The following is a 56,802-nucleotide window of genomic DNA, read 5'->3' as shown; positions in this document are numbered from 1 at the left end:
GGCGAAGGCCGCCTCGTGGTCGCGGTGGCCGTACCGGCCGGTGATCACGGGAGCGAGGTCGAGGCCGCCTTCGAGGAGCACCGACATCGCGTACCAGGTCTCGAACATCTCGCGTCCGTAGATGCCCTTGATCGTGATCATGGAGGTGACGATCCGGGACCAGTCGACCGCGAACTCCTCGGCGGGCAGGCCGAGCATGGCAATCCGGCCGCCGTGCGTCATGTTGGCGATCATGTCGCGCATCGCCTCGGGTCGCCCCGACATCTCCAGGCCGATGTCGAATCCCTCCCGCAGTCCCAGCTCGCGCTGGCCGTCGGCGATCGTCGCGTCCGAGACGTTGAGGGCGAGGCTCGCGCCGATCTTGCGGGCCAGCTCCAGTCGCTCCTCGCTGACGTCGGTGACGACGACGTTGCGGGCGCCTGCGTGCCGGGCCACCGCGGCGGCCATCAGGCCGATGGGTCCGGCGCCGGTGATCAGCACGTCCTCGCCGACCAGCGAGAAGGAGAGGGCGGTGTGGACGGCGTTGCCGAACGGGTCGAAGATCGCGGCGATGTCGAGGTCGACGGGGACACGGTGCACCCACACATTGGCGGCCGGCAGGACGACGTACTCGGCGAACGCGCCGTCGCGGCCGACGCCCAGGCCGACGGTGGAGCGGCAGAGGTGGCGCCGCCCGGCCTGACAGTTGCGGCACTTGCCGCACACCAGATGGCCCTCGCCGCTGACCCGGTCGCCGATCTTGATGTCGGCGACGTTGCGACCGATCTCGACCACCTCGCCGACGAACTCGTGCCCGAGCACCAGCGGCGTCCGGATGGCCTGTTGCGCCCAGCCGTCCCAGGACCGGATGTGCAGATCGGTACCGCAGATCCCCGTCCTGAGGACCTTGATCAGTACGTCGCCGGGGCCGGCCTGCGGCTCCGGAACGTCCACGAGCCAGAGCCCGGGCTCCGCCTTCTCCTTGACCAGCGCCTTCACGCAACGGCTCCTGTGGGTGAGGTCCCGGAGCAAGGCACGCCGAAACGGCTGGCCCGTGCCGGGGAGAGGGGTGAATTCCCCTAGGAATCTGCCGTACGACGGCTCCCTGGTCCATCGAGGATTTCTTAAGCGCGGCCACAGCTCTGCTTCACGCCATCCACCTCGCGCTGCACGTCACCCCACGCATCCCGCCACCCCGCGCTTCGCACCAACCCATCCGTCACACCACCCCACACACCACGCGCCCCCGCGCGTCACTCCTCCAGTAACCGGCCGCTCTCCCGGAGTTCGATCTGCTCGACCAGCTCCGCCGCCATCGACTTGATGGTCTCCAGCCCCGCTCGCCCCCAAGGGCGCGGCTCTGTGTCGACGGCGCAGAGCGTGCCGAGGGCGATGCCCGTGTGGTCGATCAGCGGGGCGCCGAGGTAGGAACGGACACCGATCTCGTCGACGACCGGGTTCCCGGCGAACCGTGGGTAGTCGCAGACGTCCTCCAGGACCAGCGCCTTACGTCGGACCACCACATGGGGGCAGAAGCCGTAGTCGCGCGTCAGACAGCGGCCCACGCCAAGTCCCGAGCCGTCCGCCGCGGTGGCGACCGCGATCAGCCGGTCACCCGAGCCGCTGCCACCCGGGCCACTGCCGTGTGGGGTGTGCAGGCCCGCGAAGAACTGCCGGTTCTCGTCGATGAAGTTGACCATCGAGTACGGCGCGGCGGCGACCTCGGCGAGCCTGTCCGCGAAGGCGTCGAAGGCGGGCTCCGCGCGCTCCCCCAGGCCCAGTCGGCGCAGCCGCCGCACCCGCGCGGGGGCATCCTTGTCCTCCGGGGTCAACAGCAGCCGCCCGGCAGGACGCCGGGGCTCGTAACTCATATACGGGCTCCACGACTTGGGGCATGTGTCATACACAGGCTCCGTTGCTCGGTCGTACGGGCGTCAGGTGCGGGGCACGAGACCCGGGGCGAGCGGGCGTCATGTGTGGGCTCCGTGACTCGGTGAGTGCGCCGGCGCATGAGCGAGGAGATGCCGCACCAGGACGAGCAGGGTCTGCACGCCCGAGCTGGAGATCCGGGCGTCGCAGCGCACGATGGGAATCTCGGGATCGAGGTCGATTGCCGCGCGCACCTCCTCGGGTTCGTAACGGTAGGAGCCGTCGAACTCGTTGACCGCGACGATGAAGCCGAGTCCACGCTGTTCGAAGAAGTCGACGGCCGCGAAGCAGTCCTCCAGACGGCGTGTGTCGGCGAGGATCACCGCGCCGAGCGCCCCTTCGGAGAGCTCGTCCCACATGAACCAGAACCGCTCCTGCCCGGGCGTCCCGAACAGATACAGCACGTGTTCCGGATCGAGAGTGATACGGCCGAAGTCCATCGCCACGGTCGTCTCCACCTTGTTCTCGACACCGTCGAGACTGTCGGTGGCGGCACTGACCGTGGTGAGCAACTCCTCCGTACTGAGCGGCGCGATCTCGCTCACCGCGCCGACGAAGGTCGTCTTGCCTACCCCGAACCCTCCCGCCACCAGGATCTTCAGCGCGGTTGGGAATGGGTCAGAGCTGTCGTCGTAGTCCATCGAGCACTGCCTCCAGAAGAGACTGGTCAGTGGGGTTGTGGTCGAACACGGGAGGCTTCGTCGTCAGCGCCCCGCAGTCGACGAGGTCGGACAGCAGCACCTTGGTGACCGCCGCCGGCAGCTTCAGATGTGCGGCGATCTCCGCGACCGAGATGGGAACCCGGCACAGTTCGAGTGCCAGGGTGTGCTCGGGTCCGAGGTAGCCGAGGGGGGTGGCGCCGGTGGCCATCACCTGCGACAGGAGGTCGAGCGCGGTGGTGGGCCGCGTCCGGCCGTTGCTGACCGTGTAAGGGCGCACCAGCCGGCCGGCCGCGTCGTCGAGCCAGGGCCCGTCGCCTGCCGCGGCCACGCTCAAGGCCTCAACGCCGAGGGTTCGGCCGCGGGCTGCCGGGGTGCGGTCATCAAGTACGGCCGGACGCTCTTGACCAGCATCGCCATCTCGTAGCCGAGCACCGCCGCGTCGGCCTCACGCCCGGCGAGTACGGCGAGACAGGTGCCGGATCCGGCCGTGGAGACGAACAGCAGGGTCGAGTCGAGTTCGACGACGACCTGACGTACGTCTCCGCCGTCGCCGAAGCGGACGCCCGCGCTGCGGCCAAGGGAGTAGAGGCCGGAAGCCAGCGCGGCCATGTGGTCGGCGCTGTCCGTGTCGAGGCCGTGGACCGACTTCACGAGTCCGTCGCTGGACAGCAGCACCGCGCTCGTGGTGTGCGGCACGCGCTGCACAAGGCCGCTCATCAGCCAGTCGAGATCGGATACATGGCCGGTCGGCGCATCGCTCGCCATGGTGGATCGACTCCTTGAGGTACGCAGGTCTGCGAGAGCGAAGGGGGTGGGGGGCGGTGTGGGGGTGGGGGTGGGGAAGCCACTGGTCATCCGGCCGGTGCGCTCCCGTCGTGCCGGGTGGTGAAGTCCTGTCCGGGCGCAGGCGCGGACATGGCATCGCGCGCCCCCTGCACCTCGTGCGGCGCGGGCGCGTGAGCCGTGTGCACCTCAGCTATGTGCGCCGCGCCGATGGGCGTTCCGGGCGGCCCGCCCGTCTCCGATCCTGCCGTCAGCGGCCTGCCCACCTGCGGTCCGGCCGCCTGCGGCCCAGCCGTTTGCGGCCCAGCCGACTGCAATCCGCCCGTCTGCGACCCGGCCGCGGGACGTACATTCATCGGCCGTACGCCCATGGGGGCGACGCCCGTCGACATCACACCGTCGACTCGGGCCACCCCCTCCATGGGCCACTGCCGCTCATCCCTATGCCGCTCATCCCTATGCGGCTCCTCCATATGCGATCGCTCCATATGCGATCGCTCCGTGTGCGAGGCATCTACGTGGGGCCGCTCCATGTGTGGCTGCTCCGTGCGGGAGGCGCCGGCGGCCTCCGCACGGGTGTGCCCGAGGTGGGCGTGCCCCATATGGGCCACGCCCACGACCGGCGTATCCACCCGTACGACCTCCAGCGGCGGCAGCGTGGACGAGCCGCCCAGGGGCCGAGCTGGCATGTCCGAGGGCTCCACCCGCGCCGATTCCGCGTGCGCCGCCTCCGCATGGGCCGCCTCCGCGAGCCCGATCCCGCGCTGGAACGCCGCCATGAGGCCGGGGTCGTGACCGGCGACGTACTCCGTGTCCTGGCGGGGTGCGGGCCCGTCGCGCAACTGGGGTGCGATGTGTTCCTGGGCGCGCCTGGTGGGCAGTTGAGGCTTGCCCATGGTGCCGCGGACCGCACCGCCCCGCGCTGTCGGCGGCATCCCCGCGTTGTCCGTCACGACGTGCCGGTCGTCGGGACGGACGCCGGGCACGGCCTCGGCCGGGTTGGGCCGCTCCGCGCGGGCACCGCGCATGGGCAGCGGCGCCGGACCATCGCGCCCCGCCGTCATCGCGCCCTGCGGCGCCTGGTCCCGCTGCGTCTGCCGAGGCATCGGGGAACCCGAACCCGTACCGCCCCCGGGCAGCGCGGACCCGGGGGCCGCCTGTATGGCCCCCGGACCCGCCGCCGGACGCCGGCCCCCGGACGCCGTCTCGTGGGGCCGGCCCCTCGTCACCCCTGCGGGATCGCCCTGCGCCGTCCCCAACAAGGCCTGCGGCACGACGAGTACGGCTTGGACCCCGCCGTAGATATTGGTCTGCAGCCGTACGTGGATGCCGTGCCGTCGCGCGATCTGCGAGACGACGAACAAGCCGATGCGGCCGTCCTGGAGCAGGCTGGCGACATTGACCTGGTCGGGGTCGGCGAGCAGGGCGTTCATCTTGTTCTGTTCGCCCAGCGGCATGCCGAGACCCCGGTCCTCGACCTCGACGGCGAGTCCGGCAGTCACGAGGTTGACGCGCAGCAGCACTTGGGTGTGCGGGGCCGAGAACACCGTGGCGTTCTCGACGAGTTCGGCCAGTAGATGGATGACGTCGGCGACGGCGTGTCCGCGCAGCGTGCCGTCGATCGGAGGCACCAGCTTGACCCGCGAGTACTGCTCGACCTCGGCGATCGCGGACCGCAGCACCTCGGTCATGGAGACGGGGTTGCTCCACTGGCGGCGGGAGACGGCGCCGCCGAGCACGGCGAGGTTCTCGGCGTGCCGCCGGATGCGGGTGGCGAGGTGGTCGATGTGGAAGAGGCCCTTGAGCAGATCCGGGTCCTCGATCTCGTTCTCGAGCTCGTCGAGGATCGAGATCTCGCGGTGCACGAGGGACTGGAGGCGTCGGGCCAGATTGACGAAGACTTCGACCTTCTGTTCGCTGCCCGCCTGGCTGGAGAGCTGCGCGGCCTGTACTACGGCCGTGATGGCGCCGTCGTGGGCGCGGGAGAGGTCGGCGGCAAGGAGCTCGAAGTCGTCGGCGTCCGCGGGCGGCTGGCGACGTGCCTTGCGGGCGGGCGGGCTCTCGCCGCGGCGCAGCCCCTCGACGAGGGTGCGCAGCTCGCCCTCAGCGCGGGCGCTGGTGCGGCGCAGGGCGCCTATCCGGTCCCGTACGGAGGTGGCGGCGCGGTCGGCGGCCACGGCGGCGATCACGATGCCGACGAGCGCCACGCCCAGCGCTCCCGCGAGCACGGCCCACAGTGTGAGGCCGGGCCGTGCGCCGGTGGAGCGGACGGTGAACAGCACGGCCGCGCACGCGCTGAGGGCCACCGCGGTCGGCGGCAGCACCGCCAGGCGCAGCAGTTGGGGCCGTAGGTGGGTCTCGGGCAGCGAGGGGGCTGTGTGGGCGACCGGCCGTCCGTGCCGTCCGCCCTCACGGCGGTCTGCGCGTGCGGCCGGTGCGCGAAGGTGAGACATCGGCGTCCTTGTACTGGTACGTCGGGGGTAGGGGACTGACGGGTCGGAGACGGGTCGGACATCCCCTGGGGCTCCCGCGGTTCTGCTCGACCGGGTCGGGCGTCATCGCGGTGCCGGTCGAGAAGAGCCGAAGAATTCGACTCCTCGTCGCCCGACGGCAACTGACAGTAGTCGGCAACGCATCATGTGCGGTGGGCAGTTGACAAAGTCCCACGGGCAGGGTCCCGCTCTGGTATGAGCCGTCGTACGACAGACCGATAACACCCTCGGACGCGCGTTCCCGTAGAGCACGGATTCGATCAGAGCTGGTCAGAAGTGGTCAGCGACAAACGGCGAGGGCCGGGGAGCAATGTGCTCCCCGGCCCTCGCCGTCGGTCCGAAACGTGGTCTTGGTGATCGGGAATGCAGCCCGCGAGTACCGTTTCCGGCTCTCCGGTGCCCTCTATCGTCCGAGCTGCGACGTCACCCGGCGTGTTGGCCGTGGTCCCGGCCTGGCCGTCACAGCATCCGACGGGCAGGGTGAGTCGGGCCCGGCATCACGGCGGGGGATTCCGCGATGCCGGGCAGCTCGGTCAGACCGTCCGCAGCGCCTCCGTGGGCTGCATCCGGGCCGCCCGTAGAGCGGGCAGGAGTCCGGCGATGGCTCCGATGGCCACGGCCGCGCCGAGACCGCCGGCCCAGGCGAGCATGGGGCAGGCATGTACTGCTTGCAGGCGGCTTCGGCCTTCTGGAGCTCCAGCGACTGCGGTGAATACGGCGCCGGGAATGCGCTGTCAGCGACCTCCCGGATGAGCTGCGGCCCTACGCTCTGGCCGCGCTGGAAGCCCACGACACGACATGGGCATTAGATGCTCCGGTACGCCGGCAGCCGGTTCGGGATCAGTTTCAGACCGAGCCGGCCGCGGACCGAGGCCGGGTCGACGGCGGAGTACTCGAAAATGTCCGGCCAGTCGCGCAGTTGCTCATCGTCGCCCAGGGTCTGCGGAGACAGGCTCTGCAGCGCGTTGACGTAGGCGGTGTAGCGGGGCGGCAGTTTCTACCCCGCTGTCAGCCAGGTCGATCTCCGCGACCGCCTGGACGGTCGCGGAGGTGTCGGTCCGGCCGCAGACGGCCGGCACAGCCCGTCTCATTTTCGGCGGCAGGGCCGAACGCCGCGCCGATCAGAGGCTTCTGCGAACTGCAGCCGTAGAACGACCCCGACCGGCCCGGGCCGAGCCGCACCCCAGCGTCCCTGGCTGAGCCGACGGCTCCGGCCGATCCTGGCACCGCATGTCACCGACCGCCGACAGGGCCCAGGAAGATCATCAACTGCCGACGTCACCGTTCGCCGGCAAGGTCGAAATCACCCGACGCCTCCGGTGCGACAAGCGGCTCCTTGGGGTGGCGCCACGGATGCGCACCGGGCAAGGACACACTTCGCCACCAGGCATCGGTGGGGAGAGTCCCCGCAGGCTCGAAGGGCTCTCCCGGCCGGGGAAACGCAGCTGCCTGCCCGATCGCCTCAGCGGCGTCCTTCGTCCACTCGCCGGGCTCCGCCCACGGGTGGGCCGCCAGATTGAACGTCCCCCAGTGGATCGGCATCATGACTCCGCCGGGCCGACCGCCCTGAAGATCCAGATGGGCGCGCATGCCCTCCTCGGGCGTCATGTGGATGTCGGGCCAGAACTCGCTGTACGCGCCGATCTGGATCATCGTGGCGTCGAACGGGCCGTGCTCCGCGCCGATGTCCTTGAAGCCCTCGAAATAGCCGGTGTCACCGCTGTGGTAGATCCGGTGCTCGTCACCGGCCACCGCCCAGGACGCCCAGAGCGTGTGCTGGGTGTTGCGCAGGCCCCGGCCGCAGAAGTGGCGGGCGGGGGTGGCGGTCAGGGTGAGGCCGCCGACCTTCGTCGATTCGTTCCAGTCCAGCTCGCGCAGCCGGTCCGCCGACACACCCCAGCGCTCCAGGTGGGCGCCGACACCGAGGGGCACCGCGAACACCGTGTCCGTGCCGGCCAGTGCCTTGATCGTCGGCAGGTCGAGGTGGTCGTAGTGGTCGTGCGAGATGACGACGACGTCGACGGGTCCGAGCGCGGCCAACGGCAGCGGGACGGGGTGCAGCCTCTTGGGCCCGGCAAAGTTGAACGGAGAACATCGCTCGCCCCAGACCGGGTCGAAGAGCACACGGTGCCCATCGATCTCGGCGAGCACACTGGAGTGCCCCATCCAAGTGAGCCGCAGTCCGCTCGGCGCGGGCCGGGCAAGGTCGGCGAGCGTCGTCGCGTGCACCGGCACCGGGCCGGCCGGGGCGCGCCGGACACGCTCTTCCTTACGGAAGTAGGCCTTCGCGGCCTCGCGCATGGCACCGTCGGGCCGGGGGGTACCCGGCGGGTTCGTGAAGACGCCGTCCGCGAAGTTGGGCGATCTGCGGATGCGCTCCAGTCGCTCGCCTCTCGGATCCGCGCCGAAGGCGGCGGGCCGCAGCGCGCGGAGCCCGGAGCTCAGGGGACGGGAACCGGTCACAGTACCTCCAGGTGGAGTCAGTCAGGCTTCCATTATGGTCGCCGCCTCTGACAGCGCCGGGCCGGCCATGTCACAGCACGAGGTCCGCGACCGTACGGCCTGCATCCCCCTCAACCCCACGGAGCGCCCGCTTCTTCCTGGCCCTGGGATGGGCATGCACCCACTTTCCACGGCCAGGAGCTCAATTACTGACTGGCCGTTCAGTACGCGTACTGTGACCGTCCGGCCCCGCCCGCCCGGCCCCCTTTGGCGACACCATGTACCGAGGACTCCGACACCCCCACGGCGGTGGGCCTCGCGCCGGCCCGCCGGCCCCCTGATCGCCGTATCGCCGTATCCCGAGGAGACCCCGTGACCGCCCCTCTGATGACGCTCACCTGGACCGACCACGTCACCGGACACCAGGGCTTCCTCGTCGTCGACCGGCTCGTGCGAGGTGTCGCCAGCGGCGGACTGCGGATGCGGGACGGCTGCACGCTGGACGAGGTCGCCGGGCTCGCCCGCGGCATGACCATGAAAGAAGCCCTGCACTACCACCCCGAAGGCCACTACATCCCGCTCGGCGGCGCCAAGGGCGGCATCGACTGCGATCCCCAGGACCCGGCGGCGTACGGACTTCTGGTGCGCTACCTGCGCGCCATGCGCCCGTACATCGAGAGCTTCTGGACCACCGGCGAGGACCTCGGCCTCACCCAGGACCTGGTCGACCGGGCCGCCGAGGAGGCGGGCCTCGTCTCCTCGATCCAGGCCGTGTACCCACTGCTCGACGACGAGGTGACCGCGAGACGGCGGCTCGCGGACGCGTTCGCGGTCGAGGTGGACGGGATCGGGCTCGACGAGCTGGTCGGCGGATGCGGTGTCGCCGAGTCGGTGCTCGCGGCCCTGGACCGCGCGGGCATGCCGTACGCCGGGACGCGCGTCGCCGTGCAGGGGCTCGGCACCATGGGCGGCGCCACGGCACGGTTCCTCACGCGCGCGGGACTCACGGTAGTGGCCGTCGCCGACATCAAGGGCACGATCGGCAACCCTGAAGGCCTCGACGTCGACGCGCTGCTCGCGGCCCGGGACGCGTACGGGACCGTCGACCGCTCGGTGCTGCGCCCCGCCGACCATGAACTGCCGGGCGACGCCTGGCTGTCGGCCGAGGCGGAGGTGCTGGTGCCCGCGGCGGTCTCGTACGCGATCGACACCGTGAACCAGCAGTCGATCAGCGCCCGTTGGATCGTCGAGGCGGCCAACATGCCCGTTCTGGCCGAGGCGGAGGAACTGCTCGCCGCGCGCGGAGTCACCGTCCTGCCGGACGTCGTGGTCAACTCCGGCACGAACGCCTGGTGGTGGTGGACGCTGTTCGGCGACATCGGCGCGGACCCGGACGAGGCCTTCGCGTACATCCGGCACTCCATGCGCGCCCTCATCGACCAGATCCTGACCCGCGCGGAGGCCGACGGGAGCACACCGCGGGCCGCCGCGCACGCCATCGTCGCGGATCGACTGCCGGTGATCGCCGAGCGGTTCGGCTGGTACGTATGACCACGGCTGGCCACCCGCATCCCCGGCCCGACCTGGGAGACCCGGCACCGACACGCCCTCCGGCGAGGGATTAGGGTTGCCGCGTGGCGAGAGTGCGGTTGAACGTGGCGGAACGGCGCGAGGAGTTGCTGCGCGCCGCAGTCGAGCAGATCGAGGCGCGGGGTGTGGCCGCGGTACGGATCGCCGACGTGGCCTCGGCGCTCGGAGTGAGCAACGCGCTGGTGCTGTACCACTTCTCGACCAAGGAGAAGCTGCTCGCCGAGGCGTTCACGTACGCCGCCGAGGGCGACCTCGCCCATCTGCGCAAGCTGCTCGGCCGTCGCACCTCGGCGCTGCGCCGGCTGCGGACCGCGGTGCGCTGGTACGCGCCGACCGGGCAGGCAAAGGGGTGGCGGCTGTGGATCGAGGGCTGGGCGGCCGCCCTGCGCGAGCCCGCGCTCCGGGAGGTCACCTGCTATCTCGACAAGCAGTGGAAGGCCGCGATCATCGAGGTGATCGCGGAGGGCGTGGCGGCGGGTGAGTTCCGCTGCCCGGACCCCACGGGCACGGCCCTTCGGCTGACAGCCCTGCTCGACGGGCTCGCCGTGCAGATGACCGCGTACGAGGGTGCGGTGTCGCGGGCTCAGACCCACGAGTGGGTCGACGAGGCACTCGCGCGCGAACTCGGCCTCGATCGGGAGGCGTTGACGGCGGCGGTGCGCGGTGGGGGGTCCCTCCCCCGCCGCACCCGGGGGCCCCCCCCCGCGGCCCGGCCCGGCGGCGTCTCGCACACCCCCCCCCGACGGCGGGGGGGGGGGGGGGGGGGCCGCACCCCCCCCACCACGCACCACCCCTCGTCCCGTCCGGCGCCACTGCCCGGCTCAGGCCACCGCGTCGATCCATGTCCTGATGTCGTCCGGCGAGAGCGTCCCCTTGGCCGCCACATGATCCCCGGAGGATTCACCGCGCAACCGCCGCCCGATCCACGGGACCAGGTATTCACGCGCCCAGTGGATGTTGTCGCGCCGGACCTCGAGCGTGCCGCGCGGCGGGAGCGGCGGCCACGGCTGGTCCGGGTCGGCCGGCACTTCGAGGCCGAGGAGCTGACCGGCCCGGAGCGCGACGCGGGTATGGCCCTCGGGTGACAGGTGGAGGCGGTCGCCGTCCCAGGCGCGGCGGTCCTGAATCGTCTTCAGGGACCACAGGTCCAGGACGGGGCAGCCGTACCGGTCGGCGATGGCCCGGAGGTGTCCGTTGTACGTGGCGATCTTGCCGCGCATGTGCTTGAGCACGGGCACGCCACGGGTGTCGAAGCCGGTCGTCACCAGGACGGTGCCGACGACAGAGGTGAGGTCGGCGACCGCGCGCTCGAAGCGCTCCGCGACTTCGTCGGGGTCGACGCCGGGCCGGATGATGTCGTTGCCGCCCGCGCAGAAGGAGACCAGGTCCGGCGCGAGCTCCTTCGCCCGCGAGAGCTGGTGCTCGACGATCTGGTCGAGCAGTTTGCCGCGTACGGCGAGATTGGTGTAGGTGAAGTCGCCCTCGGGACGCCGGTCCGCGAGCAGTACCGCGAAGCGGTCCGCCCAACCGACAAAGGCCCCGTCAGGCCCGGGGTCGCCGACGCCCTCGGTGAAGCTGTCCCCCACCGCTACGTACGACCCGATCACTGATCTGTTGCCACTCTTCGAATCGTCTGCCACATCGACCCATGATTCACCTTTGAGTGTGACCTACGCGACCGTATTTTAGGGTTGACGGGTGGTGACATAAGCCACTCATAAAGCCTGGGTCAAGCTCGGAATAAGGGCCCACCAGGGGTAGTTGAACAGCCGCCACACCCGGACGCGGGTGCACGTGAACACGACGTCCTGAGCGCGAAACGCAGAAGGCCGGGCCCCGGGGATCGTGGGGTCCGGCCTTCGGTTCCGAGCTCAGTTCCGAGCGAACGGCGTCAGCCGACGGTGACACCGTGCGCGCGCAGGTACGCGACCGGGTCGACGTCCGAGCCGTAGTCCGGCGTGGTGCGGATCTCGAAGTGCAGGTGCGGTCCGGTGACGTTGCCGGTCGCCCCGGAGAGGCCGATCTGCTGCCCCTCGGTCACGGTCTGGCCGGCCGAGACGGAGAGGGAGGAGAGGTGGGCGTACTGCGAGTACTGGCCGTCGGCGTGCTGGATGACGACCTGGTTGCCGTACGCGCCGCCCCAGCCCGCCGAGACGACGGTGCCCGCGGCGACGGACTTGATGGTGGTGCCGGTCGGGACCACGAAGTCCACGCCCGTGTGGTAGCCGCTGGACCACATGCTGCCGGCGACCTTGTAGCCGGTGCCGATCGTCGCGCCCTCGACCGGCAGCGTGTAGCCGGAACTGCTGCTGGAGGCCGCGGTGTCGTCGGCCTTGGCCGTGGGCTCGGCCGCCGTCTTGGCGGACGACTCGGACGCCTTCGAGGACTTCGCCGACTTGGAGGACTTGGACGCCTCGCCGGACGACTTGGTCGTGCCGCTCGACGCGGCGGCCTTCTTGCCGATCGTCAGCTTCAGGCCCGGGTGGATCAGAGCGGGGTCCTCACCGACGGCCTTGCGGTTGTCCGAGTACAGCTTCTTCCAGCCGCCGCTGACGCTCTGGTCGTCGGCGATCTTCGAGAGGGAGTCACCGGCCCTTACCGCGTAGGTCTTCGTCGCGGACTTCTGGGCCGCGGCAGGAGCGGAAGTGGCGGCCTTTTCCGAAGCTGAGGCCGTGGCGGCCTTTCCCGAAGCCGAGGCCGAAGCCGTGACAGCCTTTTCCGAAGCGGAAGAAGCCGTGGAAGCCGAGGCGGTGGCGGCATGGGCCCCAGTGGCTCCCATGAGCGGCAGCGCGAGCGCGGCGCCACCCGTTCCGGCCACGGCGATCGAGCGCGTGAAACGCTGGGACTTGGGACGGCGGTGCTTACCCTTCGCGGGCATGACGAATTCCTCTCCGGCGCCTGCGAGGTGAGCTGTCGGGTGCGGGCTGGAGATGCCCGGCCGCGCTGCTGCGCGGCTATACCCCTAGCCGTTCCGGAGACCGGAACAGGCGTCTTACCTGTGGGTCCCCCGCTCCTGCCACATACGGGTGAGTGTGCGGATTCCGGGCGGCGGCAGGATTGGGCGTCCGTCCGGATTGAGGGCGAACGTAAGCGAGATGAGACCGCGTCGACAAGCATGTGGGTTTTCTGTGGATGCGCCGCCCTTGATCCACGCCGGAATTACCGTAACCCTCTGTCGACGAAAGGCCTTTCCCGCCTGTCAAATCACCAGGAAATTCCAGCGGGTTGACAAAGAGGCGTCGCAACACATCGTCACGAATATGACGCTGCTCACGCACGTGTGCCCAGGATGCTTCATTCCAGAGCTAGTTGTAATGAATCAGCTAATTCGGACAGAACAGCCAGATGCGACGCAGTCGGATAACTGCCACATCACCGTCCGCCCCCGCCACTGCCATCAGCCCTCCGCAGATACGGACGGATGGGTAAATCCAGACACCTTCGCGCGCTCTGCGGCCCGGAGGTAACGGCCCCGCACCTGCGAAGACAACGCCTGTGGACAACTCATTGCCCCAGGAATCCATGTCGTATCGTCGAGTGCGCAACGTCCGTCGGCGGGCGAAGCCGAGCAGCGCCGACGGCTGACTGGGAGGAGCCCCCGTGACACAGCAGGTCCCGTCGACCGAACCTGAGCTGACGGCTGTGCGCAACTTCCGGGATGTGGGCGGCCTGCCCACCGTGGACGGCCACCGGGTGAAGTACGGGGTGCTGTTCCGCAGCGGACATCTCGCGCACGCCACAGCGGACGACGCCGCTTTCCTCGCCTCCCTCGGCCTGCACACGATCTTCGACTTCCGTAACGCGTCGGACCAGAAGCTAGAGGGTCCGGACGTCGAGCTGCCGGGCGTGCGGAACGTGAATCTGCCGCTGACCGACCCGGCCGACGGCTCTGAGTTCTGGAAGATGGTCCGCGACGGCGATCTTGAGCAGTTGCGCGCGCTCCTCGCGGACGGCAAGGCGGCGAACCGGATGATCAACTCCTACCGCGCCATCATCAAGGAGCGCACCGCCGAGCACTCCCAGGTGCTGCACTCGCTCGCCGAGGACAGCGTGCCCGCGCTGATGCACTGCGCCGCGGGCAAGGACCGCGCCGGAATCTCCATAGCCGTGGCACTCCTCGCCGTCGGCGTCGAGCGCGAGGCGATCGTCGCCGACTACCTGGAGTCGAACGCCAAGCACCGTCGCTACAAGGTCCACCGCAGCAGCTCCTCCGCGTCGGCGTACTCCCCGGAGGTCATGGAGCTGCTCAGCCCGCTGTTCGACGCACGCGCCGAGTACCTGACCGCGGCCTTCGAGACGATCGAGGAAACCTGGGGCAGCGTCGACGCCTACCTGGAGCAGGGACTGGGGATCACCCCGGAGCTGCGGAGCCGGCTGCGCGAGCGGCTCCTCGACTGACACACGCCACCTCGGCCGGCACAGGTCACCCGGTCCCGGCCGTCCCGACGTATGCCTACTGGTTCTGCGCGCCCAGTGTGAACAGCAGGTAGACGAAGGCCGCGAAGAGGTGGCCGACGGCGACGTAGATGATCAGCCGCACCCACAGGGCGCGGGGGAGCTTGTCGTCCATGGAGCGGCGCGGGCCGGATTCCGTGGGCTCGGTCATGGTGTCTCTCCCAAGGTCGGGTGCTCCGTCGCCGGACCTAGGCACAGCGCGGCGGTGGGGCTCTGCAGCAGGGTGTGTACGAAGAGCAGCTCGGCGCCGTCCCGGTCGGCGGCGGCGATGCGGTGCGGGGTGAGCGAGTCGAAGTGCGCGCTGTCCCCCGGGGCGAGCACATGGGCGCTGTCACCGAGACGCAGCCGCAGTCGCCCCCTCAGGACGTGCAGCCACTCCTCACCGGCGTGGACGCGCACGATGTCGCCCTGCGAGCCGTACGGCACGTGCACGCGCAGGGCCTGCATCCCGCGGCCCGAGCCGCCGGCCTGCCAGTAGGTCCAGCCGCCCGCCGCGGTCGGCTCCATGTCGGCGGCGCGCACCACGGCGTCACGCTCGGGGACCGACTCGCCGAGCAGCCCGGAGACCGTCGTACCGTAGATACGCGCGAGTGCGAGCAGCATCGGCAGCGAGGGCTGGCGCTGCCCGGTCTCCAGGCGCGAGAGATGGGCGGGCGAGAGCCCGGCGGCACGGGCCGCGGCCTCCAGGGTCAGGGAGGCACGGCGGCGCAGCGCACGGAGCTGGGGTGCGACGACGTGAAGTTCGTCGGCGTTTCCCTGCGGGGAAGGGTTCATACCCTCGGCGGTGCTCATGCCTCCATTGAGCCCGAACCTTACCTCTGAGGCAAATTTCTTGCCCCAGAGGCAAAACCCTGGGCTTCGGCACCTCCGCAGTCTCAGCGCTCCACCACCGTCCGCTCCTTCAGCGGTTCGCCACCGCCTGTTTCACCAGGGTCTTCCCGAAGTCCCACATCAGCCCGCCCCCGCCATGTGCGTCGTCCATCACGGCCGTGAAGGCATCCACGAAGCGGTCCACGTCCCGTTCGTCGATGACCAGCGGCGGGATCAGCTTGATCACCTCCAGGTGATCACCGGAGACCTGGGTGAGGATGCGGTGCCGTTGCAGCAGCGGCACGACCACCATCTGCGCGAACAGCCCCTTGCGTGCGGCCTGCAGCATCGTCCAACGGCTGCGCAGCTTGAGCGACTTGGGCCGCCCGAACTCGATGCCGATCATCAGCCCCCGGCCGCGTACGTCACTCAGCAGCTCGTACTTGTCCACGAGCGCCGCGAGCCGGGACTTCAACTGCTCCCCCGTGGCACGGGCGTTGGCCACGATCTGCTCGTTCTCCATGACCGAGAGCACGGCAAGGCCCGCCGCCATGGCCTGCGCGTTCGACCCGAAGCTCGCCGAGTGCACGAGGACCCGGTCGATCGACGAGTAGACCTTCTTGAAGATCCAGTCCTTGCCCAGCGTGGCGCCGACCGGCACATAACCGCCCGACAACGCCTTGGCCACACACACCAGGTCCGGCTCCACACCCTCCTCGTGCTGATAGGCGTAGAAGTCCCCGGTCCGCCCCAGGCCCGTCTGCACCTCGTCGACGATGAGCAGCGCCTTGTGCTGGTGCAGCAACTCCTGGGCGGCGCGCAGATATCCGGGCGGCGTCTCGTGCACCCCCTTGCCCTGGATGGGTTCGACGATGAGCGCGGCGACGTCGCCCTTCTTCAACTCCCTTGCCAGGGCGTCGAGATCACCGAGCGGGACGGCCGTGTCGGGGAGCAGCGGCGCGAAGCCGTCGCGGAAACCGTCCTCGCCGTTCACGGACAGCGACCCGGTGGTCAGCCCGTGGAAGGCGTGCGGGCAGTACAGGATCCGCGCTTTCCCGGTCGCGTACCGGGCGAACTTCAGCGCGGTCTCGACAGCCTCCGTACCGCTGTTGCCGAAGAACACCCTGTCCAGGTGCGGGCTGTGCACGAGCAGCCGCTCCGCGAGCAGCCCGGGCAGCGGCTGGCAGTCGAAGCGGGTGAGGTCGGCGAGCGAGGCGTCGAGGACGTCGTGCAGCGCCTTGCGGACCACGGGGTGATGGCGGCCCAGGCCCATCACCCCGAAGCCGGCGAGCATGTCCAGGTAGTCCGCCCCGTCCGCGTCCCAGAAGTGCGCGCCCTCGGCCCGCTCGTACACCTTGTCGAAGCCGATGGTGTGCAGCATGCGCGGGAGCTGGTGGTTCAGGTACTTCGCGTGCAGCTCGTAGCGCTCGGCCCCGCGTTCGGCGAGCAGCGCGCCGAGGTCGAACTCCTGCGCCCCGGATGGGGACTTCAGGGAAGACGACTTCCCGGAGGAGGCGGTCTCCTCAGAAGACGCCTTCCCTGAAGCTGAAGGGCTGGTCATTCCTGTTTCTCCTTGGACAGCTCGTCTTTCTCCTTGGACAGCGCGTCCTTGACTGCCAGACCGGCGCTGATCCGCCCGGCGATCTCGACCGGCGTGAGACCTATGTCGGCCAGCACCTCACCACGCTTGGCATGCGCGAGGAACTGCTCCGGAATGCCGAACCGCCGTACGGGTAGGTCGACTTCCGCGTCCCCGAGTGCCAGCGCGACCGCCGCGCCGACGCCGCCCGCCCGGCTGTTGTCCTCGACGACGGCCACCATGCGGTGCTCGGCGGCGAGCCCCGGCAGCGAGGGGTCGACCGGCTTGACCCAGCGCGGGTCGACGACGGTGCAGCCGATACCGCGGGCTTCGAGGAGCTCGGCGGCCTGGAGGCAGACCGGCGCCATGACACCGACGGCCACCAGGAGAACCGACGGCCGCTCCCCCCGGTGCAGGACGTCCATCCCGCCCACGTGGTCGACGGCGGGAATCGCCGGCCCCACCGACTCCTTCGGGAACCGGATCAGCGTCGGCGCGTCATCGACGGCGACCGCCTCCCGTAGCTGCGCCCGCAACTGATCGGCGTCGCGCGGTGCCGCGATCCTGAGCCCCGGCACGACCTGGAGGATCGACAGGTCCCACATGCCGTTGTGCGAGGCACCGTCCACGCCGGTGACTCCGGCCCGGTCAAGGACGAAGGTGACACCGCACCGGTGCAGGGCCACATCCATCAGAAGCTGGTCGAAGGCGCGGTTGAGGAAGGTGGCGTAGACGGCCACGACGGGATGCAGTCCGCCGGTCGCGAGTCCGGCCGCGGAAACGGCGGCATGCTGCTCGGCGATGCCGACGTCCCACACCCGGTCGGGGAACCTCTCGGCGAACTTGCCGAGCCCCACCGGATGCAGCATGGCCGCCGTGATCGCCACGACGTCCTCGCGCTCCGCCCCGATCCTGACGATCTCGTCGCCGAACACCGAGGTCCAGGAAGGCCCGTTGGCGGGTACGAGGGGCTCGCAGGTGAGCGGGTCCATCACACCGACGGTGTGGAAGTGGTCCTCCTCGTGCGCGAGCGCGGGTTCGTAGCCGCGCCCCTTCTCCGTCAGGCAGTGGATCAGCACAGGACCGTGGAAGCGTTTCGCACGCCGCAGCGCGGACTCCATCGCCCCCACGTCGTGCCCGTCGATTGGCCCGACGTACTTGAGCCCGAGGTCCTCGAACATGCCCTGCGGCGCGAAGGCGTCCTTGAACCCCTTCTTCGCCCCGTGCAGCGACTCGTAGATGGTGTTCCCGACCACGGGCGTACGCAGCAGTACGTCCTTGCCCCAGGCGAGAACCTGCTCGTAACTGTCCGTCGTCCTCAGGGTCGCCAGGTGATTGGCGAGGCCGCCGATGGTCGGCGAGTACGAGCGCTCGTTGTCGTTGACGACGATGATCAGCGGCCGGTCCTTGGCGGCGGCGATGTTGTTCAGCGCCTCCCACGCCATGCCCCCGGTGAGCGCGCCGTCGCCGATGACCGCGACGACGTGCCCCTTCTCGCCCTGCACCTGGCGGGCCTTGGCAAGCCCGTCCGCCCAGCCGAGCGCCGTGGAGGCGTGGCTGTTCTCGATGATGTCGTGCTCGGACTCCTCACGCGACGGGTAGCCGGAAAGGCCGCCCTTGCCACGCAGCTTGGAGAAGTCCTGACGTCCCGTCAGCAGCTTGTGTACGTAGCTCTGATGGCCGGTGTCCCACAGGATGCGGTCGACGGGCGACTCGAAGGCCCGGTGGAGCGCGATGGAGAGTTCCACCACCCCCAGATTGGGCCCGAGATGACCGCCGGTCCTCGCGACCGCGTGCACCAGGAACTCCCGGATCTCGTCGGCCAGTTCACCGACCTCCGCCTCGGACAGCGCCTTCAGGTCGCGTGGTCCCCGGATGTTCTCCAGAATCGTCACGCTCGGGCCCCCTCTCGGTCCGTGCTGATCAACTCACGGTGACGGCCGGTTCGCCGGACGCGACGCCGTCGTTCTCCATCTGCTCGGCGATCTTCATCGCCTCTTCGATGAGGGTCTCCACGATCTTCGACTCGGGCACGGTCTTGATGACCTCGCCCTTGACGAAGATCTGCCCCTTGCCGTTGCCGGAAGCGACCCCCAGGTCCGCCTCCCGCGCCTCACCGGGGCCGTTGACGACGCAGCCCATGACCGCGACGCGCAACGGAACCTCCATCCCCTCCAGGCCGGCCGTGACCTCGTCGGCCAGCTTGTACACGTCGACCTGGGCGCGCCCGCAGGACGGGCACGAGACGATCTCCAGGCGCCGCTCACGCAGCCCGAGCGACTCCAGGATCTGCATGCCGACCTTGCACTCCTCGGCGGGCGGCGCGCTCAGGGACACCCGGATGGTGTCCCCGATGCCCTCGCTGAGCAACGCCCCGAAGGCGACAGCCGACTTGATGGTTCCCTGGAACGCCGGTCCCGCCTCCGTCACACCGAGATGCAGCGGGTAGTCGCACTGCGCGGCCAGCAGCCGGTACGCGTTGACCATGACCACCGGGTCGTTGTGCTTCACCGAGATCTTGATGTCCCGGAACCCGTGCTCCTCGAAGAGCGAGGCCTCCCACAGAGCCGACTCGACGAGCGCCTCGGGCGTCGCCTTGCCGTACTTCTTCAGCAGCCGCTGGTCGAGCGACCCGGCGTTGACGCCGATCCGGATCGGGGTGCCAGCGGCGGAGGCCGCCCGCGCGATCTCCCGCACCTTGTCGTCGAACTGCTTGATGTTGCCCGGGTTCACCCGGACCGCCGCGCACCCGGCGTCGATGGCCGCGAACACGTACTTCGGCTGGAAGTGGATGTCCGCGATCACCGGGATCTGCGACTTCCTGGCGATGGTCGCGAGGGCGTCCGCGTCGTCCTGTGTGGGACAGGCGACGCGGACGATCTGGCAGCCGGACGCGGTGAGTTCCGCGATCTGCTGCAAGGTGGCACCGATGTCCGACGTACGCGTCGTCGTCATCGACTGCACCGACACCGGCGCTCCGCCCCCGACCGCCACCGGTCCGACCTGGATCTGCCGCGAGACACGGCGCTCCGCGATCGGTCGGACCGGCACCTCGGGGAGGCCCAAGGAAACGGCGGTCATGCCGTCACACGCGGCTTTCCGTGAAGGTCTCACGGGAGGCGCGGATGGACTCCTTGAGGGAGCTCATGGTGGCGAGGACGGCCGTCGGCTCGTAGCCGCAGTGCGCCATGCAGTTGGCACACCGGTCGTCCTTGCCGCGGCCGTAGGAGTCCCAGTCGGTCTCCTCCAGAAGCTGCTTGTACGTCTGCACGTACCCGTCGCTCATCAGATAGCAGGGTTTCTGCCAGCCGAAGAGCGAGTAGCTCGGGATCGCCCAGGCCGTGCACGGAAAGTCGACCTTGCCTTCCAGGAAGTCCAGGAAGAGCGGGCTGTGGTTGAGGCGCCAGCGGCGCCGGTTGCCGCCCGCGAAGGCCTTCTTGAAGAGCTCCCGGGTCTGCTGGACGCCGAGGAAGTGCTCCTGGTCGGGAGCCTTCTCGTAGGCGTAGGCGGGCGAGAGCATCATCTCGTCGACCTTCAGGTCGTCGTTGAGGAAGTTGAGGACCTCGATGATGGTCTGCGGGGTGTCGGTGTTGAAGAACGTCGAGTTGGTGGTGACCCGGAAGCCGCGGCGCTTGGCCTCCTTGATGGCCTCGACGGCCTCGTCGAAGACGCCTTCCTTGGCGACGGACTCGTCGTGCCGCTCGCGCAGCCCGTCGATGTGCACGGCCCACGCGAAGTACGGCGAGGGCTTGAACTTGTCCATCTTCTTGCGCAGCAGCATCGCGTTGGTGCAGAGGAAGACGAACTTCTTCTTGGCCACCAACTGCCGGACGATCTCGTCGATCTGAGGGTGCATCAGCGGCTCACCGCCGGCGATGGACACCATCGGCGCACCCGATTCGAGCACCGCGCCCACGGCCTGGGCCACGGGCATCCGCTGCTTCAGCACCCCGGCGGGGTGCTGGATCTTGCCGCAGCCCTCACATGCGAGGTTGCAGGCGAAGAGGGGTTCCAGCTCGACGATCAGCGCGAATTTGTCCCGCTTCCTGAGCTTCTGTTCAAACAGGTATGCAGCGACCTTCATGGACTGCCGAAGCGGCATGGCCATCTGGCTCACCTCCGAGGGAGCAGCAAAGAACGGTGCCATTCATAAAAAGCGGGAAGGACGGCACGAAGAACACGGAAAGCTGATATTCCACCGCGCACCGTACCGATTCGGACGAGTTCATGTTCTGGAGCGTCCACGACCACCCGTACGGCCGCAACCGGGCGCACGCCCGTGCGCACGGCGCTCCGGAGCGTGGACGCCGATTCCATGTCGACCGCGATCGCGCCGGTCGCGAGCAGAGCCGGCCGTTCGTGACCGCGTACGACGTGATCGGAGCCCCTGAGCGGCCCCGTGTGGACGGTGCGCCCGGGCAGGGCACGCACCAGTTCCTTGACCAGCAGTTCAGTGCCCACGCACGGCGTGCTGCCGTGCGCGTCACGGGTTTCCTCGGCGACGACCAGGTCCCCGGGGTGCATGCCCGGGGCGAGCCCCGCGCAGAACCCCGTGGCCAGGACGGCCGCCTCGCGCAGCGCCGGGTCCGCGAGGATCCGGCTGACCGCCCGCTCGGCGGCCTTGGGCCCCATGCCCGTACGCAGCACGGTGACGGGCCCGTCGGCGCCGCCCCGGTCGCCGCTGCGCAGCGCGAGGTGCTCGATGCCGAGCGCGCAGGCGATGAGCAGCGGGGCCGGTTCGGGCTTCGTACTCATCAGCCCCCCTTGGCCGCGGCGAAGGGCTCGCCGTGGACATACCGGCCGAGCGCCGTGAGGGGGAAGACCTGGCGGTAGAGGTGGTAGTTGATCGAGAAGTCCCACGGGAACCCGGTGCCGGTGAAGTACGGCTCGTCCCAGGAGCCGTCCGCCAGCTGGGTCTCCGCGAGCCAGGCGACCCCGCGCTCGGCGGCCTTGGAGTCGCGCTCCCCCGCCGCGAGCAGGGCGAGCAGCGCCCACCCGGTCTGGGAGGCCGTCGAGGCTCCGCGGCCGCTCCACTCGGGGACGTCGTGGTAGGAGCGCAGATCCTCGCCCCAGCCCCCGTCGTCGTTCTGTACGGTCTCCAGCCAGGCCACGGCCCGGCGGATCGCCGGGTGGGAGCCGGGCAGTCCTGCGGCGACCAGTGCGGGCACCACCGACCCTGTGCCGTATACGTAGTTGACGCCCCAGCGCCCGAACCAGGAGCCGTTCGCCTCCTGTTCGGCGAGCAGCCACTCGATGCCCCGGCGGGTGCGCGGGTCGTGCGAGAGTCCCTCGAAGGCGAGCATCTCGACGACATGCGCGGTGACGTCGGCGGACGGCGGGTCGATGACCTCGCCGAAGTCGCAGAACGGCAGCCGGTTGGGGAAGGCGCTGGTGTTGTCGACGTCGAAGGCGCCCCAGGCACCGTTCTTCGACTGCATGCCGAGGTTCCAGCGCACTCCGCGCCCGATGGCGTTCTCCAGGCGCTCCGGGTCGTGGTGCTTGACCCGGCGCAGCGCGAGTACGACCTCGGCGGTGTCGTCGATGTCGGGGTAGTTGTCGTTGTGGAACTCGAACGCCCAGCCGCCCGGCTGAAGATGAGGCCGTTTGACCGACCAGTCACCCGGCCTGACGATCTCCTCCCCCAGCATCCAGTCCGCGGCCTTCACGAGCTGTGGATGGTCGGCGGGGACGCCCGCGTCGGCGAGGGCGATGGTGGCCAGACAGGTGTCCCACACCGGTGACTGGCAGGCCTCGATCATCCGGGAGCCGTCCTCCCGCCAGATGGCGAAACGGTCCAGCGACTCCAACCCGGCACGGATCACCGGGTGTTCGAGGTCGTAGCCGAGCAGATGGAGTGCGATGACCGAGTACACGGCGGGCGGCTGGATCCCTCCCCAGCAGCCGTCGTTCTCCTGCCGCTCGATGATCCAGCGCCCCGCCGTGTTCATCGCGGCTCTGCGCAGCCTCCGGGACGCGACCTTGCGGTACTGATGCAGAACCCTGTCGAGGCGCTCGAACACGCCGTCCCAACTCGCCACCGGGGCAAGAGGCTTGACCGGGTTGGGGTTGCGCGCGTCGGTGTGCAGCTCGTCGAGCGGGAACGGCGCGGGCCGCACCGGACGCTTCGCCGAGACGATGGTGAGCGGCACGATCGTCTGTCGCGCCCAGCACCCGAAGTCGTAGATGTTGAGCGGCATCCACTTCGGGAAGTAGATGAGCTCCGGCGGGAGTTCGGGCAGGTCGTCCCACTTCCACCAGCCGAACAGGGCGAGCCAGATCCGGGTGAAGACACGGGCCGAGGCGATACCGCCCCGCTCGCGGATCCACGCGGACGCCTTCGCCATGTGCGGCTCGTCCGGGGCGTCCCCGGCCAGCCGCAGGGCGACGTACGCCTCGATGGTGGCGGAGAGGTCACCGGGTCCGCCGTAGAACGTGGCCCAGGTGCCGTCGTCGCGCTGCTCGCCGCGGATGAAGAGGCCGGCGGCGCGGGTGGTCGTCTCGTCGAGGATGCCCAGGAACTGACGCAGGAGCAGGTCTTCGGCGTCCATCGTGACGTTGGTCTCGAGGTCGCCCTTCCACCAGCCCTGGGGGTCCTGCCGAGAGAGCAGGAAGTCGGTGGCACGCTCTATCGCGCGCGTGGCGGCGTCTCGGGTCTCGACTGTCCCGGCCGCCCCGGGAGTTGTCGTCTCTGCGGTTTCGCGGGCCGAGGCAGTGCGGGGCGGCATGGCCCCGGTACTTCCGTCGGTCGTCGCTGTCATGGCTTCCCCTTCGTGCAGTGGCATGTCTCTGCTGTGGGTCCGCCGTCGGCCGGTACGCGTTCTCCCGCGGCACCGGCCGGCGACTACGCGAGGTTTATTCGACCGATACTGATCATCTCTTTCGTACGACGACGAAGTCGGCGAGCTCCACGAACTGGGCCCGCACCTGTTCCGGCATGTGGATCGTGTCGAGGGCCTCGACGGCGATCGCGTGCTGGCGGCGCGCCTCCTCGGCGGTCCAGTCGCGGCCGCCGGCCTCCTCGATGAGCGCGGCGCGCGCGGCGAACTCCTCCTCGGAGAAGTTCTCGAAGTCACTGGCCTTGGCGTCGGCGGCGAGCAGTTCGCCGAGCCGCTCCGAGGCCGGGCCGCCCGCGGCGAGCGCGGCCACCACGGGCAGGGACTTCTTGCGCTGGCGCAGATCGCTCCAGGTCTGCTTCCCGGTGGACTCCGGGTCGCCCCAGATGCCGAGGAGGTCGTCGACGGCCTGGAAGGCGAGGCCGAGGTGGTAGCCGTACTTCTCCAGCGTGTCGGCCATGTGGTCGTCCGCGCCGCCGAGCACCGCGCCGATGGAGCAGGCGCAGGCGAGCAGGGCGCCCGTCTTGTTGCCCTCCATCTCCAGGCACTCCTCGACGGTGACCCGCTCGCGGTGCTCGTAGGAGATGTCCTGGGCCTGCCCGTCGATGAGAGCGCGGGTGGCGGCGGTCAGGCGCCGGGTGGCGCGGCCCGCCTCGGCCGTGCCGAGTTCCAGCAGGACCTCGTTGGCCAGGGCGAACAGGGCGTCGCCGACGAGGATCGCCTGGGCGGGACCGTGCACCTTCCAGACGGTGTCGCGGTGCCGGCGCTGTTCGTCGCCGTCCATCAGGTCGTCGTGCAGCAGCGAGAAGTTGTGGACCAGTTCGACGGAGACCGCGCCTGGTACGCCCACTTCGGGAGCGGCACCGGCGGCCTGCGCGGACAGGACGGCGAGCGCGGGGCGTACGGCCTTGCCGCCGTCGCCGTCCGCGGGGTTGCCCTCGGCGTCGATCCAGCCGAAGTGGTAGGCGGCGACAGTGTCCATGGGGGGCGCCAGGCGGTCGACGGCCGCCCGCAGCACCGGTGTGGCCAGGGTCCGGCCGCGCTCCAGGAGCGCGGTCACGTCCACCGCGTCGGCAGCCGTTTCGGCCGGGGGCACAGTGGGCACAGTCTCTCCTCTTGTTGCGGTACCGGGGGTGCGGGGGCCGGCCGCGCGCTGATCGAGCATCAGGCTGCCTCCTCTGCTTCGAAGAGGTGATCGCGGGGCCGGCCCAGGGCGCCCAGCGCGGCTTCCGCCGCGCTGACACCACTGCGGACCGCACTCTCCATGGTCGCGGGCCACCCTGTGGCGGTCCACGCTCCGGCCAGATAGAGACCGGGAGCCTTGGTGCGAGCGCCGGGCCGCAGCCGCCCGACGCCTGGGGTGGGGGCGAACGTCGCCGTACGCTCCCGGGTCACGAAGAAATCCGTCACCTGCGCCCCGCGCGCGCCGGGCAACAGCCGCTCCAGCTCCGGCAGATAGCGCTCGCGCAGTACGGACACCGGCTCGTCGATCTCGTCCTGCGCGGCCGACTGCGAGAGGGCCAGATACTGCCCCTCCCTCAGTCCGGAGGCCTCGGTGCGGTCGAAGACCCATTGCACCGGGGAGCCGAGTGCCGCGAAGAACGGCCGCGTGAGCACTTTGCGGTCGTAGACGACATGGACGTTGAGAATCGGCGCCGTGCCGATCTCAAGGAGCCGCTCCGGGGCGTCGAGCGCGCCGGCGGGCAGCAGATCGTGTGCTTCACGATGCGGTACGGCGAGGACAACCGTGTCGGCCTCCAGCGTCTCGCCGGGAACCTGAACCCTCCACCGCCCGTTTCCGTTGGAGGAGATGGAGGTGACGCGTGTACGGACTTCGGTACGCACGCCCGCGGAGTCGAGCGCCTTGCGGGCCAGAGTGTCGTGCAGTTCGCCCAGCGGGACGCGCGCCCAGCCGATGTCGGCCGCGCCCGGGTCGGACAGCAGACCGGTCTTGAACACCATCGCGGCGAGCCCGAGCGAGGAGTCTTTGGCCACCGCGTTGAGGGTGGCGACCCCCACCAGGTCCCACAGTGCCTCGACGGCACGCTCCGACTGACCGTGCGCGGCCAGCCAGCTGCCGAAGTTCTGCGCGTCGAGCGCCGGATCGGCGAGGTCGAGCCCCTTGAGTGCCAAGGCGGCACGCCCGACTTTGGCGCGCTCGGAGAGCGACAGATGTGGGTACGTCGCGAGGCTTTTCGCCAGATGCAGCGGTACGGGCAACGCGGTGCGGCCGATTCTGCCGAGCCGCCTCCCGGGTTTCGCCTCGGCGTCGAGAACGGGCACGTCGAGACGATCCTGCAGCGGCGCCAGCGAGGCTCCGTCGACGCGGTCGAGGAACCACCGATAGGCGGTGCAGCAGCGCAGATACACATGCTGACCGTTGTCGACGGTGAGGTCGCCGCGCTGGAAGGAGAAGGCGAGACCGCCGAGCCTCGGCCGGCCTTCGAGCAGCGTCACGCGCACCCCGGCATCGGCGAGTGCCAGCGCGGCGGTGATCCCGGCGAGCCCTCCGCCGACCACCACGGCGGTTGCCGTGTCCGGGCGGCCCGCGGTGTCCGCGGGCTGCGTGACGTCACTCATCGTGCACCCTCCCCCTGGGCCGTACCGCGAAGATCGAACAGTGGGCGGCAGGCCGTTGAAGTCAGGGACGCCCCGCGGCTGCGGAGGGTTGCGTGCCACTTTTCGCCAATGGAATCACCTTGGCCCAAATTGTCCATCAGGCGCGCCTCCTGACGGTCCGGCGGGATACGTGCCGGGCGTCGAGTCCCGAGAGTCCACGCACGGCGACGTACGCCTTCTCGCGGCCCGGCAGCGAGACACGGCCGCGCAGCACGGCCTCCGGCTCGCGCTCGATGCGGTCGAGGAGACGGCGGTAGATGCCGGCCATGGCCGCGACACAGGCGCCGCTGCGCCGGTCCAGCATGGGCAGCAGCCCATAGCCCTCGGCGAAAAGGGCGCGGGCCCTACGCACTTCGAAGTGCACGAGGCCCGCGAAGTCGGAACCGGGCGGCGGCGTAGGCCCGTTGAACCCGGCCGAGCAGCCGAACTTGGCGAGGTCGTCGGCGGGCAGATACGTGCGCCCGCCCTCGGCGTCCTCACGCACGTCCCGCAGGATGTTGGTGAGCTGGAGCGCGAGCCCGAGCGTGTCGGCATACTCCGGCGCGCGCTCGGCTCCGCGCGCCCCCGGTTCCGTACCGAACACGCCGAGCGAGAGCCGCCCGATCGCCCCGGCCACACACCGGCAGTAGACCTTCAGGTCGTCCCATGTCTCGTACGTCTCACCGCGTACGTCCATGAGGACACCGTCGATGAGTTCGTCGAGGCCCTCGAGGGGGACCGGGAAGTGGCCGGCGGTATGACTGAGGGCGACCGCGACCGGGTCGGTGTCGTCCTCGTCCACGGATCCGTCGCGGACCCGGGCGAGCAGTGCCCGGGTGTCCTCCAGCCGGGACGCCTTCACGTCCGTCGGGAGGGCGCCGTCGCCGATGTCGTCCACGCGCCGTGAGAACGCGTAGAGCGCCGACATCGCGCGGCGCTTGGATGTCGGCAGAAGTCTGATGCCGTACGCGAAGTTACGCGCCTGCTGACTCGTCACTGCTTCGCAGTAGCTGTAAGCGGCGAGTACCGGTGCGGGCACGTGCTGGTCCGACTCCACGGTCCGGATCACCCCTTTCCTCGCAGGGTCACTCCCACCTCGCGCAGCAACTGGAGCTTGCCGGGCTTCGGCGGGCCGGGAAGTACGTCATATTCGGCGGCGACGATCGCACGGATCGCCGCTCTTCCCCCCGCAACGAACCCCGCGAGCAGCAGCTTCAGCCTGCCGTGGACGCTACCCACGAGGGGGGTGCCTTCATTCAGGAGGTTCCGGGCGCGTTCTGCTTCGTATGCAACCAGTGCACGCACCGATGCGCCTGCCGTGGGCAGGGCCAGATCCGCTTCTTGGACATGAAAGCGCTTCATGTCCTCGGCGGGGAGATAGACACGGTCGCGGCCGAGGTCCTCGGCGACGTCCTGGAGGTGTTCGACGATCTGCAGCGCCGTGCACACCGCGTCGGAGCGGCGGACGCGCTCGGGGGTCTCGGTGCCGGTGACGGCCAGGACGAGACGGCCGACGGGATTGGCGGAGAGCTCGCAGTAGGCGACGAGATCGTCGTAGGTCTCGTACCGCGTGACCAGCTGGTCCTGGCGGTTCGCCGCGATCAGACCGAGAAAGGGTTCGGGCTTGAGGCCGGCGCGCCGGACGGTGGGCTGGAGGCGGCGCAGCAGCGGGTGGCGCGGGGTCGAGTCGAACACGCGGTGCAGGTCGGCCTCGAAGGCGTCGAGGAGTACGAGGCGGTCCTCGGCCTCCGCGGGCTCCACGCCGAGCAGGCGGGCGTCAGCGCCCCCCGGGGCCAGGTCGCCGTCACCGATGTCGTCGACCAGGCGGGCGAAGCCGTACACGGCCATCAGATCGTCACGCCAGGCCTTGGGCAGAAAGAAGGGCGCCACAGGGAAGTTCTCGTCCGCGGCCTTGTCGAGGGTGTCGCGCTCCGGGTCACCGGTGCGCGCCGTCCCGGCTTCGGTCACCGCTCGCCGCCCGGCGCGGGGACGGCACACGCATCGCGGAGCTGGAGAGTTTCCGTAGCCATTGCCGTCACATCTCCCGTTCTACACTGCTCACCCAATAGTGCCCATTTCGGACACGCCGCGCATACGTCCGCGCGGCGCAGCCGTGCCGGGTGCGCGCATTATCGCCCTACTTGCCGCGAATCAGCACCGGTACAGCTTACGTTGTACAACGCGGCACAGTCCGTCGGGGTGTCCTGCACATCACAACAACACACCGATTGGCGTCAAGATTCCTAAGCACGCCAGGAGTTGGCGTTTCCTTTGCAGACGCAGGGCCCCGCCGAAGAGTTCCGGCGGGGCCCTGGGCGAAATGGGCTACTTGCCCGTGAACTTCTCGTACTCCTTGAGGACCTCTTCGGTGGGGCCGTCCAGCCGCAGCTCACCGCGCTCCAGCCAGAGCACCCGGTCGCAGGTGTCGCGGATCGACTTGTTGTTGTGACTGACCAGAAACACCGTGCCGGCGCTCTTGCGCAGCTCCCGGATGCGCTCCTCGGAGCGCTTCTGGAACTTGCGGTCACCGGTGGCCAGGGCCTCGTCGATCATCAGGACGTCGTGGTCCTTGGCGGCCGCGATGGAGAAGCGCAGGCGGGCCGCCATGCCGGACGAGTAGGTGCGCATGGGAAGGGTGATGAAGTCGCCCTTCTCGTTGATGCCCGAGAACTCGACGATCTCCTCGTAGCGCTCCTTGATCTCCTCGCGGGACATGCCCATCGCGAGCCCGCCCAGAATGACGTTCCGCTCGCCCGTCAGATCGTTCATGAGGGCCGCGTTGACGCCGAGCAGCGAGGGCTGGCCGTCGGTGTAGACCTTGCCCTTCTCCGCGGGCAGCAGTCCGGCGATGGCGCGCAGGAGAGTCGACTTGCCGGAGCCGTTCGAGCCGATCAGACCGACGGCCTCGCCCCGGTAGGCGGTGAAGGAGACGCCCCGGACGGCGTGCACCTTGCGTACGCCGCGCTCCTCGCCGCGCTTGAACATGCGGCTGAGGGCGGAGGTGGCGCTGCCCTTCCCGGTCTTGGCGCCGTTGACGCGGTAGACGATGTGCAGCTCGTCGGCGATGACCGTGGGGATGTGGGAGTCGGTGCGCTGCTCAGCCACGTCCGTACCTCTCTTCCGCCTTCCAGAAGTACACGAACCCGCCGAGCGCGACGAGGACGGCCCAGCCGCCCGCGACCGCCCAGACGTGCGGGGGCAGGTTCTCGGAGCCGTAGGCGTCGATGAGCGCGAAGCGCATCAGGTCCATGTAGATCGCGGCGGGGTTCCACTGCAGGATGTCGGCGATCCACCGCGGCTTGTCGGCGAGCATCACGGGGATGGAGTACATGACGCCGGACGCGTACATCCAGGTACGCATCACGAACGGCATGAGCTGCGCCAGGTCCGGGGTCTTGGAACCCAGCCGCGCCATGATCAGCGCGAGGCCGACGTTGAAGAGGAACTGCAGTGCGAGGACCGGGACGATCAGCAGCCACGAGAGACTCGGGTAGCTGCCGAACCCGATCGCCACGGCGAACAGCACGAGCATCGAGAACAGCAACTGCTGGAGCTGCTGGAGCGAGAACGAGATGGGCAGTGCGGCGCGCGGGAAGTGCAGCGCCCGGACCAGCCCGAGGTTGCCGGAGATCGCCCGGACCCCCGACATCACCGAACTCTGGGTGAAGGTGAAGGTGAAGACACCCGTCACCAGGAACGGGATGTACACCTTGATCGACATGCCGCGGTCGGCCTGCAGGATGAGACCGAAGATCAGGAAGTACACGAACGCGTTGAGCAGGGGTGTGACGACCTGCCAGAGCTGGCCCAGCTTCGCCTGGCTGTACTGGGCGGTCAGTCTCGCCTGCGAGAAGGCGATGATGAAGTGGCGTCTTCCCCACAGCTGACGCACGTACTCGGCGAGCCCCGGCCGGGCGCCGCTGACCGCGAGCCCGTACTTGGCGGCGATCTCGGCCGCTGAGAGCCCGTCATCGGGCGACGGTCGTTCGCTCACCGCGACTCCGCCGTCATGCGTTGTCTCACTCACAAGTGGAAACTTTCGTCTTCAAGATGCGCACAGCCTGGTCGGGCATAGGCATGAGCCAGGGACCTGGGTACGGCCACGAATGGTCTCAGAAATGAGCTTGTCAGATGACAGGAGGTCGGCCCAGTCGGGTCAGCCGCCACACCGTACGCCACTTCATGGGGCGCCTGGGGCCGCACGGGCTTGTCCAGCCCTCCCGGAATCCGCCGAACCAGGCCCGCAGGGCGGCCCTTGAGGGGCGGCGGGCCAGGGTCAGAAGCATCCACACGCCCAGGTAGACCGGGACGAGGGGGGCGGGGAGGTTGCGGCGCGCGAGCCAGACGCGGTTGCGGGCCACCATGCGGTGGTAGACCGCGTGCCGCGAGGGCTCGGTCGTGGGGTGGTTCAGCACCATGTCGGACCGGTAGTCGATCATCCAGCCCGCGTCGAGAGCCCGCCATGCCAGGTCGGTCTCCTCGTGTGCGTAGAAGAACTCGTCCGGGAGTTCGCCGACTTCGCAGAAGACCTTCGTACGGACTGCGTTGGCGCCGCCGAGGAAGGTGGTGACCCGGGAGTTGCGCAGCGGGTCGGAGGCGCGCAGCCGCGGGACGTGGCGGCGCTGGGTCTCGCCTGTCTTCGGGTCGGTGATGCGGAAGCTGATGATGCCGAGCCGCGGGTCGGCCGTGAAGGCCTGGCGGCACATTTCGACGGTGTCGTGGCGGGCGAGGAGGCCGTCGTCGTCCAGGAAAAGGAGGATGTCGACCTCGCTGCCGCCGGGGCCGAACGCCTCTATGCCGACGTTTCGGCCGCCGGGTATGCCGAGGTTCTCGGGCAGTTCGACCGTACGTATGCCCTCTGGGACGACGGGCAGGGGCGAGCCGTTGCCGACCACGACCACCTGGACCGCGTCGCCGTCCTGCTTGGCGACCGAGTCGAGCAGGGCCCGGAGTTCCTCGGGGCGGTTGCCCATGGTGATGACGACCGCGCCGACCCTCATCGCCGCGCTCACTTCAGCCTGCTCGAGGCGAGGATGGACACGAGGTGCAGCAGGGTCTGCAGGATCGCGATGCCGGCCAGCAGCGCGATGCCGAGGCGGGTCCAGAAGAGGTCGCCGCCGATCAGGTCGAGGACCGCGACGAAGAGGATGAAGAGGCTGGCCTCCACGCCGCCGACCAGCCGGTGGAATTTCAGGGCCGCGGCTGCCCGGCGGGCCAGGGCCAGCCGCGAGGAGAGCGGCGTGGACGCCTCGTCCTTGACCGCGGGCAGGCCGCTGCGGGCCCGCGCCACGTCGACCAGGTCGGTCTCGGCCTTGATCAGGATCGCGCCGAGGGCCGCAAGGGTGCCCACGAAGGCCCACAGCCACTCGGGGCTCCCGGAGCCGTCCCAAAGGTCCGCGCCGCGCAGGCCGAAGCCCACGAGGAGGGCCGCCTCGGAGAGGTAGTGGCCGATGCGGTCCAGGTAGACGCCGGTGATCGAGGTCTGCTTGCGCCAGCGGGCTATCTCACCGTCGACGCAGTCGAGCAGCAGGTAGAGCTGGATCAGGATCGCGCCGAGCAGCGCCCCGGTCAGGCCCGGCACGAGCAGCGCGGCACCGGCGAGGACACCCGCGACGACCATCAGATAGGTGAGCTGGTTGGGCGTGATCCTGGAGTTGACCAGGAACGGGTCCACCCGCAGCGAGATCTCTCGCATGTACAGGCGTCCCGCCCAGTGCTCACCGCTGCGCCGGTCCTTCACCCCTGTGGGGTGAACGACGGGGCGGAGTTCAGCTACTGATGGCCTTGGCATAGTCGGCGTAGATGTCCTTGATCTGGTGGGTTTTCAGGTCTAGGTGTTCGAGGATCGTGTAGCGGCCGGGCCTGGTCTGCGGAGCGAACTCCACGACCTGGCAGAACTCGTCGACGGTGAAGCCGATCTCCTCCGGTGTCACCGGCAGCCCGTGCCGGTGGAGCACCTCGGCCATGTACGCCGACTCCTCGTGCGCCCCCCGCACATACATCGCGAAGGCCGCGCCCAGGCCGCACTGCTCGCCGTGGCTCGCCGCCCGCTTGGGGAAGAGGAGGTCGAAGGCGTGGTTGATCTCGTGACACGCGCCGGAGGAGGGGCGCGAGTCGCCCGACACCGACATGGCGACACCGCTGAGGACCAGGGCCTCGGCGAGCACCTGGAGGAAGCTGTTGTCGCCGATGCCGCCGGGGTGCCGCAGCACGGCCTCACCGGCCTGACGTGCCATCGCGGCGGCAAGGCCGTCGATCCGCTCGCCGTTGACACGATTCGCCAGTTCCCAGTCGGCGATCGCGGAGATGTTGGAAACGGCGTCGCCGATGCCGGCGCGCACGAAGCGCGCGGGGGCCTCCCGGATCACATCGAGGTCGATGACGACCGCGATGGGGTTCGGCACACCGTACGAACCGCGCCCGGCGTCGTTGTCGAGCGTCGCGACCGGCGAGCACAGGCCGTCGTGCGCGAGGTTCGTGGGCACCGCGACCAGGGGGAGGCCGATGCGTGCCGCGGCGAACTTCGCGCAGTCGATGATCTTGCCGCCGCCCAGACCCACGACCGCGTCATAGTGTCCGGCCTTCATGGCGCCGGCCAGCTCGATCGCGTCGTCGAGGGTGCCGCCGTCGACCTCGTACCAGGTAGCGCCCGGCAGATCCGGAGCGAGCCGTTCGCGCAGCTTGGCTCCGGAGCCGCCGCTCACCGCGACGGCGAGCTTCCCGGAGTGCGAGATCCGCTCGTCGGACAGCACGCCCGCCAGGTCGTCCAGGGCACCGGGACGGATGTCGACGACGACCGGCGAGGGTATGAGCCTCGTCAGTACCGGCACGCGATCTCACGTCCCTTGGCGAGGTCGTCGTGGTTGTCTATCTCGACCCACGGGACGTCCCCGATCGGCGCGACGTCGATCTGGAAGCCGCGGTTGACGAGCTCCTGGTAGCCGTGCTCGTAGAACTGCTGCGGGTCGGTCTCCCACACCGTCTTCAGGGCGTCGGCCAGTTCGTCGGCGGCCGCGCCCTCGATCAGGGTGACGCCGATGTACTCGCCGGTGGCCTCGGCGGGCTCCATGAGCTTGGTGATCTTCCGGACGCCCTGATCGGGGTCCACGACGACCTTCATCTCCTCGTCGGCGAGCTTCTTCACCGTGTCGAGGGCGAGGATGATCTTCTTGCCGCCGCCGCGGGCGGCGAGCAGCGTCTTCTCGACGGAGACCGGGTGCACGGTGTCGCCGTTGGCGAGGATCACCCCGCCCCTGAGGGCGTCACGGCCGCACCACAGGGAGTAGGCGTTGTTCCACTCCTCGGCCTTGTCGTTGTCGATGAGGGTGAGCTTGAGGCCGTACTTCTCCTCAAGGGCCGCCTGGCGCTCGTACACGGCTTCCTTGCGGTAGCCGACGATGATGCCGACCTCGGTCAGACCGATCTCCGCGAAGTTGCCGAGGGTCAGGTCCAGAACCGTGATGCTGTCCTCCACACCCGCAGGGCCCACCGGCACGAGAGCCTTGGGCAGGCTGTCCGTGTAGGGGCGCAGACGGCGGCCGGCGCCGGCCGCCAGCACGAGGCCGATCATGCGGGTTCTCCTTCATCGTGTACGGCGGGTGCGCCGCCCAAATGAGCGGTCACCCAGAAGCGGATGCTCTCGACGAGCACCAGCAGGGCCACGGCCGCAGCGAGGGCCGTGAGCGCGACCTTGAACTGCTCGGCAGTGAGCAGCGCGGCGAGAACGACGACCAGCAGCGTCCTGCCTTCGTGCCCGCCGATCGCCCGCACCAGCCAGTGCGGCGGTGCGCCGGCGTTGCCGCGAATGCGGTACACCGTGTCGTAGTGATGGTAGGCGACAGCGGCCACCAGGCCGAAAGCTGCAGGAAGTGCTCCGTTTACCTCTGCTTTAACTGCGAGTACCAGAACGGTGCCGTATTCGGCCGCCCGGTAGATCGGCGGGACCAGCCAGTCGAGGGCGCCCTTGAGGGGCCGGGCAAGGGCCGCGGGCGACAGAAGCACGTAGATCACGGCGCCCAGGACGGGCCACCAGCTGCCGTACGGGGCGAGCGCGGCGCCGAGCACGACGAGGGCTCCGGCGGCAAAGGCGACGTACGCCGGACCACCGCGCTGAACCCCACGAGTGAAGCGGGTCAGCAGCTCCGCCGGCGGCCCCGAGTCGGTGAGGTCGGCGAGGGCCTTGGCAGCACGGTCGGTGCGTTGGGCCTTGCGGGTGAGGGAGCGCAGGACGCGGCCCGCCGTCGTGTACGTCGCCGCGAAGGCGCAGCCGGTGAGCAGCGCGTAGAAGGTGATGCGCGGTGTCGTCAGCGCGGTGAGGACGGCGATCATCGCCCAGCGTTCGCCGATGGGCAGGACGATCATGCGGCGCAGCCAGACGGTCCAGCCGACGCTGTCGAGCCTGCCGGAAAGGGCCGCGGTGGGGCTGGCCGGCGACAACGTACCGAGCGCGGTGGCGTCGTGATTCGCCTCGTTGAAGGAGAAGTCGACGACGTGACGGCAGGTCTGCAGGACCATCGCGCCCAGGGCGAGTGCCCATACGTCATCGCCGGCGCGGGCGGCTCCGAGGGCGAGGCCCGCGTAGTAGGCGTACTCCTTGGCGCGGTCGAAGGTCGCGTCGAGCCAGGCGCCGAGGGTGGAGTACTGAAGGGAGTAGCGGGCGAGCTGTCCGTCCGTGCAGTCCAGGACGAAGGAGAAGAGGAGCAGCAGGCCGGCGGCGACGAAGCCGGCGCGGGTGCCGGTGGCGGCGCAGCCCGCGGCTATCAGGGCGGTGAGGAGTGAGGCGGTCGTCACCTGGTTGGGGGTGAGGCCGCGGCGGGCGCACCAGCGGGCTATGTAGCGCGAGTACGGGCTGATGCAGTACGTCGTGAAGAAGCCGTCGCGGGCCTTCACGGCGCTGCGCAGTCGTACAGCCTCGTCGTCGACGGCGGAGACGGCCTGCCGGACCTCGTTGCGTTCCTGCGGGTCGGCCGGGACGGCGGCGACGAGCGTGCCGAGCTCGGGGCGGTGCACGTCCACGCCGTCGGCGTCGAGGGTCGTGGTGATGCGGTCGGCGAGGTTGTCCGTGGCTATGGCGACGCCGCCCGCGGTGGAGCTCTCCCGGGCGATCGCCCCGGTCAGCGCCCGGCGTGCGGCGGGCTGCACGGAGACGGCGCCGGGCAGTGCGGCAACGGGGAAGCGCGGGTCCGTGAGGCCGAGGCGCAGTGCGTGCACGTGTCCCATGAAGCGGGTGTCGACCACGGCGACCCGCTGGTCGGCCGGCACGGCGGCCAGGAGTGTCCCGGCATCACCGGCGTCGTGGGCGAGCCGCACGTCGAAGCCGAGCGACCGCAGATCGCCTTCGAGCGACGATCCGGGGACCGGCTGACCGGTGAGGATGGCGGTCGACAGCGAACTCACTCCCTGGGTGGCCGACGCGGCCTGGCGCCGGGCGTGTGCTTGATGTGGGCGCCCAGAGGCTGGTCCGGGCGGCGTGTCGGCAGAGGGTACCGGATGAATGGAAGCAGTTGTTCACCGATCGTTCAGGTCTGATCAACCAGATCTGCCTTGTTGCCTCCGACGCGATCATCATCAGGGGGTCCGGGCCACAAACCGTGCCATCATATCGCCGTATTTCCGACATGCTGGTACGGACCTTCGCGCGTCCAGCCGCATCGGCGGGAGGTGGTGGCCGAGGCGGGCGCCAAGCGCTTCCTCGCCGTCAGGCGGGCGCTGCCCCGGTGACGCGCCGTGCGCGGTCGCCTCGGCCGAGCGGGCCGTGCGCGAGCTGGGCCGGACCGCACGGCGAGGGGTACGCGAGATGGTGGGGTCGGCGTGGCGGGGTGGCAGACGCAGCGCTCCCGGACACCGGCCCGGTGATCTTGTCGATGCTCTGACCTGCACATCGTTTCCGCAGGTCAGAGCATATGACAACGGTGTTCAGTGCCGCGTTGCCCGATACCCCCTGCCCGTAGTTCACTGTGATCAGGGCAGCGAAATCCACTGTGCTTCAGGGCAGCGAAGAGGAAGGCGGCTTCCATGGGGGCTGGGCACGATCACGGGCACGCGCACGCCGCTCCCACCACGGGTACGGCGGCAGCGGCGTACCGCGGAAGGCTGCGCATCGCGCTGTCGATCACGCTCACCGTCATGGTCGTCGAGATCGTGGGCGGTCTGCTCGCCGACTCACTCGCGCTCATCGCGGACTCGGCCCATATGGCGACGGACGCGCTGGGCCTCGGCATGGCCCTGCTCGCCATCCATTTCGCCAACCTCCCGCCCACCGGGAACCGCACCTTCGGGTACGCGCGGGCCGAGATCCTCGCCGCCCTCGCGAACTGCCTGCTGCTGCTCGGCGTCGGCGGCTACGTCCTGTACGAGGCAATCCAGCGCTTCATGACGCCCGCCGACACCTCGGGCGGTCTGACCGTCGTGTTCGGTCTGATCGGCCTGGTCGCGAACATGATCTCGCTCATGCTGCTGATGCGCGGGCAGAAGGACAGCCTGAACGTGCGCGGCGCGTTCCTGGAGGTCGCGGCGGACGCGCTGGGTTCGGTGGCGGTGCTGATCTCCGCCGTCGTCATCATGACCTCGGGCTGGCAGGCCGCCGACCCGATCGCCTCCATCGCCATCAGCCTCATGATCGTGCCACGCACCTGGAAGCTGCTCCAGGAGACGCTCAATGTGCTCCTGGAGGCGGCTCCCAAGGACGTCGACATGGCGGAGGTGCGCGCACACCTCCTGGCGCTGCCGGGCGTGGAGGACATCCACGACCTGCACGCCTGGACCATCACCTCCGGTATGCCGGTGCTCTCCGTCCATGTGGTCGTCAGCTCGGACGTCCTGAACGCCATCGGCCACGAGAAAATGCTCCACGAACTCCAGGTCTGCCTCGGCGACCACTTCGACGTCGAGCACTGCACCTTCCAGCTGGAGCCGAGCGGACACGCGGAGCACGAGGCGAAGCTGTGCCACTGACCAGTCGCCTTTCGACACCACTGACCCACCGCCGGTCGACGTCACCGACCCGTCGCCTTTCGACGTCGGCGACCCCTCGGCGTACGACCGTGGTGAGACGGACCGGCCGCCGTCCGGGTGGTACACGCGGTACGCAGTCCGCCTGTTTCGGCGTAACGCATCCGGCCCGGATTCGACGTGCCGCCCGAACACCTGACGGCCCCTGCCCCGGACGGTTCCTGGTCCGTGAGACCGGGCACGATCTGGTATCCGGCGCCTTCGGTGTGTGACGTACGTCGGCCCGCGCGCCCCCTTCCGGGCTCCCGGAACGGGACATGCGGGGAGCCGAGAGGTGCCGGGAGTGCCGGTTTCGTACGGCAGACTTGAGGCTTGAAGACCGATGCGAAGGATGGGTATGCCGATCACACCTGCCACCGCGACGCACAGTTCGTCGAACGGCACCGTTGAAGCGATCTTGCTGGAACTGGTCGACGAGGACGGCAACACGATCGGTACGGCGGAGAAGCTCGCCGCCCACCAGGCGCCGGGCCAGCTCCACCGGGCGTTCTCGGTGTTCCTCTTCGACGAGCGCGGGCGGATGCTGCTCCAGCAGCGCGCCCTCGGCAAGTACCACTCCCCCGGCGTCTGGTCCAACACCTGCTGCGGCCACCCCTACCCCGGCGAGGCGCCCTTCGCGGCGGCTGCCCGGCGGACGTACGAGGAGCTGGGCGTCTCCCCCTCGCTGCTCGCCGAGGCGGGCACGGTCCGGTACAACCACCCGGACCCGGACTCGGGCCTGGTGGAGCAGGAGTACAACCATCTCTTCGTCGGGATGGTGCAGTCATCGCTGCGCCCCGACCCGGGAGAGGTCGAGGCGACGGCCTTCGTGAGCGCCGCCGAGCTGGCGGAGCGCCACGCCAAGGAGACCTTCTCCTCGTGGTTCATGACGGTCCTGGACGCGGCGCGTCCGGCGGTCAGGGAACTGACGGGCCCGTCCGCCGGCTGGTGAGCGGCGCCCTGAGTCAGACCACACTCGGGATGAGCGGCAGGGCGGCCCAGATCACCTTGCCGCCGCCCGACGTGTGCTCGACGTCGCACACGCCGCCCGACTCCCGGGTGATCTCCCGTACGAGCAGCAGGCCCCGTCCGCCGGTCTGCCCGTGGTCGGCCTCCAGGGCGGTCGGGCGGTAGGGGTGGTTGTCCTCCACGGACACCCGCACCCACTCGGCGCCGACGGCGACCTCCACGGCCAGCACCGGCGAGAGGAGCGCCGCGTGCCGGACCGCGTTGGTGACCAGTTCGGAGACGATCAGCAGGAGCCCCTGGACGAGCTCGTCCGAGACCGGCACCCCTTGGCGGACCAGCAGATCCCGCACCGCGTGCCGCGCCTGCGGAACCGAGGCGTCGACAGCCGGGGCGGTGAACCGCCACACTCCCTCGTACGGAAGCGGGCCGGGAGGTCTCCCGTCGGGAGGCATCTCCCCGCCACCCCCAGGGCTCGGGTCGGACCCCCGCCCGAGGTCGTCCATCGTCCGGTCGCCGCCCTTGCGCTCGATTGTCACCACGCAATGAGTGTTGATAGGGGGCAGGTCCGTACCGGATAACTGAACAGAAGTCAGCGACTATCGACGGCTTCTGATCGTCGGCGTATGACACGGTCAGTTGAGGGACTGTTCCTGTCCCTGTTGTGCCAACTTCGGGATCTGTTCGGGTTGTACGGGTTTGACGCCGGGCTCGTCCGATTCGTTCCGGACGGTGCGGTGACCCGCTGTGGATAGCATCCGGTTCATGGAGCCGCAGCTGCAGCACAGCGTCACCGACGGGGTCGCCACCGTCGTCATCCACCACCCGGCCAAGCGCAATGCCATGACGGCCGGCATGTGGCGGGCGTTGCCGTCCCTGCTCGACGAGTTGACCGCTGACGCCGGTGTCCACGCGCTGGTGCTCACCGGTGAGGGCGACACGTTCTGCGCCGGGGCCGACATCTCTACGCTGCGGAGCTCGCCGGACGAGGCACAGGGGCTGGCGGTGCTCGCCGAGGAAGCGCTCGCGGCGTTCCCGAAGCCGACGCTCGCGGCGATCCGCGGGTACTGCGTGGGCGGCGGGTCCCAGCTCGCGGCGGCCTGCGATCTGCGGTTCGCGGAGGAGGGTTCGGCCATCGGGGTGACTCCGGCGAAGCTCGGGATCGTCTACCCGTCGTCCTCCACACGGCGGTTGGTGTCACTGGTGGGTCCAGCGACCGCCAAGTACCTGCTGTTCTCGGGCGAGTTGATCGACTCGGAGCGGGCCCTGCGCACGGGTTTCGTGGACGAGGTGCTGCCCGCGGGTGAACTCGGCAAGCGCGTCGGCGAGTTCACGCGTCTGCTGGCCACACGCTCACTCCTGACGCAGGCGGCGGCCAAGGAGTTCGCCAACGGGCGCCAGGACCGGGACGCGTACTGGACGGAGCGGGCGCGGGGCAGCCGCGACACCGCGGAGGGGGTCGCCGCCTTCCTTGAGCGCCGGGCGCCGCACTTCTCCTGGACCGTGCCTACTTCAGGATGAAGCGGCTTCTGGAGCGGAGTCTCTCGACGAGGTGCGCGGGCGCCTTCTGCGGCGACCCGGCGTCATAGGGCGGCTGCGGGTCGTACTCCGACGCGAGCTGTACGGTGCGGGCGTGGTCGTCTCCCGCGATCCGGCCGACCAGGGTGAGGGCCATGTCGATTCCGGCAGAGACGCCGGCGGCGGTGACGTACTTGCCGTCGAAGACGACTCGCTCACTCGTGGGCTCGGCGTCGAAGCGCGCGAGCTGGTCGAGGGCCAGCCAGTGCGAACTCGCGCGGCGGCCGTTGAGCAGGCCGGCGGCGGCGAGCAGCAGGGAGCCGGTGCACACGGACGTCGTCCAGGTGCTGGTCTCGTCGGCAGTGCGCAGCCAGTCCAGCAGGGGCTCGTTGTCCATCTGCTCGTGCTGGCCCGGGCCGCCGGGAACGACCAAGATGTCGGGGCGGGGCACCTCGGCGAGGGTCCTGTCCGCGGTGAGCGCGAGGAATCCGGTGTCGGCGCGGACGGGGCCGGTCCGCTCGGCGACGAAGACGGTCTCCGCATCCGGCAGGCGGCTGAGGATCTCGTACGGGCCGACGGCGTCGAGGGCGGTGAAGCGGTCGAAGAGCACGATGGCGATCTGCATGGAGTTTCCCTTCAGTGGGCGGTCGCCGGGCGGAAGCGGCGGCGGTACTCGGCCGGTGCCGCGCCGAGGGTTCTGACGAAGGCGCGGCGCATCGCCTCCGCGGTGCCGTAGCCGCAGGTGCGGGAGATCTCCTCGATGCCGTCACTGGTGTCCTCCAGGAGGCGGCGGGCGTGTTCGAGGCGGACCCGGTCGACATAGCGGCCGGGTGTCACGCCGGTCTCGGTCTGGAAGGCGCGGGCGAAGTGGCGGGGCGAGAGCCGGGCGCGGGCGGCGAGGGAGCCGACGCTCAGGTCCGCGCCGGGATGCTCGGAGATCCACTGCTGGACCTCGCGCAGGGGTTCCCGGTGGGCGGTCTGGGCGGCCAGCTGGGCGCTGAACTGGGCCTGGTTGCCCGGGCGCCGGAGGAAGACAACCAGGTGGCGCGCGACGGTGAGCGCGACCTCGCGGCCTAGGTCCTCCTCGACGAGCGCGAGGGCCAGGTCGATACCGGAGGTGACACCCGCCGAGGTGGAGACATGTCCGTCGCGTACGTAGATGGGGTCCGGGTCGACCTCGACCGCCGGGTGGTCGCGGGCGAGCTTGTCGCAGTACGCCCAGTGGGTCGTCGCGCGGCGGCCGTCCAGGAGGCCCGCCCGCGCGAGCAGCACGGCGCCGGTGCAGACCGAGACCAGACGGTCGGCGCGCGGGCCGTGCTCGCGCAGCCAGTCGGTCAGGCGGGGGTCGGGGCGCCGGCTGCCCGCGCCGCCGGGGACGAGCAGGGTGTGCGGGGTGGATGCGTCGGTGAGTGCGTGGTCCGGGGCGAGGGTGAGTCCGCTGGAGGTTCGCACCGGGGCGCCGTCCAGGGAGGCGGTGCGGATGCTGTACGAGCCCGCCCGCTGGGTCTCGGCTCCCGCGAAGACCTCCACGGGACCCGTGACGTCGAGGCTCTGCACAGCGTCGAAAAGGACGACCAGGACGGTTCGCATGTCCTCGATTGTTGGCGTGCCGGGCGATGTCCGCAATGACGAACAGCCCACCTTTCCTGCCATCCGGGATCCCACCATTCCCGCCGTACCAACCAGTCGGTAATGTGCCGGTTATGACCACTCCCCTGCCGGAACGCGCCGGGCGGCGCTGCCACAACGTCCTCAATTCGATCGCGGCGACGCTGTACTTCTCGCCCGATCTGGGCCGGGAACTGGCCTCGGTCGGGATCGAGGACAGCGACGGCGCGTACTTCGCGACGCGGGCGGCGGCCATGGGCGCGGTGGGCCCGGGCACGGTGACGGCGACGTTCTACAACTTCAGCCACGACCTGGTGGCCAAGCACGTTCCCGCGGTGTGGCAGGCGGCCTCTCCGGAGACCGTTCTCGCGGCGCGCGAGCGTGCCATCGACGCGACGCTGCGCCGGCTGCTCGGCGATGAGGCCGTCACGTCCAAGGAGCTGGCCGAGGCGGCTGAGCTCGGGTTGCGGGCAGCCGAGGCCTGCACCAGGAGCGCACGCCCGCTGTACGCCGCCCACGCGGACCTGCCGGTCCCCGAGGAGCCGCACCTCGCCCTCTACCACGCGGCCACACTGCTGCGTGAGCACCGCGGCGACGGCCACCTCGCGGCGCTGCTCGAAGCCGAACTCGGCCCGGTCGAGGCCCTGGTGAGTCACACCGCGACCGGCAGGGGCATGACCCCGAAGTGGGCGCTGGGCACGCGCGGCTGGTCGCGTACGGACTGGGAGGCGGCGGTCCTGCGGCTGCGGGAGCGCGGGCTGCTCGACGCCGAGGGTGAACTGACCGAAGCGGGAGAGGCCTTCCGCAAGGAGATCGAGGCGCGGACGGACCGGCTGGACCGTGCGCCGTACGAGCATCTCGGCGCGGAGGGCGTGGAGCGGCTCACGGAGCTGGCGAAGAAGCCGCTGCTGACGGCATTCGCCGCCGGTGCGTTCCCGGAAGGCATGATCGGCAAGGGATGAGGTACCCGTAAGTCTCCTGGCCACACGGGTCCGGAGACGAAAGGGGAGTCACATGTTCCGCGCGATCGCAGACGTCCTGCGGCAGATCGGCTCGGCCATCGCCACGGTCGTCACGCTGCCGTTCCGTGCACTGGCACGGCTGTTCGGGGGCGCTTCACACTCCGGGCGGAGCCGCAGGACCTGAGGAATCCCGTCCCCGGTGTCCGTTTTCGGGCCCGGTCTCTGTTCCGGTGCCGCCCTGATCCACCGTTGTCGGTGTCACCTGCCACAATTGCCGCGCAACCCAGTGGAGAAGGCGGTACGGGATCGTGACGACACCCCTCGTAGGGTCCATCGAAGGCAGGATCGCCGAGGAGCTCGGCGTACGGGAGCGGCAGGTCAAGGCCGCCGTCGACTTGCTCGACGGCGGTTCGACGGTGCCCTTCATCGCCCGCTACCGCAAGGAAGCGACCGAGATGCTCGACGATGCGCAGCTGCGCACCCTTGAGGAGCGGCTGCGCTATCTGCGGGAGCTGGAGGAGCGGCGCACCGCGATCCTCGAATCGGTCCGCGAACAGGACAAGCTCACCGCGGAGATCGAGGCGCAGATCCGGGGCGCCGAGACGAAGGCGCGCCTCGAGGACATCTACCTGCCGTTCAAGCCGAAGCGCCGCACGAAGGCGCAGATCGCGCGCGAGGCGGGCCTGGAGCCGCTGGCCGAGGGGCTGCTCAGCGACGCGTCGGTCGATCCGCTCGCCGCCGCGGCGGCCTTCGTCGACGCCGACAAGGGTGTCGCCGATTCGCAGGCCGCGCTGGACGGCGCCCGGTCGATCCTCACCGAGCGGTTCTCCGAGGACGCCGACCTGGTCGGCGAGCTGCGTGAGCGCATGTGGGTGCGCGGACGGCTCGTGGCCAAGGTGCGGGAGGGCAAGGAGGAGGCCGGCGCGAAGTTCGCCGACTACTTCGACTTCGCCGAGCCCTTCAAGGCGCTGCCCTCGCACCGCGTCCTCGCCATGCTGCGCGGCGAGAAGGAGGACGTCCTCGACCTCGTCCTGGAGCCCGAGGAGCCGTCCGAACAGCCCGGTCCTTCCTCCTACGAGGGGATCGTCGCCCACCGTTTCGGGATCGCCGACCGTGGCCGCCCCGCCGACAAGTGGCTGACGGACACGGTCCGTTGGGCCTGGCGCACCCGCCTTCTCGTGCACCTCGGCATCGACCTGCGGCTGCGGCTGCGGACGGCCGCGGAGGACGAGGCGGTCAACGTGTTCGCGTCGAACCTGCGGGACCTGCTGCTCGCCGCCCCGGCGGGCACGCGCGCGACGCTGGGTCTCGACCCGGGGTTCCGTACCGGCGTGAAGGTCGCCGTGGTCGACGCGACGGGCAAGGTCGTCGCCACGGACGTCATCTACCCGCACGTCCCGGCCAACAAGTGGGACGAGGCCATCGCCAAGATCGCACGGCTCGCCAAGGAGCACGCGGTCGAGCTGATCGCGATCGGCAACGGCACGGCGTCCCGCGAGACCGACAAGCTCGCCGGAGAACTCATCACCAAGCACCCGGAGTTGAACCTCACCAAGGTGATGGTCTCCGAGGCCGGGGCGTCGGTGTACTCCGCGTCCGCGTTCGCCTCGCAGGAGCTGCCCGACATGGACGTGTCGCTGCGCGGCGCCGTGTCCATCGCACGCCGGCTCCAGGACCCGCTCGCCGAGCTGGTGAAGATCGACCCGAAGTCCATCGGGGTCGGTCAGTACCAGCACGACCTGTCCGAGGTGAAGCTGTCCCGGTCGCTGGACGCGGTGGTCGAGGACTGTGTGAACGGCGTGGGTGTGGACGTGAACACCGCGTCGGCGCCGCTGCTCTCCCGGGTCTCCGGCATCACCTCCGGGCTCGCCGAGAACATCGTGTCGCACCGCGACGCGAACGGTCCCTTCCGGTCCCGCACCGCCCTCAAGAAGGTGGCCCGGCTCGGCCCGAAGGCGTACGAGCAGTGCGCGGGCTTCCTGCGGATCCGGGGCGGGGACGATCCGCTGGACGCGTCCAGCGTGCACCCCGAGGCCTACCCCGTGGTGCGGCGTATGGTGAAGACGGCCGGCAACGAAGTCGCTTCGCTGATCGGCAACACCGGTGTGCTGCGGTCGCTCAAGGCAGACGACTTCGTGGACGAGACGTTCGGTCTGCCGACCGTGACCGACATCCTCAAGGAGCTGGAGAAGCCGGGGCGTGACCCCCGGCCGGCGTTCAAGACGGCGACGTTCAAGGACGGTGTCGAGAAGCTCTCCGACCTGGTGTCCGGGATGGTGCTGGAGGGCGTCGTCACCAATGTCGCCGCCTTCGGGGCGTTCGTGGATGTGGGCGTCCACCAGGACGGGCTTGTGCATGTCTCCGCCATGTCCAAGACCTTCGTCAAGGACCCTCGGGATGTGGTGAAGCCCGGAGACATCGTCAAGGTGAAGGTGCTTGAGGTCGACATTCCGCGGAAGCGGGTTTCGCTGACGCTGCGGTTGGACGACGAGGCGGTGCCTCAGGGGGAGCAGCAGGGGGGCGGGAGGCCCCAGCGTGGCGGGCGGGCGCCCCAGCAGCGGCAACAGCAGTCCCCGCGTCAAGGGCAGGGGCGCTCCGGCGGGGGGCCGCGACAGGCGGCGGCGCCTGCGAACAGTGCTATGGCGGATGCGTTGCGGCGGGCGGGGTTGACGGATCCTGGGCGGGGGCGGGGCTGAGGGATCCTGGGCGGGGCGGGGCTGAGGGTTTTCGCCCCCTCCGCCCCTGCCCTGCCCTTGTTCCTGGGGCTCCGCCCCAGACCCCGCTCCTCAAACGCCGGAGGGCTGAGGATTCTCAGCCCGTCCGGCGTTTGAGGACGAGCGCGTTCAGCGCGAAGCGGGGGTCTGGGGGCGGCAGCCCCCAGAAACGGGACGGGTAGGGGCGGAGGGGGCGAAAAAAGCCCGCGGCCCCGGCGCTAGCGCTCCGTCACCTTGCCCCCTGCCACCTCCAGCCGTCGCGTCGTATGGACGGCGTCGAGCATGCGGCGGTCGTGCGTGACCAGGAGCAGCGTGCCCTCGTAGGAGTCGAGGGCCGACTCCAGTTGCTCGATCGCGGGGAGGTCGAGGTGGTTGGTCGGCTCGTCCAGGACGAGGAGGTTGACGCCTCGGCCCTGGAGGAGGGCCAGGGCGGAGCGGGTGCGCTCGCCCGGGGAGAGGGTGGCCGCGGGGCGGAGCACGTGGTGGGACTTGAGGCCGAACTTGGCGAGGAGGGTGCGGACTTCGGCGGGCTCGGTGTCGGGGACGGCCGCGCAGAACGCGTCGAGCAGGGACTCGCCACCGAGGAAGAGCTTGCGGGCCTGGTCGACCTCGCCGACGACGACCCCGGGGCCGAGGGCGGCCTGTCCGGCGTCCAGCGGGACCCGGCCGAGCAGAGCGCCCAGGAGCGTGGACTTGCCCGCGCCGTTCGCACCGGTGACCGCGACGCGATCCGCCCAGTCGATCTGCAGCGTCGCCGGTCCGAAGGTGAAGTCACCGCGACGCATCGATGCGTCACGCAGCGTGGCAACGACCGCGCCGGAGCGCGGGGCCGACGCGATCTCCATCCGCAGTTCCCACTCCTTGCGTGGCTCATCGACGACGTCGAGGCGTTCGATCATGCGCTGGGTCTGCCGCGCCTTCGAGGCCTGCTTCTCGCTGGCCTCGCTGCGGAACTTGCGGCCGATCTTGTCGTTGTCGTTGCCCGCCTTGCGCCGGGCGTTCTTCACGCCCTTGTCCATCCAGCCGCGCTGCATCTGGGCGCGCCCCTCGAGCGCCGACCGCTTGTCGGCGTACTCGTCGAAGTCCTCGCGGGCGTGCCGGCGCGCGGTGTCGCGCTCCTCCAGGTATGCCTCGTACCCGCCGCCGTACAGCGTGATCTGCTGTTGCACCAGGTCGAGTTCGAGCACCTTGGTGACCGTCCGGGTCAGGAACTCCCGGTCGTGGCTGACGACGACGGTGCCCGCGCGCAGGCCGCTCACGAATCGCTCCAGCCTCTCCAGGCCGTCCAGATCCAGGTCGTTGGTCGGCTCGTCGAGGAGGAACACGTCGTAGCGGGAGAGCAGGAGGGAGGCGAGTCCGGCGCGGGCCGCCTGGCCGCCGGACAGGGAGGTCATCAGCTGGTCGAGGCCGACGCCGAGCCCGAGGGAGCCGGTGACCTCCTCGGCTCGCTCGTCGAGGTCGGCGCCGCCGAGGTCGAGCCAGCGCTCCAGGCTGGTGGAGTAGGCGTCGTCCGCGCCCGGCGCGCCGTCGACGAGCGCCTGGGTGGCCTCGTCCATCACGCGCTGGGCCTCGGCCACGCCCGTGCGGCGCGCGAGGAAGTCCCGTACGGACTCGCCCTCCCGGCGCTCCGGTTCCTGCGGCAGATGTCCGACGGTCGCGGACGGCGGGGAGAGCCGCAGCTCGCCCTGTTCCGGCGCGAGGAGCCCGGCGAGCAGTCGGAGCAGGGTGGACTTGCCCGCGCCGTTGGCACCGACCAGCCCGATCACGTCGCCGGGCGCGACGACGAGGTCGAGCCCGGCGAAGAGGGAGCGGTCGCCATGTCCGGCGGCGAGATTCTTGGCGACGAGGGTGGCAGTCATCAGATGGCCGATCCTAACGGCCCGGCCCTCCTCCCATCGCCCGGGTTTTCGGTGGGCCACCACCCCCGGTTCCCCAGGCCGCCCTCAGTGGACCATCGCCTCCACCAGCACACTCCCCGACGTACGCGCGACGATGAAGGACTCGCCCCGCACGGCCCTGGCGTCCAGCGCGAGCCGGTGTCTGCCCGCCTCCAGGACCCCGTCGAAGACCTCCTGCGCGTGGGTGCGGTACAGGCGGTCGAGTCGGTACGCCGTCAGCTGGACACGGCAGGTCGAGGTGACCTCGATGCCCGCCTCGCCGTCGGCGGCGACCAGGCGTGTGAGCCTGCGCAGCTCGCGCGGGCTGCGGTCCAAGGCGTGTTCTATCTGGGCGACGAGGAGCGGAATGATGGGGGCGAGGCCTTCGACATACGTCACGTCGACGCCCGCGCGGCCGAAGGACCGTCGTACGGCGGCACGTTCCTCCTCGCCCACGGCTCGGCCGAAGGCCACCGCGCCGTACGCACGGAGTTCGTCGGCCGGAACGTCCGTGGCGTCCCGGGTGATGTCGGCGCCGATACCGATGGTGCGCAGGGCGGCGGCGAGCTTGGCGAGGACGGCGACGCGGGCGCCGATGAGGAGGACCCGGCGGCGGGGTCCGGCATCGCTGTTCAGCAGGGAGTTGAGGGCGCTGCGGTACTCGGCGCCGTGGAAGCGGAACGGTCCTATCCCGTGGTAGCCGTTGAGCTCCAGGTCGGGCAGCTCGTCGGTCTGCCAGGCGAAGTCGCGCCACACGTAGTCGTCGCCGGCCTTCTCGATGACGGCGGTGACGGCGCCGCATTCGAGACCCTCGCACTCGGGGCAGCCGTAGATGACGTACCGGCCGCCCACGAGCGGAGCGTCGGCCTCCAGCAGGAGGCTGCGCACCTGGGCGGTGAAGATCGCGGGTGGTACGTCGGAGGCGAGTGGGGAGACGGCGTCGAGGTCGGAGAGCTGGAAAAGCAGCGGGCGGCCGTCGACGATGAAGTCGACGAAGTCCCGGTGCACTTGGTAGTCACCGTTGGCGAGGACTCCCCCGGCACGCATCGCCGGTGCCAGGCCAAAGGTCGCGTACTCGGCAGACATGCTGTGAGTATCCCCAGACTGGGAGTGATCTGAGCACGGCATGACATATTCCGCTACCGTCCCCGGGTGGAGAGCGAGCGAGACGACGATGTGATCGTGGTCGGCAGTGGTGTCATCGGGCTGACGACGGCCGTTGTTCTGGCCGAGAGCGGCAGGCGCGTACGGGTGTGGGCGCGGGAGCCCGCCGAGGGGACCACCTCGGCGGTTGCGGGCGCGCTCTGGTGGCCGTACCGCATCGAACCGGAGGCACTCGCCCGCGACTGGGCTCTCCAATCACTCTCCGTGTACGAGGAGTTGGCGGCGCGGCCCGAGGAGACGGGCGTACGCACAGTCGAGGGCGTAATGGGCGAGTCGCGACTGGACGAGGCCACGTGGGCGGCCGACCGGATACCGGGGCTGCGCGCCTCGACGGCCGCGGAATACGCGGGGACGGGCATGTGGGCCCGGCTGCCGCTGCTGGACATGCCCGTGCATCTGCGGTGGCTGCGTGAGCGGTTCCGGCGGGCCGGAGGGGTGTTCGAGGTCCGTCCGGTGACCGACCTCGCGGAGGCGGCGGCACCGGTCGTCGTCAACTGCACGGGGCTCGGAGCCCGCGAACTCGTACCGGATCCGGCCGTACGGCCCGTGCGGGGGCAGCTCGTGATCGTGGAGAACCCCGGGCTCACCACCTGGCTCGTGTCGAGCGACGCGGACGCCGGGACGACCACATATCTCTTCCCGCAGCCGGACCGGCTGGTCCTGGGCGGCACCACCGACGAGGACGACTGGTCGCTGACGCCCGACCCGGCCACGGCCGCCGAGATCGTCGATCGGTGTGCGGCGCTGCGACCCGAGGTCGCCGGGGCGCGGGTCCTCGGCCACCGGGTGGGGCTGCGGCCGGTGCGCGGGGCGGTCCGTCTGGAGCGTGAACTGCGGCCGGACGGGCGGGTGTTGGTGCACAACTACGGTCACGGCGGTGGGGGTGTCACGGTGGCGTGGGGATGCGCGCGGGAGGCGGCGGCGCTCGCCTCCCGCTGACGGTCCTCTGTGGTCTCACCGGTCCCACTGACCCCACCGGGCTCACCGGGCTGTCATCCGTGGTCGTGCCCCAGCGGGTCCCCCACCGTGTCCGTACCGGGCCCGGGACCGATGGTGATCTCGAAGTCGCCGTCGTACTGCTTGTGCCCCTCGATCACGGCGAGTTCGACGGCCTCGGAAGCCATCTCCCCCCTGACGATGAGCGGGTCCTTGCGCAGGTCGCGCAGGAGTGCGACACACATGCCGATCATGACGATGACGAAGGGCGCGGCGGCGAGGATCGTGAGGTTCTGCAGGCCGGTGAGGGCATCGCCCTGGCCGCTGCCGACGAGCAGCATGATGGCGGCGACCGCGCCGGTCAGGACACCCCAGAACACCACGACGAACCGGCCCGGTTCGAGCGCGCCCTTCTGGGAGAGCGTGCCCATCACGATGGACGCCGCGTCCGCTCCCGAGACGAAGAAGATGCCGACCAGGATCATCACGAGGAGGCTGGTGGCGGTGGCGATGGGGAACTCGGCCAGTACACCGAAGAGCTGGCCCTCGGGCGTCGATTCACCGGCGAGGTGTCCGGTCTCCTTCAGCTTCATCGCCGTACCGCCGAAGACCGCAAACCAGACCAGGCTGACGCTGCTGGGGACGAGGATCACGCCGCCGACGAACTGGCGGATGGTGCGGCCGCGGCTGATGCGGGCGATGAACATACCGACGAACGGCGTCCAGGAGATCCACCACGCCCAGTAGAAGACGGTCCAGTTGCCCAGCCACTCCGCGACGCCCTCGCCGCCGCTCGCCTCGGTGCGGCCGGCGAGCTGGGGCAGGTCACCGAGGTAGGCGAAGATCGAGGTGGGCAGCAGGTCGAGGACGATGATGGTCGGTCCCGCGATGAACACGAAGACGGCGAGGACCAGCGCAAGGACCATGTTGATGTTGGACAGCCACTGGATGCCCTTCTCGACGCCGGAGACGGCCGAGGCCACGAACGCCACCGTCAGCACAGCGATGATCGCGACGAGCAGGCCGTTGCTCACCTTGTCCATCCAGTCCAGCTCCGTGAACCCGGAGCCGATCTGGAGCGCGCCCAGACCCAGTGAGGCCGCGGAGCCGAAGACGGTGGCGACGATCGCCAGGATGTCGATCACCCGGCCCCAGGCGCCGTTCGCGTGCCGCTCGCCGATGAGCGGTGTGAAGACGGCGCTGATGGTCTGGCGCCGGCGCTTGCGGAAGGTGCTGTAGGCGATGCCGAGGCCGACCACCGCGTAGATCGCCCAGGGGTGCAGCGTCCAGTGGAAGAGGGTCGTGGCCATCGCCGTCTCCATGCGTTCACCGGAGTCGGCGGGCGTGGTGCCCGGCGGGGGCGTGATGTAGTGCGCCAGCGGCTCGCTCACGCCGTAGAACATCAGGCCGATTCCCATGCCGGCGCTGAACATCATCGCGACCCAGGACACCGTGCGGAACTCGGGCTCCTCGCCCTCGGCGCCGAGGTGGATCTTGCCGTAGCGGCTGATCGCCAGCCAGAGCGCGAAGACCACGAAGCAGGAGGCGGCCAGCATGAACGCCCAACCACCGTTGTGGATCAGGCCGTTGAGCATCGTGGTGGAGGCGCTTTCCAGGGAGTCGGTCGCGACCGAACCCCAGATCACGAAGGCCACGGTGAGCACGGCGGTGACGCCGAACACCACGCGATCGGTTCGCCCGCCGTGAGCCGTCTCTTCTTCTTGCCCCGTCATGGGCGGCACCTTTCACGATAGGGCGTATGGGAGTTATTGCCCCATACGCCCTATCACAGATGCGGCCGTGCTCAGCGTCTCAGCAGTCGGTGTCGGGCTCCCCGGCCGTGAGATGGTACGGCGCGCGCTCGTCTAGGAGCAGCGGCACGAGCGCGCGCAGGGACTGGCGCAGCGGTACGAGTACGCCGTCGCCCTCGCGTTGCACGCGGACGCCGTGCAGGCTCAGCTCGTCGCGCAGGTCCGTGTACTGGTCCGCCGTGAGCCGGTAGCCGCAGGGCGGGTCCTGGATCACCTCGGACGGTTCGGCGGGGTCGTTGTCGGCGCCGCCGAGGTAGACCGGGCCGCTGTCCAGATAGCCCGTGAGCCGGGCCGCCGAGGTGGCCGTCTCCAGCTGTGCGCGGCGCTCACCGGTGAAGGTGAACAGGCCGCCGAGTGCGGCCAGTTGGGAGTCGACGCGACGGCGGTTGTTGAGGGCCGGGTCCGCCTTCTCGGCGTCCGTGAGGGGGTCGACCCGGCTCTCGATGAGGAGTCCCGCGGAGTGTTTGACGCCCGACATGTTCCGCAGGATGCGTTCCTGGCCGTCCCCCGCCACCTGCTGGATCGGGTCGCCGGTCACGGGGTCGGTCCAGATGCCGTACGTGCCCGTCGAGTACCCCTCGTCCTGGGCGGCGGGCCGTACGTAGTTGAGGGACAGGGTCTGCGCCTCGTCGTGCACTGCCGTGGCCGTGTTGAGGTTGCGCGGCCAGAGGTCGAAGAGGTCCTTGTCGTAGTACGGAGGCGTGGCGCCGTACTCGTGCAGGTCGTAGACGACGTCGGGCTTGCGGTCGCGCAGGACCGCCGCCGTCGCGCGTGCCTCGGCGGTCTGCAGGGCGAGGTGGTCGCGGTTGATGTCGACGCCGTCGCTGTTCCCACGGGTGTCGGCGGCGCGGCCGTCCGGGTTGGCGGTGGGCACGACGAGCAGGGTGGTCGTCTTCAGGAAGCGCAGGGTGCGCTGGTCCTTCGTGTACGCCAGGTCGCGGATCGTGGTGAGGCAGGCCTCGCGCCCGGACGGCTCGTCGCCGTGCTGGCTGCACACCAGGAGCACGGTGGTGGCCGCGCGTTCGGCGCCGACGCGGACGAGCTGGAGCGGACGGCCCTGCTTGGTCGTGCCGGTCCCGGACACGGAGACCCGGTCGCTCGCCTTGTCGACGGCCGCCAGGAAGTCCTGTTCCTCGGGCTGGCTGGTCCAGCGGGCGCCGTTGGTCTGCTCGAAGCCGGTGCGCGGCGGGGTCTGAGCCGCGTACGCGGGTGCGGTCAGCAGGGGCACGGCCAGGGCCGTGGCGGAGACCGCCACGGCCAGGGCGCGGATGTGTAAGCCGGTCAACTGCTCTCTCCCGGGACTCGGGGGGCGGTGCGCGGGTCGCGTACGCCGTCCAGGACGGCGGCGCTCGGAGCCGCGGCGGAACCCGTCGTCGCCTTGGCAAAGGCCTTGGCGCCGCCGACCAGCGGGAGCTTGGCCGAGGTGCGGGCCAGGTCGAGCGTCAGGGTCGGGGTGGTGGACGGCGGGTCGATGAGGTCCTTGTCGGTGCCCGCGACGATGAGGGCGAGCCGGTGGCCCTTGGGGACGACGTGGTCGGTGAAGGCCAGGTCGAGGGTGATCGTGTACGCCTTGCCGGGCGTGAGCGGGACACCCTTCGCCACCGAGGCGTAGTTGCCGAGGTCGGCCCAGCCGCGGCTGAAGACCGTGTAGTCGACGTCCGCGTTCTTCGACTGGGTCACCTTGAAGCAGGAGCTGTCGCCGGTCGTGCTCGGGCCCCAGCAGGTGCGGTCGGTGAGCGTGCTGATGCCCTCGCCCGAGGCGGCGTAGTCGCGGATGGTGTCCGGGCCGAGGTCGACAAGTACCGCGCTGAGATGGGCCGTTGAGGTCGTCGGGGTGGCTGTGACCGTCACCTTGGACGAGCCGGACAGCCGCAGGTCCTTGGCCAGCGGCTGAGTGACGAAGCCGGCCTTCTCAGGAGTCGACTGGTCGATGTACGCGGCCCAGTCGGTCTCGCTCAGCTGCGGGTTGTCGGTGAAGGACTCGGCGCCGGAGCCTTTGGCCAGTCCGAGGGTGCCGACGCCCACCGCGGAGCCCGTGGCCGGGCGGAGGGTCGTCGTGTCGGTGCCGCGGGGCGGCCAGACGCTGGAGGTCACCCACTGGTCGGGGTGGCGCTCGATGTCGGCCATCGGCTCGTCGTCGATGCCGTTGTCGTAGCCGAGGAGTTCGTGGTCGAACCAGCGGTGCAGGGTGTCGACCCACTCGGCGCGGCGGAAGTCGAAGGGGTCGACATGGCCGGTCTGCGAGATCCAGAGCTTGCGGTCCACACCGTTCTCGGCGAGGGCGTCCCACCACGGACCGACGTGCTGGGTACGGACGTTGAGGTCCTGAGCGCCGTGGATCAGGAAGACGCTCGCCTTGACCTTGCTCGCGTCCTTCACGTAGTCGCGCTCGGTCCAGAACGAGGTCCAGTCGCCGGTGCGCGGTGCCCCGTCGACGATCTTCTGCTGGACCGCGGCGCACTTGGCGCGGGCGTCGGGGCTGTCGACGTAGTCGGAGAGCCAGTCCGGGCCGGAGTCGTACAGCGGGGCGCCTTCGCTGAAGTAGTAGTCGTACCAGGAGGAGATGGCGCTGATCGGCACGATGGTCTCGAGGCCCTTGACACCGGTCGCGGCGACGCCGTTGGCGATGGTGCCGTCCCAGCTCTTGCCGATCATGCCGGTCTTGCCGTTGGTCCAGGTGGCCTTCGATGTGGTGGTGCCCGTACGGGATGTGTAGGCCTTGGCCCGGCCGTTCAGCCAGTCGACGACCGCCTTCGCGGACTGGATGTCGGAGCGGCCTCCCACGTCCACACAGCCGTCGGAGCGGTTGGTGCCTGCCAGGTCGACGCCGACGAAGGCGTAGCCGCGGGGCACGAAGTAGTTGTCGTAGAACAGCGGCATCTGGACGACGTTGCCGTTCGCGTCGTACGTCTTCTTCTGGCTCTCGTTGCCGCGTCCGCAGCAGGAGTAGTAGGGGCTGGCGTCCATGATCACGGGTATCTTGCGGCCCGACGCGGCGAGTTCGCGGGGCCGGACGATGTCGACGGCGACACGGTCGGTCTTCCCGTCGCTGTCGCCGTCGAGACCGGTGTCCACCCACACGGATTCGCGGATCGCGTTGTCGTACGAGTAGATCGGGGTGCTCTCCAGTGGGGCGCTGTGTGCAACGACCGGGGTCAGCAGGGTTGCCATCAGGGCGGCCGTGGCCGCCGTCGCGAGCGATCTCCAGGTGGTGAAGCGCATACGGCGCGCACGTATCGGCATGCGCGGAAGGTACCCCGGGTCAACTCCCGTGCAAAAGAGGGACTGTGAAAGGACTCTGGGGCGGGATTGCTCATGACGGCCGAATGGCGATCGTGTGACAGGGGTGGCCGTGGACATGACCGGGGCCATAGCGACTGAATAGGCTCCGAACAGACTTCACGGCCCTACGACTTGGAGCTTGACGTGCACCGCAGACTCATCGCCCCGGGCGCTCTCGCGGCCTCCTTCCTGCTGGCGATCCCGGCATCGGCGGCCAGTTACTCCCCCGGAGCGCCGGGCATCGGCGACCCCTACTACCCGGACTACGGCAACGGCGGCTACGACGTCTCGCACTACGATCTGCGCCTCCAGTACCAGCCGCAGACCGATGAACTGGAGGGCACGGCAACCCTCCTGGCGACCACCACGCAGGATCTCTCACGCTTCAATCTGGACTTTCTGCTCGATGTGAGCGAGGTGCGGGTCAACGGCGTGAAGGCGTCGTTCGCCACCTCCGGCGAGGAGGAACTTCAGGTCACCCCGAAGACCCCGCTGGCCAAGGGCAAGTCCGTCACCATCGTGGTGCGCTACAGCGGTGTGCCGTCGTCGAAGACCGCGTACGGGTTCACCAGCTGGCACCGCACTCCGGACGGCGGCGTCGGCGCGAACGAGCCCGAGTCGGCGGCGTGGTGGTTCCCCAGCAATGACCACCCGCTGGACAAGGCGACGTACGACATCTCGGTCAATGTGCCCGACGGCACGCAGGCGATCTCCAACGGCACGCTCCAGTCGACCAGCTCGAAGCTGGGCTGGACGCGCTACAACTGGCGGTCCAACAAGCCGCAGGCGACGTATCTCGCGACGCTCGCGGTGGGCAAGTTCGACATCACCACCGGGACGACCGAGAGCGGTATCCCGATCATCAACGCGTACAGCAAGGATCTCGGTGACAACGCCGGGGCGGTGCGGGCGAGCATCGAGCGCACCGGTGAGGTCGCCGACTTCCTCACCGAGTACTTCGGCCCGTACCCCTTCAACGCGCTCGGCGGGTACGTCCCGAACACCAACACCGGGTACGCGCTGGAGACGCAGACGCGGCCGTTCTACAGCCCGCGCCAGTTCGCGAACGGCTCGAACGTGTCCGTCGTCGTCCACGAGCTGGCCCACCAGTGGTACGGGGACGAGGTGTCCGTCGCCGGGTGGAAGGACATCTGGATCAACGAGGGCTTCGCGCGGTACGCGCAGTGGCTCTGGTCCGAGCACGAGGGTGAGGGGACGACGCAGGAACTCGCGGACTACGTGTACGCGCTGCACCCGGCGGACGACGCCTTCTGGACGGTCGCACCCGGCGATCCGGGTCCTGAGAACCAGTTCGACATCGCGGTCTACGACCGGGGAGCGCTGGCCATTCAGGCGCTGCGCAACGAGATCGGGGACGACGCGTTCTTCGCCATCCTGAAGGGCTGGCCGAGCAAGCACGCGTACGGGAACGCGTCTGTCGCCGACTTCCAGAAGTACGCGGAGGAGGTGTCCGGCCAGTCACTCGGCTCGCTCTTCGACACCTGGCTGTTCGAGCCGTCGAAGCCGGGGGCGCCCGCGGCGCAGGGCGCGTCGATCGCCCGGGCCGCGGGGACGGACGGAACTTCTTCCGAGGTTCCTGCTCAGCCGAAGTCGTGGAAGAAGATCGCGGCGACTGATTCGGTTCACGATCACTGAGGTGGGCCGTACGGCGGGCGGGCGCCGCCGCGTTCCAACTCCTTGACGCGGGTCAGGAGTTCGTCGCGGCTGATGGCGTCCGCCCGCGTCGACGGCACGGTGCAGGCGTGGGCGCCGGCGACCGCGCCGTACAGGGCGCAGCGGTGCGGGGGCTCGCCGGTCAGCCGGCCGAGGAGGAAGCCGGCGGCGAAAGCGTCGCCGGCGCCGTTCGAGTCCACGACCGCGGCCGGGGGCGTGACCGCCGGGATGTGGGTCACCTCGTCGTCCGCCAGCAGGTACGCGCCGTCGGCTCCGGCGGTGGCGACGACCACCTCGGCCCCGCCCCGCTCGACGATCCGCCGCATGGTCCGCTCCGGGTCGGAAAGCGCGGTGGTGGACAGGAACACGAGGTCGGCGGCGTGGGCGAACGGCTCGTGGTACGGGTTCTCGCCGTCCCAGTCGTGCAGGTCGGTCGAGAGGGTCACCCCGGACTCCCGCAGTGCGGGCAGGGTGTGGGCGCACGGGTGGGTGACGACGACGTGCGCATGGCGACTCGCTCCGGCCAGCGCCCGGACGGTCTCCTCGGGCAGCCGGTCCCCCTCCCGCGAGCGGCTCACGTCGTAGAGCGACAGCCGCCGTCCCTCTCGGTCCACGAGGTTCACCGCACGCTTGGTGCCGGCGGGCTGAAGGACATCCGTGAGCGGGATGCCGCGGTCACGGTGCAGGGCGCGGACCAGCTCACCCTCGTGGTCGTCGCCGATCATGTCGATGTGGTGCGCGCGCAGGCCCAGCGCGTGGACGCCGAGGGCGACGAAGTCCCCGCTCTGACCGGCCCTCGTCTCGATACCGGGCCGGATCATGTAGCTGTCGGCGAACGGAAGCGGCAGCTCGGGGACGTACACGATCGTGTCCACCCCGGCGCCTCCGAGGACGAGGACGTCGATCTCGGTGGTCATGGGGGCTCCTTTCACCTGTGGCCAGCTCCCGAGGGGGCCGTCGAACGGCTCGTACGGCGGGAGCGCCGCGCCCACATCTCGTCAACTGCGCCTATCGGCAGGTGAGTCAAGCAGGGTCTCCGACGCGTCGGCAATGGCTTGCGGGAACGTTCCGCCAGCCCTTGCCGACGCCCACCCCGGCCGGTGGCGGCCCTCCGTCCCCCGGGTGGGCCACCGTCACACCGATCCCCGG

General features: G+C 69.9%; 48 protein-coding genes, 2 pseudogenes and 1 riboswitch (1 of these 51 cut by a window edge). Of the genes and pseudogenes, 12 read left to right on the top strand and 38 right to left on the bottom strand.

Going from position 1 to position 56,802, the window contains the following annotated elements; all coding sequences use genetic code 11:
- The 7 genes from tdh to ACFVKT_RS01820 form a co-directional block, all read right to left on the bottom strand.
- Window positions 1-978, bottom strand: partial view of an L-threonine 3-dehydrogenase gene (gene tdh, locus ACFVKT_RS01850; RefSeq protein WP_385726492.1) — the 5' portion only. It extends 51 nt beyond the left edge of the window; the window shows 978 of its 1,029 coding nt (coding positions 1-978); its start codon is at window positions 976-978; the stop codon falls past the left edge of the window.
- A 254-nt stretch (window positions 979-1,232) separates the two neighbouring features.
- Window positions 1,233-1,850 (bottom strand): GAF domain-containing protein, encoded by a 618-nt coding sequence (locus ACFVKT_RS01845; protein WP_385726490.1) that lies wholly within the window; start codon window positions 1,848-1,850, stop codon window positions 1,233-1,235.
- Between the two features lie 99 nt (window positions 1,851-1,949).
- Window positions 1,950-2,549, bottom strand: a complete 600-nt coding sequence (locus ACFVKT_RS01840) for an ATP/GTP-binding protein (protein ID WP_385726488.1) — start codon at window positions 2,547-2,549, stop codon at window positions 1,950-1,952.
- Window positions 2,527-2,898 carry a DUF742 domain-containing protein gene (locus ACFVKT_RS01835; RefSeq protein ID WP_385726486.1) on the bottom strand — a complete coding sequence of 124 codons (372 nt, stop codon included), beginning with the start codon at window positions 2,896-2,898 and terminating at the stop codon, window positions 2,527-2,529. Before ACFVKT_RS01835 ends, ACFVKT_RS01840 begins: the two co-directional genes overlap by 23 nt.
- A 2-nt stretch (window positions 2,899-2,900) precedes the next feature.
- A complete protein-coding gene (locus ACFVKT_RS01830) occupies window positions 2,901-3,335 on the bottom strand; it encodes a roadblock/LC7 domain-containing protein (RefSeq protein ID WP_385726484.1) in 435 nt (144 codons plus the stop codon).
- Window positions 3,336-3,421: 86 nt separating this feature from the next.
- On the bottom strand, window positions 3,422-5,806 hold the full coding sequence (locus ACFVKT_RS01825; RefSeq protein WP_385726482.1) for an ATP-binding protein: 2,385 nt from the start codon (window positions 5,804-5,806) through the stop codon (window positions 3,422-3,424).
- 1,317 nt (window positions 5,807-7,123) lie between these two features.
- The gene (locus ACFVKT_RS01820) at window positions 7,124-8,308 is read right to left on the bottom strand and encodes an MBL fold metallo-hydrolase (protein ID WP_385726481.1); all 1,185 of its coding nucleotides are present in this window, start codon (window positions 8,306-8,308) and stop codon (window positions 7,124-7,126) included.
- Between the two features lie 351 nt (window positions 8,309-8,659).
- Between ACFVKT_RS01820 and ACFVKT_RS01815 the strand changes: the two genes are divergently transcribed.
- Window positions 8,660-9,838, top strand: a complete 1,179-nt coding sequence (locus ACFVKT_RS01815; RefSeq protein WP_385726480.1) for a Glu/Leu/Phe/Val dehydrogenase dimerization domain-containing protein — start codon at window positions 8,660-8,662, stop codon at window positions 9,836-9,838.
- Between the two features lie 83 nt (window positions 9,839-9,921).
- Window positions 9,922-10,530: pseudogene (locus ACFVKT_RS01810) on the top strand (TetR/AcrR family transcriptional regulator); the annotation flags it as partial.
- Between the two features lie 168 nt (window positions 10,531-10,698).
- Here ACFVKT_RS01810 and ACFVKT_RS01805 read toward each other — a convergent pair.
- Together ACFVKT_RS01805 and ACFVKT_RS01800 are read right to left on the bottom strand one after the other, a co-directional pair.
- Window positions 10,699-11,484: an SGNH/GDSL hydrolase family protein gene (locus tag ACFVKT_RS01805; protein WP_385728093.1), complete on the bottom strand. Its 786-nt coding sequence runs from the start codon at window positions 11,482-11,484 to the stop codon at window positions 10,699-10,701.
- Window positions 11,485-11,768: 284 nt separating this feature from the next.
- Window positions 11,769-12,755 carry a peptidoglycan DD-metalloendopeptidase family protein gene (locus ACFVKT_RS01800; protein WP_385726478.1) on the bottom strand — a complete coding sequence of 329 codons (987 nt, stop codon included), beginning with the start codon at window positions 12,753-12,755 and terminating at the stop codon, window positions 11,769-11,771.
- A gap of 4 nt (window positions 12,756-12,759) precedes the next feature.
- Window positions 12,760-12,935, bottom strand: a riboswitch (cyclic di-AMP (ydaO/yuaA leader).
- A gap of 542 nt (window positions 12,936-13,477) precedes the next feature.
- Between ACFVKT_RS01800 and ACFVKT_RS01795 the strand changes: the two genes are divergently transcribed.
- Window positions 13,478-14,275 (top strand): tyrosine-protein phosphatase, encoded by a 798-nt coding sequence (locus ACFVKT_RS01795; protein ID WP_385726476.1) that lies wholly within the window; start codon window positions 13,478-13,480, stop codon window positions 14,273-14,275.
- Between the two features lie 55 nt (window positions 14,276-14,330).
- Here ACFVKT_RS01795 and ACFVKT_RS01790 read toward each other — a convergent pair whose 3' ends face one another.
- From ACFVKT_RS01790 to ACFVKT_RS01695, 20 genes are all read right to left on the bottom strand, one after another.
- Window positions 14,331-14,447, bottom strand: a complete 117-nt coding sequence (locus tag ACFVKT_RS01790) for a DUF6126 family protein (protein WP_384393498.1) — start codon at window positions 14,445-14,447, stop codon at window positions 14,331-14,333.
- Between the two features lie 32 nt (window positions 14,448-14,479).
- Window positions 14,480-15,124, bottom strand: a complete 645-nt coding sequence (locus ACFVKT_RS01785; protein ID WP_385726474.1) for a helix-turn-helix domain-containing protein — start codon at window positions 15,122-15,124, stop codon at window positions 14,480-14,482.
- Window positions 15,125-15,233: 109 nt separating this feature from the next.
- On the bottom strand, window positions 15,234-16,703 hold the full coding sequence (locus ACFVKT_RS01780) for an aspartate aminotransferase family protein (protein WP_385726472.1): 1,470 nt from the start codon (window positions 16,701-16,703) through the stop codon (window positions 15,234-15,236).
- Window positions 16,700-18,616, bottom strand: a complete 1,917-nt coding sequence (gene dxs, locus ACFVKT_RS01775; RefSeq protein ID WP_385726470.1) for a 1-deoxy-D-xylulose-5-phosphate synthase — start codon at window positions 18,614-18,616, stop codon at window positions 16,700-16,702. Before dxs ends, ACFVKT_RS01780 begins: the two co-directional genes overlap by 4 nt.
- Before the next feature lie 28 nt (window positions 18,617-18,644).
- Window positions 18,645-19,802, bottom strand: a complete 1,158-nt coding sequence (gene ispG, locus ACFVKT_RS01770; protein ID WP_385726468.1) for a flavodoxin-dependent (E)-4-hydroxy-3-methylbut-2-enyl-diphosphate synthase — start codon at window positions 19,800-19,802, stop codon at window positions 18,645-18,647.
- Between the two features lie 4 nt (window positions 19,803-19,806).
- Window positions 19,807-20,829, bottom strand: a complete 1,023-nt coding sequence (gene hpnH / locus ACFVKT_RS01765; RefSeq protein WP_385726466.1) for an adenosyl-hopene transferase HpnH — start codon at window positions 20,827-20,829, stop codon at window positions 19,807-19,809.
- A gap of 5 nt (window positions 20,830-20,834) precedes the next feature.
- Window positions 20,835-21,476 carry a 1-hydroxy-2-methyl-2-butenyl 4-diphosphate reductase gene (locus tag ACFVKT_RS01760; RefSeq protein WP_385726464.1) on the bottom strand — a complete coding sequence of 214 codons (642 nt, stop codon included), beginning with the start codon at window positions 21,474-21,476 and terminating at the stop codon, window positions 20,835-20,837.
- The gene (gene shc / locus ACFVKT_RS01755) at window positions 21,476-23,479 is read right to left on the bottom strand and encodes a squalene--hopene cyclase (protein ID WP_385726462.1); all 2,004 of its coding nucleotides are present in this window, start codon (window positions 23,477-23,479) and stop codon (window positions 21,476-21,478) included. The genes ACFVKT_RS01760 and shc overlap by 1 nt, the downstream gene beginning before the upstream one ends.
- Before the next feature lie 112 nt (window positions 23,480-23,591).
- Window positions 23,592-24,719 (bottom strand): polyprenyl synthetase family protein, encoded by a 1,128-nt coding sequence (locus ACFVKT_RS01750; RefSeq protein ID WP_385726460.1) that lies wholly within the window; start codon window positions 24,717-24,719, stop codon window positions 23,592-23,594.
- Window positions 24,719-26,134, bottom strand: coding sequence for a hydroxysqualene dehydroxylase HpnE (hpnE, locus tag ACFVKT_RS01745; protein ID WP_385726458.1), 1,416 nt, complete (start codon window positions 26,132-26,134; stop codon window positions 24,719-24,721). Before hpnE ends, ACFVKT_RS01750 begins: the two co-directional genes overlap by 1 nt.
- On the bottom strand, window positions 26,131-26,271 hold the full coding sequence (locus ACFVKT_RS01740; RefSeq protein WP_385726456.1) for a DUF6380 family protein: 141 nt from the start codon (window positions 26,269-26,271) through the stop codon (window positions 26,131-26,133). Before ACFVKT_RS01740 ends, hpnE begins: the two co-directional genes overlap by 4 nt.
- Window positions 26,271-27,221 (bottom strand): presqualene diphosphate synthase HpnD, encoded by a 951-nt coding sequence (hpnD, locus tag ACFVKT_RS01735; RefSeq protein WP_385726454.1) that lies wholly within the window; start codon window positions 27,219-27,221, stop codon window positions 26,271-26,273. The genes ACFVKT_RS01740 and hpnD overlap by 1 nt, the downstream gene beginning before the upstream one ends.
- Entirely contained in the window at window positions 27,218-28,120 is a 903-nt protein-coding gene (hpnC, locus tag ACFVKT_RS01730; protein ID WP_385726452.1) for a squalene synthase HpnC, read from the bottom strand. Before hpnC ends, hpnD begins: the two co-directional genes overlap by 4 nt.
- Window positions 28,121-28,477: 357 nt before the next feature.
- On the bottom strand, window positions 28,478-29,257 hold the full coding sequence (locus ACFVKT_RS01725; protein ID WP_385726450.1) for an ABC transporter ATP-binding protein: 780 nt from the start codon (window positions 29,255-29,257) through the stop codon (window positions 28,478-28,480).
- Window positions 29,250-30,179, bottom strand: a complete 930-nt coding sequence (locus tag ACFVKT_RS01720) for an ABC transporter permease (protein ID WP_385726448.1) — start codon at window positions 30,177-30,179, stop codon at window positions 29,250-29,252. Before ACFVKT_RS01720 ends, ACFVKT_RS01725 begins: the two co-directional genes overlap by 8 nt.
- A gap of 100 nt (window positions 30,180-30,279) precedes the next feature.
- Window positions 30,280-31,152, bottom strand: a complete 873-nt coding sequence (locus tag ACFVKT_RS01715; RefSeq protein WP_385726446.1) for a glycosyltransferase family 2 protein — start codon at window positions 31,150-31,152, stop codon at window positions 30,280-30,282.
- An 8-nt stretch (window positions 31,153-31,160) separates the two neighbouring features.
- Complete coding sequence (locus tag ACFVKT_RS01710; RefSeq protein ID WP_385726444.1) at window positions 31,161-31,943, bottom strand: CDP-alcohol phosphatidyltransferase family protein; 783 nt, start codon at window positions 31,941-31,943, stop codon at window positions 31,161-31,163.
- Complete coding sequence (locus ACFVKT_RS01705) at window positions 31,921-32,982, bottom strand: iron-containing alcohol dehydrogenase family protein (RefSeq protein ID WP_385726442.1); 1,062 nt, start codon at window positions 32,980-32,982, stop codon at window positions 31,921-31,923. The genes ACFVKT_RS01710 and ACFVKT_RS01705 overlap by 23 nt, the downstream gene beginning before the upstream one ends.
- The gene (locus ACFVKT_RS01700) at window positions 32,970-33,722 is read right to left on the bottom strand and encodes a sugar phosphate nucleotidyltransferase (RefSeq protein WP_385726440.1); all 753 of its coding nucleotides are present in this window, start codon (window positions 33,720-33,722) and stop codon (window positions 32,970-32,972) included. Before ACFVKT_RS01700 ends, ACFVKT_RS01705 begins: the two co-directional genes overlap by 13 nt.
- Window positions 33,719-35,539, bottom strand: a complete 1,821-nt coding sequence (locus ACFVKT_RS01695; RefSeq protein ID WP_385728090.1) for a DUF5941 domain-containing protein — start codon at window positions 35,537-35,539, stop codon at window positions 33,719-33,721. Before ACFVKT_RS01695 ends, ACFVKT_RS01700 begins: the two co-directional genes overlap by 4 nt.
- Window positions 35,540-35,858: 319 nt before the next feature.
- Between ACFVKT_RS01695 and ACFVKT_RS01690 the strand changes: the two are divergent.
- The 3 genes and pseudogenes from ACFVKT_RS01690 to idi form a co-directional block, all read left to right on the top strand.
- Window positions 35,859-35,978, top strand: a pseudogene (locus ACFVKT_RS01690) (UDP-glucose 4-epimerase GalE); the annotation flags it as partial.
- 188 nt (window positions 35,979-36,166) lie between these two features.
- The gene (locus tag ACFVKT_RS01685) at window positions 36,167-37,105 is read left to right on the top strand and encodes a cation diffusion facilitator family transporter (protein ID WP_385726438.1); all 939 of its coding nucleotides are present in this window, start codon (window positions 36,167-36,169) and stop codon (window positions 37,103-37,105) included.
- Window positions 37,106-37,499: 394 nt separating this feature from the next.
- Complete coding sequence (gene idi, locus ACFVKT_RS01680) at window positions 37,500-38,093, top strand: isopentenyl-diphosphate Delta-isomerase (protein WP_385726436.1); 594 nt, start codon at window positions 37,500-37,502, stop codon at window positions 38,091-38,093.
- Window positions 38,094-38,106: 13 nt separating this feature from the next.
- On the opposite strand, the gene ACFVKT_RS01675 is transcribed toward idi, so the two are convergent.
- On the bottom strand, window positions 38,107-38,613 hold the full coding sequence (locus ACFVKT_RS01675; protein ID WP_385728088.1) for an ATP-binding protein: 507 nt from the start codon (window positions 38,611-38,613) through the stop codon (window positions 38,107-38,109).
- A gap of 259 nt (window positions 38,614-38,872) precedes the next feature.
- On the opposite strand from ACFVKT_RS01675, the gene ACFVKT_RS01670 reads away from it, so the two are divergent.
- Entirely contained in the window at window positions 38,873-39,628 is a 756-nt protein-coding gene (locus ACFVKT_RS01670; RefSeq protein WP_385726434.1) for an enoyl-CoA hydratase/isomerase family protein, read from the top strand.
- Here the strand turns inward: ACFVKT_RS01670 and ACFVKT_RS01665 are convergent.
- Window positions 39,615-40,250 (bottom strand): DJ-1/PfpI family protein, encoded by a 636-nt coding sequence (locus ACFVKT_RS01665; RefSeq protein WP_385726432.1) that lies wholly within the window; start codon window positions 40,248-40,250, stop codon window positions 39,615-39,617. The two genes, ACFVKT_RS01670 and ACFVKT_RS01665, sit on opposite strands and share 14 nt — an antisense overlap.
- Window positions 40,251-40,261: 11 nt before the next feature.
- Window positions 40,262-41,215: a GlxA family transcriptional regulator gene (locus ACFVKT_RS01660; RefSeq protein ID WP_385726430.1), complete on the bottom strand. Its 954-nt coding sequence runs from the start codon at window positions 41,213-41,215 to the stop codon at window positions 40,262-40,264.
- Between the two features lie 113 nt (window positions 41,216-41,328).
- Between ACFVKT_RS01660 and ACFVKT_RS01655 the strand changes: the two genes are divergently transcribed.
- The 3 genes from ACFVKT_RS01655 (at window position 41,329) to ACFVKT_RS01645 (ending at window position 44,891) form a co-directional block, all read left to right on the top strand.
- Entirely contained in the window at window positions 41,329-42,195 is an 867-nt protein-coding gene (locus tag ACFVKT_RS01655; RefSeq protein WP_385726428.1) for a hypothetical protein, read from the top strand.
- 52 nt (window positions 42,196-42,247) lie between these two features.
- A complete protein-coding gene (locus tag ACFVKT_RS01650) occupies window positions 42,248-42,379 on the top strand; it encodes an LPFR motif small protein (RefSeq protein WP_365431326.1) in 132 nt (43 codons plus the stop codon).
- A 124-nt stretch (window positions 42,380-42,503) separates the two neighbouring features.
- Window positions 42,504-44,891, top strand: a complete 2,388-nt coding sequence (locus tag ACFVKT_RS01645) for a Tex family protein (RefSeq protein ID WP_385726426.1) — start codon at window positions 42,504-42,506, stop codon at window positions 44,889-44,891.
- A 236-nt stretch (window positions 44,892-45,127) separates the two neighbouring features.
- Here the strand turns inward: ACFVKT_RS01645 and ACFVKT_RS01640 are convergent, their stop codons facing one another.
- Together ACFVKT_RS01640 and ACFVKT_RS01635 are read right to left on the bottom strand one after the other, a co-directional pair.
- A complete protein-coding gene (locus tag ACFVKT_RS01640) occupies window positions 45,128-46,768 on the bottom strand; it encodes an ABC-F family ATP-binding cassette domain-containing protein (protein ID WP_385726425.1) in 1,641 nt (546 codons plus the stop codon).
- Between the two features lie 84 nt (window positions 46,769-46,852).
- A complete protein-coding gene (locus tag ACFVKT_RS01635) occupies window positions 46,853-47,872 on the bottom strand; it encodes an oxidoreductase (protein ID WP_385726423.1) in 1,020 nt (339 codons plus the stop codon).
- A gap of 66 nt (window positions 47,873-47,938) precedes the next feature.
- Between ACFVKT_RS01635 and ACFVKT_RS01630 the strand changes: the two genes are divergently transcribed.
- The gene (locus ACFVKT_RS01630; RefSeq protein WP_385726421.1) at window positions 47,939-48,889 is read left to right on the top strand and encodes an FAD-dependent oxidoreductase; all 951 of its coding nucleotides are present in this window, start codon (window positions 47,939-47,941) and stop codon (window positions 48,887-48,889) included.
- A 53-nt stretch (window positions 48,890-48,942) separates the two neighbouring features.
- Here ACFVKT_RS01630 and ACFVKT_RS01625 read toward each other — a convergent pair whose 3' ends face one another.
- The 3 genes from ACFVKT_RS01625 to ACFVKT_RS01615 form a co-directional block, all read right to left on the bottom strand.
- On the bottom strand, window positions 48,943-50,619 hold the full coding sequence (locus ACFVKT_RS01625) for a BCCT family transporter (protein ID WP_385726419.1): 1,677 nt from the start codon (window positions 50,617-50,619) through the stop codon (window positions 48,943-48,945).
- 79 nt (window positions 50,620-50,698) lie between these two features.
- The gene (locus ACFVKT_RS01620) at window positions 50,699-51,982 is read right to left on the bottom strand and encodes a M14 family metallocarboxypeptidase (protein ID WP_385726417.1); all 1,284 of its coding nucleotides are present in this window, start codon (window positions 51,980-51,982) and stop codon (window positions 50,699-50,701) included.
- Entirely contained in the window at window positions 51,979-53,940 is a 1,962-nt protein-coding gene (locus ACFVKT_RS01615) for a Xaa-Pro dipeptidyl-peptidase (RefSeq protein ID WP_385726415.1), read from the bottom strand. Before ACFVKT_RS01615 ends, ACFVKT_RS01620 begins: the two co-directional genes overlap by 4 nt.
- 183 nt (window positions 53,941-54,123) lie before the next feature.
- Here ACFVKT_RS01615 and ACFVKT_RS01610 point away from each other — a divergent pair, with 183 nt between their 5' ends.
- Entirely contained in the window at window positions 54,124-55,635 is a 1,512-nt protein-coding gene (locus ACFVKT_RS01610; protein WP_385726413.1) for a M1 family metallopeptidase, read from the top strand.
- Here ACFVKT_RS01610 and ACFVKT_RS01605 read toward each other — a convergent pair.
- Complete coding sequence (locus ACFVKT_RS01605; RefSeq protein WP_385726411.1) at window positions 55,629-56,570, bottom strand: adenosine kinase; 942 nt, start codon at window positions 56,568-56,570, stop codon at window positions 55,629-55,631. The genes ACFVKT_RS01610 and ACFVKT_RS01605 overlap by 7 nt on opposite strands.
- Between the last annotated feature and the right edge of the window lie 232 nt (window positions 56,571-56,802).

Origin of the sequence: Streptomyces sp. NPDC127595 (assembly GCF_042671685.1) — a bacterium.
Taxonomy (GTDB): Bacteria; Actinomycetota; Actinomycetes; order Streptomycetales; family Streptomycetaceae; genus Streptomyces.
Note: the sequence above shows the minus strand (reverse complement) of the source record. Positions and strands in the feature narration are given on the sequence as shown.

Excerpts from the sequence above, each read along its gene's own strand:
- ACFVKT_RS01800 (WP_385726478.1), bottom strand. The coding sequence starts at position 12,755 with ATGCCCGCGAAGGGTAAGCACCGCCGTCCCAAGTCCCAGCGTTTCACG.
- ACFVKT_RS01790 (WP_384393498.1), bottom strand. The coding sequence starts at position 14,447 with ATGGACGACAAGCTCCCCCGCGCCCTGTGGGTGCGGCTGATCATCTAC.
- ACFVKT_RS01675 (WP_385728088.1), bottom strand. The coding sequence starts at position 38,613 with ATGGACGACCTCGGGCGGGGGTCCGACCCGAGCCCTGGGGGTGGCGGG.
- ACFVKT_RS01625 (WP_385726419.1), bottom strand. The coding sequence starts at position 50,619 with ATGACGGGGCAAGAAGAAGAGACGGCTCACGGCGGGCGAACCGATCGC.
- ACFVKT_RS01825 (WP_385726482.1), bottom strand. The coding sequence starts at position 5,806 with ATGTCTCACCTTCGCGCACCGGCCGCACGCGCAGACCGCCGTGAGGGC.
- ACFVKT_RS01605 (WP_385726411.1), bottom strand. The coding sequence starts at position 56,570 with ATGACCACCGAGATCGACGTCCTCGTCCTCGGAGGCGCCGGGGTGGAC.
- ACFVKT_RS01845 (WP_385726490.1), bottom strand. The coding sequence starts at position 1,850 with ATGAGTTACGAGCCCCGGCGTCCTGCCGGGCGGCTGCTGTTGACCCCG.
- hpnE (WP_385726458.1), bottom strand. The coding sequence starts at position 26,134 with ATGAGTGACGTCACGCAGCCCGCGGACACCGCGGGCCGCCCGGACACG.
- shc (WP_385726462.1), bottom strand. The coding sequence starts at position 23,479 with ATGACAGCGACGACCGACGGAAGTACCGGGGCCATGCCGCCCCGCACT.
- ACFVKT_RS01780 (WP_385726472.1), bottom strand. The coding sequence starts at position 16,703 with ATGACCAGCCCTTCAGCTTCAGGGAAGGCGTCTTCTGAGGAGACCGCC.
- ACFVKT_RS01655 (WP_385726428.1), top strand. The coding sequence starts at position 41,329 with ATGACCACTCCCCTGCCGGAACGCGCCGGGCGGCGCTGCCACAACGTC.
- ACFVKT_RS01615 (WP_385726415.1), bottom strand. The coding sequence starts at position 53,940 with ATGCCGATACGTGCGCGCCGTATGCGCTTCACCACCTGGAGATCGCTC.
- ACFVKT_RS01760 (WP_385726464.1), bottom strand. The coding sequence starts at position 21,476 with ATGAGTACGAAGCCCGAACCGGCCCCGCTGCTCATCGCCTGCGCGCTC.
- ACFVKT_RS01710 (WP_385726444.1), bottom strand. The coding sequence starts at position 31,943 with ATGCCAAGGCCATCAGTAGCTGAACTCCGCCCCGTCGTTCACCCCACA.
- ACFVKT_RS01670 (WP_385726434.1), top strand. The coding sequence starts at position 38,873 with ATGGAGCCGCAGCTGCAGCACAGCGTCACCGACGGGGTCGCCACCGTC.
- ACFVKT_RS01830 (WP_385726484.1), bottom strand. The coding sequence starts at position 3,335 with ATGGCGAGCGATGCGCCGACCGGCCATGTATCCGATCTCGACTGGCTG.
- ACFVKT_RS01660 (WP_385726430.1), bottom strand. The coding sequence starts at position 41,215 with ATGCGAACCGTCCTGGTCGTCCTTTTCGACGCTGTGCAGAGCCTCGAC.
- ispG (WP_385726468.1), bottom strand. The coding sequence starts at position 19,802 with ATGACCGCCGTTTCCTTGGGCCTCCCCGAGGTGCCGGTCCGACCGATC.
- ACFVKT_RS01785 (WP_385726474.1), bottom strand. The coding sequence starts at position 15,124 with ATGAGCACCGCCGAGGGTATGAACCCTTCCCCGCAGGGAAACGCCGAC.
- ACFVKT_RS01715 (WP_385726446.1), bottom strand. The coding sequence starts at position 31,152 with ATGAGGGTCGGCGCGGTCGTCATCACCATGGGCAACCGCCCCGAGGAA.
- ACFVKT_RS01700 (WP_385726440.1), bottom strand. The coding sequence starts at position 33,722 with ATGATCGGCCTCGTGCTGGCGGCCGGCGCCGGCCGCCGTCTGCGCCCC.
- ACFVKT_RS01640 (WP_385726425.1), bottom strand. The coding sequence starts at position 46,768 with ATGACTGCCACCCTCGTCGCCAAGAATCTCGCCGCCGGACATGGCGAC.
- ACFVKT_RS01685 (WP_385726438.1), top strand. The coding sequence starts at position 36,167 with ATGGGGGCTGGGCACGATCACGGGCACGCGCACGCCGCTCCCACCACG.
- hpnH (WP_385726466.1), bottom strand. The coding sequence starts at position 20,829 with ATGGCCATGCCGCTTCGGCAGTCCATGAAGGTCGCTGCATACCTGTTT.
- ACFVKT_RS01650 (WP_365431326.1), top strand. The coding sequence starts at position 42,248 with ATGTTCCGCGCGATCGCAGACGTCCTGCGGCAGATCGGCTCGGCCATC.
- ACFVKT_RS01840 (WP_385726488.1), bottom strand. The coding sequence starts at position 2,549 with ATGGACTACGACGACAGCTCTGACCCATTCCCAACCGCGCTGAAGATC.
- idi (WP_385726436.1), top strand. The coding sequence starts at position 37,500 with ATGCCGATCACACCTGCCACCGCGACGCACAGTTCGTCGAACGGCACC.
- ACFVKT_RS01635 (WP_385726423.1), bottom strand. The coding sequence starts at position 47,872 with ATGTCTGCCGAGTACGCGACCTTTGGCCTGGCACCGGCGATGCGTGCC.
- ACFVKT_RS01740 (WP_385726456.1), bottom strand. The coding sequence starts at position 26,271 with ATGGACAATTTGGGCCAAGGTGATTCCATTGGCGAAAAGTGGCACGCA.
- ACFVKT_RS01750 (WP_385726460.1), bottom strand. The coding sequence starts at position 24,719 with ATGCTCGATCAGCGCGCGGCCGGCCCCCGCACCCCCGGTACCGCAACA.
- ACFVKT_RS01665 (WP_385726432.1), bottom strand. The coding sequence starts at position 40,250 with ATGCAGATCGCCATCGTGCTCTTCGACCGCTTCACCGCCCTCGACGCC.